General features: G+C 68.5%; 50 protein-coding genes and 1 pseudogene (1 of these 51 running past the window's edge). 19 read left to right on the forward strand and 32 right to left on the reverse strand.

The window, feature by feature from the left end:
• Positions 1 to 290: 290 nt before the first annotated feature.
• Complete coding sequence (locus ACLJO0_RS16025; protein WP_125787613.1) at positions 291 to 866, reverse strand: TetR/AcrR family transcriptional regulator; 576 nt, start codon at positions 864 to 866, stop codon at positions 291 to 293.
• Between the two features lie 223 nt (positions 867 to 1,089).
• Here ACLJO0_RS16025 and ACLJO0_RS16030 point away from each other — a divergent pair, with 223 nt between their 5' ends.
• The 3 genes from ACLJO0_RS16030 to ACLJO0_RS16040 are packed head-to-tail and all read left to right on the forward strand — an operon-like array spanning position 1,090 to position 4,665.
• Positions 1,090 to 1,542 carry a (2Fe-2S)-binding protein gene (locus ACLJO0_RS16030; protein ID WP_125787612.1) on the forward strand — a complete coding sequence of 151 codons (453 nt, stop codon included), beginning with the start codon at positions 1,090 to 1,092 and terminating at the stop codon, positions 1,540 to 1,542.
• Positions 1,529 to 2,488, forward strand: a complete 960-nt coding sequence (locus ACLJO0_RS16035) for an FAD binding domain-containing protein (RefSeq protein ID WP_410579321.1) — start codon at positions 1,529 to 1,531, stop codon at positions 2,486 to 2,488. Before ACLJO0_RS16030 ends, ACLJO0_RS16035 begins: the two co-directional genes overlap by 14 nt.
• A complete protein-coding gene (locus ACLJO0_RS16040) occupies positions 2,488 to 4,665 on the forward strand; it encodes a xanthine dehydrogenase family protein molybdopterin-binding subunit (protein ID WP_410579322.1) in 2,178 nt (725 codons plus the stop codon). The genes ACLJO0_RS16035 and ACLJO0_RS16040 overlap by 1 nt, the downstream gene beginning before the upstream one ends.
• 61 nt (positions 4,666 to 4,726) lie before the next feature.
• Here the strand turns inward: ACLJO0_RS16040 and ACLJO0_RS16045 are convergent, their stop codons facing one another.
• From ACLJO0_RS16045 to ACLJO0_RS16075, 7 genes are all read right to left on the reverse strand, one after another.
• On the reverse strand, positions 4,727 to 5,659 hold the full coding sequence (locus ACLJO0_RS16045; protein WP_410579323.1) for an ornithine cyclodeaminase family protein: 933 nt from the start codon (positions 5,657 to 5,659) through the stop codon (positions 4,727 to 4,729).
• Positions 5,660 to 5,677: 18 nt separating this feature from the next.
• Positions 5,678 to 6,694 carry a proline racemase family protein gene (locus tag ACLJO0_RS16050; protein WP_410579324.1) on the reverse strand — a complete coding sequence of 339 codons (1,017 nt, stop codon included), beginning with the start codon at positions 6,692 to 6,694 and terminating at the stop codon, positions 5,678 to 5,680.
• A 67-nt stretch (positions 6,695 to 6,761) separates the two neighbouring features.
• The gene (locus ACLJO0_RS16055; protein ID WP_410579325.1) at positions 6,762 to 7,109 is read right to left on the reverse strand and encodes a hypothetical protein; all 348 of its coding nucleotides are present in this window, start codon (positions 7,107 to 7,109) and stop codon (positions 6,762 to 6,764) included.
• 591 nt (positions 7,110 to 7,700) lie between these two features.
• Positions 7,701 to 8,144: a GreA/GreB family elongation factor gene (locus ACLJO0_RS16060; protein ID WP_410579326.1), complete on the reverse strand. Its 444-nt coding sequence runs from the start codon at positions 8,142 to 8,144 to the stop codon at positions 7,701 to 7,703.
• A 71-nt stretch (positions 8,145 to 8,215) separates the two neighbouring features.
• Complete coding sequence (locus tag ACLJO0_RS16065; RefSeq protein ID WP_199749100.1) at positions 8,216 to 8,392, reverse strand: hypothetical protein; 177 nt, start codon at positions 8,390 to 8,392, stop codon at positions 8,216 to 8,218.
• 6 nt (positions 8,393 to 8,398) lie between these two features.
• On the reverse strand, positions 8,399 to 9,661 hold the full coding sequence (locus tag ACLJO0_RS16070; protein ID WP_410579327.1) for an NAD(P)/FAD-dependent oxidoreductase: 1,263 nt from the start codon (positions 9,659 to 9,661) through the stop codon (positions 8,399 to 8,401).
• A gap of 109 nt (positions 9,662 to 9,770) precedes the next feature.
• Complete coding sequence (locus ACLJO0_RS16075; protein WP_410579872.1) at positions 9,771 to 11,309, reverse strand: PucR family transcriptional regulator; 1,539 nt, start codon at positions 11,307 to 11,309, stop codon at positions 9,771 to 9,773.
• A 180-nt stretch (positions 11,310 to 11,489) separates the two neighbouring features.
• On the opposite strand from ACLJO0_RS16075, the gene ACLJO0_RS16080 reads away from it, so the two are divergent.
• From ACLJO0_RS16080 to ACLJO0_RS16090, 3 genes are all read left to right on the forward strand, one after another.
• Positions 11,490 to 13,058: a discoidin domain-containing protein gene (locus ACLJO0_RS16080; RefSeq protein ID WP_410579328.1), complete on the forward strand. Its 1,569-nt coding sequence runs from the start codon at positions 11,490 to 11,492 to the stop codon at positions 13,056 to 13,058.
• 87 nt (positions 13,059 to 13,145) lie between these two features.
• Positions 13,146 to 14,705 (forward strand): discoidin domain-containing protein, encoded by a 1,560-nt coding sequence (locus ACLJO0_RS16085; protein ID WP_410579873.1) that lies wholly within the window; start codon positions 13,146 to 13,148, stop codon positions 14,703 to 14,705.
• A 17-nt stretch (positions 14,706 to 14,722) separates the two neighbouring features.
• Positions 14,723 to 15,754, forward strand: coding sequence for a hypothetical protein (locus ACLJO0_RS16090; protein ID WP_410579329.1), 1,032 nt, complete (start codon positions 14,723 to 14,725; stop codon positions 15,752 to 15,754).
• Between the two features lie 7 nt (positions 15,755 to 15,761).
• Here the strand turns inward: ACLJO0_RS16090 and ACLJO0_RS16095 are convergent, their stop codons facing one another.
• On the reverse strand, positions 15,762 to 16,754 hold the full coding sequence (locus ACLJO0_RS16095) for an Lrp/AsnC family transcriptional regulator (RefSeq protein ID WP_410579330.1): 993 nt from the start codon (positions 16,752 to 16,754) through the stop codon (positions 15,762 to 15,764).
• Between the two features lie 160 nt (positions 16,755 to 16,914).
• On the opposite strand from ACLJO0_RS16095, the gene ACLJO0_RS16100 reads away from it, so the two are divergent.
• The 3 genes from ACLJO0_RS16100 (at position 16,915) to ACLJO0_RS16110 (ending at position 20,598) form a co-directional block, all read left to right on the forward strand.
• A complete protein-coding gene (locus ACLJO0_RS16100; RefSeq protein WP_410579874.1) occupies positions 16,915 to 18,423 on the forward strand; it encodes an AbgT family transporter in 1,509 nt (502 codons plus the stop codon).
• A 50-nt stretch (positions 18,424 to 18,473) separates the two neighbouring features.
• A complete protein-coding gene (locus ACLJO0_RS16105) occupies positions 18,474 to 19,568 on the forward strand; it encodes a M20 family metallopeptidase (protein ID WP_410579875.1) in 1,095 nt (364 codons plus the stop codon).
• A gap of 85 nt (positions 19,569 to 19,653) precedes the next feature.
• Positions 19,654 to 20,598, forward strand: coding sequence for a universal stress protein (locus tag ACLJO0_RS16110; protein ID WP_410579331.1), 945 nt, complete (start codon positions 19,654 to 19,656; stop codon positions 20,596 to 20,598).
• A 318-nt stretch (positions 20,599 to 20,916) separates the two neighbouring features.
• On the opposite strand, the gene ACLJO0_RS16115 is transcribed toward ACLJO0_RS16110, so the two are convergent.
• On the reverse strand, positions 20,917 to 21,303 hold the full coding sequence (locus ACLJO0_RS16115; RefSeq protein WP_410579332.1) for a hypothetical protein: 387 nt from the start codon (positions 21,301 to 21,303) through the stop codon (positions 20,917 to 20,919).
• A gap of 190 nt (positions 21,304 to 21,493) precedes the next feature.
• On the opposite strand from ACLJO0_RS16115, the gene ACLJO0_RS16120 reads away from it, so the two are divergent.
• Positions 21,494 to 22,435 carry a glycoside hydrolase family 43 protein gene (locus ACLJO0_RS16120; protein WP_410579333.1) on the forward strand — a complete coding sequence of 314 codons (942 nt, stop codon included), beginning with the start codon at positions 21,494 to 21,496 and terminating at the stop codon, positions 22,433 to 22,435.
• A 47-nt stretch (positions 22,436 to 22,482) separates the two neighbouring features.
• A pseudogene (locus ACLJO0_RS16125) lies at positions 22,483 to 22,602 on the forward strand (DUF6480 family protein); the annotation flags it as partial.
• Between the two features lie 36 nt (positions 22,603 to 22,638).
• Here ACLJO0_RS16125 and ACLJO0_RS16130 read toward each other — a convergent pair.
• The gene (locus tag ACLJO0_RS16130) at positions 22,639 to 23,532 is read right to left on the reverse strand and encodes an alpha/beta fold hydrolase (RefSeq protein ID WP_410579334.1); all 894 of its coding nucleotides are present in this window, start codon (positions 23,530 to 23,532) and stop codon (positions 22,639 to 22,641) included.
• A gap of 110 nt (positions 23,533 to 23,642) precedes the next feature.
• On the opposite strand from ACLJO0_RS16130, the gene ACLJO0_RS16135 reads away from it, so the two are divergent.
• Positions 23,643 to 24,164, forward strand: coding sequence for a CGNR zinc finger domain-containing protein (locus ACLJO0_RS16135; protein ID WP_410579335.1), 522 nt, complete (start codon positions 23,643 to 23,645; stop codon positions 24,162 to 24,164).
• A gap of 75 nt (positions 24,165 to 24,239) precedes the next feature.
• Here ACLJO0_RS16135 and ACLJO0_RS16140 read toward each other — a convergent pair whose 3' ends face one another.
• The 14 genes from ACLJO0_RS16140 to ACLJO0_RS16205 form a co-directional block, all read right to left on the reverse strand.
• Positions 24,240 to 24,668, reverse strand: coding sequence for a DUF2243 domain-containing protein (locus ACLJO0_RS16140; protein ID WP_410579336.1), 429 nt, complete (start codon positions 24,666 to 24,668; stop codon positions 24,240 to 24,242).
• A gap of 29 nt (positions 24,669 to 24,697) precedes the next feature.
• Positions 24,698 to 25,963 (reverse strand): ATP-grasp domain-containing protein, encoded by a 1,266-nt coding sequence (locus tag ACLJO0_RS16145; RefSeq protein WP_410579337.1) that lies wholly within the window; start codon positions 25,961 to 25,963, stop codon positions 24,698 to 24,700.
• A complete protein-coding gene (locus ACLJO0_RS16150) occupies positions 25,953 to 27,251 on the reverse strand; it encodes a cation:proton antiporter (RefSeq protein ID WP_410579338.1) in 1,299 nt (432 codons plus the stop codon). Before ACLJO0_RS16150 ends, ACLJO0_RS16145 begins: the two co-directional genes overlap by 11 nt.
• Complete coding sequence (locus ACLJO0_RS16155) at positions 27,244 to 29,037, reverse strand: ABC transporter substrate-binding protein (protein WP_410579339.1); 1,794 nt, start codon at positions 29,035 to 29,037, stop codon at positions 27,244 to 27,246. Before ACLJO0_RS16155 ends, ACLJO0_RS16150 begins: the two co-directional genes overlap by 8 nt.
• 5 nt (positions 29,038 to 29,042) lie before the next feature.
• A complete protein-coding gene (locus ACLJO0_RS16160; RefSeq protein ID WP_125787272.1) occupies positions 29,043 to 29,387 on the reverse strand; it encodes a hypothetical protein in 345 nt (114 codons plus the stop codon).
• A 433-nt stretch (positions 29,388 to 29,820) separates the two neighbouring features.
• Positions 29,821 to 30,627: a dimethylargininase gene (gene ddaH, locus ACLJO0_RS16165; RefSeq protein WP_410579340.1), complete on the reverse strand. Its 807-nt coding sequence runs from the start codon at positions 30,625 to 30,627 to the stop codon at positions 29,821 to 29,823.
• Positions 30,624 to 31,874: an ATP-grasp domain-containing protein gene (locus tag ACLJO0_RS16170; RefSeq protein WP_410579341.1), complete on the reverse strand. Its 1,251-nt coding sequence runs from the start codon at positions 31,872 to 31,874 to the stop codon at positions 30,624 to 30,626. The genes ddaH and ACLJO0_RS16170 overlap by 4 nt, the downstream gene beginning before the upstream one ends.
• A complete protein-coding gene (locus ACLJO0_RS16175; protein ID WP_410579342.1) occupies positions 31,771 to 33,417 on the reverse strand; it encodes a class I tRNA ligase family protein in 1,647 nt (548 codons plus the stop codon). The genes ACLJO0_RS16170 and ACLJO0_RS16175 overlap by 104 nt, the downstream gene beginning before the upstream one ends.
• Complete coding sequence (locus ACLJO0_RS16180) at positions 33,418 to 33,786, reverse strand: cupin domain-containing protein (protein ID WP_410579343.1); 369 nt, start codon at positions 33,784 to 33,786, stop codon at positions 33,418 to 33,420.
• Positions 33,787 to 33,788: 2 nt separating this feature from the next.
• Positions 33,789 to 35,111: a lysine N(6)-hydroxylase/L-ornithine N(5)-oxygenase family protein gene (locus tag ACLJO0_RS16185; protein WP_410579344.1), complete on the reverse strand. Its 1,323-nt coding sequence runs from the start codon at positions 35,109 to 35,111 to the stop codon at positions 33,789 to 33,791.
• Between the two features lie 16 nt (positions 35,112 to 35,127).
• Complete coding sequence (locus ACLJO0_RS16190) at positions 35,128 to 35,397, reverse strand: acyl carrier protein (protein ID WP_410579345.1); 270 nt, start codon at positions 35,395 to 35,397, stop codon at positions 35,128 to 35,130.
• A complete protein-coding gene (locus ACLJO0_RS16195) occupies positions 35,381 to 37,234 on the reverse strand; it encodes an HAD-IIIC family phosphatase (protein WP_410579346.1) in 1,854 nt (617 codons plus the stop codon). Before ACLJO0_RS16195 ends, ACLJO0_RS16190 begins: the two co-directional genes overlap by 17 nt.
• Before the next feature lie 10 nt (positions 37,235 to 37,244).
• Positions 37,245 to 38,273 carry a 3-oxoacyl-[acyl-carrier-protein] synthase III C-terminal domain-containing protein gene (locus ACLJO0_RS16200; RefSeq protein WP_410579347.1) on the reverse strand — a complete coding sequence of 343 codons (1,029 nt, stop codon included), beginning with the start codon at positions 38,271 to 38,273 and terminating at the stop codon, positions 37,245 to 37,247.
• Positions 38,274 to 38,549: 276 nt separating this feature from the next.
• A complete protein-coding gene (locus ACLJO0_RS16205) occupies positions 38,550 to 39,593 on the reverse strand; it encodes a ParB/RepB/Spo0J family partition protein (RefSeq protein ID WP_410579348.1) in 1,044 nt (347 codons plus the stop codon).
• A gap of 481 nt (positions 39,594 to 40,074) precedes the next feature.
• On the opposite strand from ACLJO0_RS16205, the gene pepN reads away from it, so the two are divergent.
• Both pepN and ACLJO0_RS16215 read left to right on the forward strand, forming a co-directional pair.
• Entirely contained in the window at positions 40,075 to 42,570 is a 2,496-nt protein-coding gene (gene pepN, locus ACLJO0_RS16210) for an aminopeptidase N (RefSeq protein ID WP_410579349.1), read from the forward strand.
• Positions 42,571 to 42,576: 6 nt separating this feature from the next.
• Positions 42,577 to 43,608: an FAD-dependent oxidoreductase gene (locus tag ACLJO0_RS16215; RefSeq protein ID WP_410579350.1), complete on the forward strand. Its 1,032-nt coding sequence runs from the start codon at positions 42,577 to 42,579 to the stop codon at positions 43,606 to 43,608.
• A 216-nt stretch (positions 43,609 to 43,824) separates the two neighbouring features.
• Here the strand turns inward: ACLJO0_RS16215 and ACLJO0_RS16220 are convergent, their stop codons facing one another.
• Positions 43,825 to 44,268 (reverse strand): VOC family protein, encoded by a 444-nt coding sequence (locus ACLJO0_RS16220; RefSeq protein WP_410579351.1) that lies wholly within the window; start codon positions 44,266 to 44,268, stop codon positions 43,825 to 43,827.
• An 84-nt stretch (positions 44,269 to 44,352) separates the two neighbouring features.
• Here ACLJO0_RS16220 and ACLJO0_RS16225 point away from each other — a divergent pair, with 84 nt between their 5' ends.
• Entirely contained in the window at positions 44,353 to 45,711 is a 1,359-nt protein-coding gene (locus ACLJO0_RS16225) for a dipeptidase (protein WP_410579352.1), read from the forward strand.
• Here ACLJO0_RS16225 and ACLJO0_RS16230 read toward each other — a convergent pair.
• A complete protein-coding gene (locus tag ACLJO0_RS16230; protein WP_125795766.1) occupies positions 45,701 to 46,042 on the reverse strand; it encodes an NIPSNAP family protein in 342 nt (113 codons plus the stop codon). The genes ACLJO0_RS16225 and ACLJO0_RS16230 overlap by 11 nt on opposite strands.
• 147 nt (positions 46,043 to 46,189) lie before the next feature.
• Here ACLJO0_RS16230 and ACLJO0_RS16235 point away from each other — a divergent pair, with 147 nt between their 5' ends.
• Entirely contained in the window at positions 46,190 to 48,118 is a 1,929-nt protein-coding gene (locus ACLJO0_RS16235; protein ID WP_410579876.1) for a BTAD domain-containing putative transcriptional regulator, read from the forward strand.
• Positions 48,119 to 48,121: 3 nt separating this feature from the next.
• On the opposite strand, the gene ACLJO0_RS16240 is transcribed toward ACLJO0_RS16235, so the two are convergent.
• From ACLJO0_RS16240 to ACLJO0_RS16255, 4 genes are read right to left on the reverse strand one after another with little or no spacing between them, the layout of a single operon-like run.
• Positions 48,122 to 48,817 carry an NIPSNAP family protein gene (locus tag ACLJO0_RS16240; protein ID WP_410579353.1) on the reverse strand — a complete coding sequence of 232 codons (696 nt, stop codon included), beginning with the start codon at positions 48,815 to 48,817 and terminating at the stop codon, positions 48,122 to 48,124.
• A 27-nt stretch (positions 48,818 to 48,844) separates the two neighbouring features.
• Complete coding sequence (locus tag ACLJO0_RS16245; RefSeq protein WP_410579354.1) at positions 48,845 to 51,049, reverse strand: xanthine dehydrogenase family protein molybdopterin-binding subunit; 2,205 nt, start codon at positions 51,047 to 51,049, stop codon at positions 48,845 to 48,847.
• Positions 51,046 to 52,026, reverse strand: a complete 981-nt coding sequence (locus tag ACLJO0_RS16250; RefSeq protein WP_410579355.1) for an FAD binding domain-containing protein — start codon at positions 52,024 to 52,026, stop codon at positions 51,046 to 51,048. Before ACLJO0_RS16250 ends, ACLJO0_RS16245 begins: the two co-directional genes overlap by 4 nt.
• On the reverse strand, positions 52,026 to 52,616 hold the full coding sequence (locus ACLJO0_RS16255) for a 2Fe-2S iron-sulfur cluster-binding protein (RefSeq protein WP_410579877.1): 591 nt from the start codon (positions 52,614 to 52,616) through the stop codon (positions 52,026 to 52,028). The genes ACLJO0_RS16250 and ACLJO0_RS16255 overlap by 1 nt, the downstream gene beginning before the upstream one ends.
• A 114-nt stretch (positions 52,617 to 52,730) precedes the next feature.
• Between ACLJO0_RS16255 and ACLJO0_RS16260 the strand changes: the two genes are divergently transcribed.
• On the forward strand, positions 52,731 to 52,979 hold the full coding sequence (locus ACLJO0_RS16260) for a DUF1272 domain-containing protein (RefSeq protein WP_410579356.1): 249 nt from the start codon (positions 52,731 to 52,733) through the stop codon (positions 52,977 to 52,979).
• Positions 52,980 to 52,988: 9 nt separating this feature from the next.
• On the opposite strand, the gene ACLJO0_RS16265 is transcribed toward ACLJO0_RS16260, so the two are convergent.
• A complete protein-coding gene (locus ACLJO0_RS16265) occupies positions 52,989 to 55,307 on the reverse strand; it encodes an immune inhibitor A domain-containing protein (RefSeq protein ID WP_410579357.1) in 2,319 nt (772 codons plus the stop codon).
• 307 nt (positions 55,308 to 55,614) lie between these two features.
• On the opposite strand from ACLJO0_RS16265, the gene ACLJO0_RS16270 reads away from it, so the two are divergent.
• Positions 55,615 to 55,851 carry a ferredoxin gene (locus ACLJO0_RS16270; RefSeq protein WP_125795773.1) on the forward strand — a complete coding sequence of 79 codons (237 nt, stop codon included), beginning with the start codon at positions 55,615 to 55,617 and terminating at the stop codon, positions 55,849 to 55,851.
• 54 nt (positions 55,852 to 55,905) lie between these two features.
• Positions 55,906 to 56,708 carry the 5' portion of a cytochrome P450 family protein gene (locus ACLJO0_RS16275; protein ID WP_410579358.1) on the forward strand. 424 nt of this gene lie beyond the right edge of the window, so only the first 803 of its 1,227 coding nucleotides appear in the window; the start codon lies at positions 55,906 to 55,908; its stop codon lies beyond the right edge, outside the window.

The raw sequence follows: 56,708 nt of genomic DNA on the forward strand, positions 1-56,708 counted from the left end.
TCGGGTTCTAGCCCGAAACGCCACTCACGACCCCCTTGCACCTGATCAGGGCCGAAGGCTCCTTCCGCCGGCCCCGCCCACGAACACGACACGTTTGCCCTTCTCCTCAATGACCGTCCTTGCCACTCACGAACCTCATCGAAAATCGCACATCTAGCCAACAATCAGACATTTCATCGCTCGAAAGTGTCCCTTGTGGACGCTCAGGGTCTGAACTCATCCCTCGAGTCACTCACGACCTTGCGCCACCTTTGCTTTATCCCTCAATAGATGACGTCGGCTGAGCGGCGTCAGGATCGGTCGGTGCCCATCCCGCGCCACAGCAGATCGAGGAGGCTCGCGACGTCGCGCCGCCACTCACCGTTCGGGTCGAGGTACAGCAGGCCGCCCAGTCCACGCAGGACGGTCTCGGGCTTCAGATCCGGGCGGACGGTGCCGGCGTCGATATTCGCCTGCAACAGTTTGAAAACCGCGCCGACCATGGCTTCGTAGGCTCCTGCGGGCAGCTCGCCGCGTGAAGCCGTCGCGGCGCGAAGGGCGTCGGCGAGCCCGCGTTTGGTCATCATGTAATGCGCGAGGTGGTCGGTGGTCCACGTCCGGAAAGCCTGCTCTGGCGGGAACTTCTCGAGCAGGCTCGGCACGATGTCGACGAGCTGGCGTACTTCGCGCTGGTAGACCGCCAGGATGAGGGCTTCCGGGGTGGGGAAATGCCGGTACACCGTGCCGACGCCGACCTCGGCCTGTTTCGCGATCGCGTTGAACGAGACCTCACCGGAGCCGGCCAGTGACTTCGCCGCGGTGGCGAGGATGCGCTCGTGGTTGCGCCGGGTGTCCGCGCGCCGGGGGTTGACCGATCCCGTCGTCATCTTCCCTCCCGTCCGCCGATCCCGTTCTCCGGTGAAATGTAGCCGAGGAACCCGGGCGACCTGGAGCGACTCCAGGGGGAGCATCGACATTGCCAAGCGGATTGTAATCCGCTAACTTGAAAATCGAAGCGGATGAATATCCGTTTCGGTTCGCGAACAGTCTCCCACCACCTCAACCTACGCCGTCGGGCCCGTGCCCGGACGATCTGCGGAAAGAGATCCAGTGGACATCTCACTCGAAGTCAACGGCAGGACGGAACACCTCAGTCTCGATCCCGGGGTGACCCTGCTGGACGCGCTGCGGGAGCGGCTCGCCGTCACAGGGCCGAAGAAAGGCTGTGACCGAGGGCAGTGCGGCGCCTGCACGGTGCACGTCGGCGGACGGCCGGTGCTGTCGTGCCTCACCTTGGCCGCCACCGTGAAGCAGCCGGTGACCACGGTCGAAGGACTGTCCACAGAGGATCGGCTGCATCCGGTCCAGCAGGCGTTCGTCGACCGGGACGCCCTCCAGTGCGGATTCTGCACGTCGGGGCAGATCATGTCGGCGGTCGCCGCCGTCGAGCAGGACGTCGAGGACGTCCGCGAGTTCATGTCCGGCAACCTCTGCCGGTGCGCGGCGTACCCGAACATCATCGCGGCCGTCGAGCAGGCAAGGAGGGCCGATGCGTCCCTTTGAGCTGCTCGCACCCGAGACCGTCGAGGCCGCGGTCTCCTCGCCCGGCACCTTCCTGGCGGGCGGGACCACTCTCGTCGACCTGATGAAACTCAATGTCCTGACCCCACAACAGGTCCTGGACATCAACGCGGTGCCGCTGCGGGGTATCGACACCGCCGCCGGGCTCCGGTTCGGCGCGCTGGAGCGAATGGGCGACATCGCCGCGCATCCCGGGGTGTATCCGGCGATCTCCCGGGCGCTGCTGCTCAGCGCCTCCCAGCAGATCCGGAACATGGCGAGTATCGGCGGGAACCTCATGCAGCGCACCCGCTGCTCGTACTTCCGGGACGTCGCCATGCCGTGCAACCGGCGGGTACCCGGCAGCGGCTGCCCGGCGATCTCGGGCGCCAACCGGATGCACGCGGTGCTGGGCACGAGCGATTCGTGCGTGGCGACCCACGCCAGCGACGTGGCTGTCGCACTGGTCGCCCTCGACGCACGGCTCCGGCTGGTCAGCGCGACGGGCACCCGCACCGTCGAACTGGCTTCCTTCTACCGCCTGCCCGGTGACACCCCGGAAGTGGAGACCGATCTCCAGCCCGGCGAACTGATCGCGGAAGTCGTGGTCCCACGGCTGGATTGGGCGTCGAACTCCACGTACGTCAAGGTCCGGGACAGGCAGTCCTACGAGTTCGCACTGTGCTCGGCCGCGGTCGCGCTGCGGGTCGAAGGCTCGCGCATCGTCGACGCCAGGGTCGCGGCCGGCGGCGTGGCGACCGTGCCTTGGCGGTTGCCCGCGGTCGAGGAGGCTTTGCGCGGCGCGCCCGCGACGGTCTCGGCCTTCGAAGCCGCCGCGGCACTGGCGGCCGAGGGCGCGCGCCCGTTGGCCTCGAATGGTTTCAAGACGTCGTTGCTGCGGCGGACCATCGTCCGCGCACTGCTCGAACTGACCGAGGGGAGCCGCTGATGACCAGCCGGGTGGACGGGCCACTGAAGGTCACCGGCCGGGCCGAGTACGGGGCGGATCACACCTTCCCCGGGCTGGTCCACGGGTACGTCGTGCTCAGCACGATCGCTCACGGTGAGATCGACGCGATGGACGTCACGGCGGCGAAAGCTGCTCCGGGCGTGCTCGGTGTGTACACGCCGTTCGATCCGCTGGAACTGCACACCCCGGCCACACAGTTCATGGGTGAGACCTGGGTTCCCTTGCAGGACAAGGAAGTCGCCTACTACGGCCAGCCGATCGGCTTCGTGGTCGCCGAGACCTACGAGCAGGCTCGCGACGCGGCGATGCTGGTCGAGGTCTCCTACCTGCCGAGGCCCGCGCTGACTTCGATGCAGGACGGCCTGGCTTCGGCAGAAGACGCGCCGTCCGGGAGGGACGGTGGACAATCCACGCTCGCCATCCTCGCTCCCGGCGTCGAGTCCATCGAGGACGCGCTCACCGCGAGCCCGGTGGTCGTCGAAGCCACGTACTCCACCGCACCCCAGCACCACGCCGCGTTGGAACCGCATTCCGCGGTCGCGGTGTGGGGGCCCGACGGCCTGACGGTCCACAGCGGCAACCAGGGATCCAACCTCCAAGCGGCGGAGCTGGCGATGGCGCTGGGCACGGAGCCGTCCGAGGTGCACGCGGTGAACCCGTTCGTGGGCGGTGCGTTCGGCGGCAAGGGCCGCACGTCCACCCCGGCGTTCCTGGCCGCGGCGGCGGCCAGGGTCCTCGGCAGGCCGGTGAAAGCCGCGCTCAGCCGGGAACAGGTCTTCACCGCGACCGCGGGCCGTGCCGCGACGGTGCAGAAGATCGCCCTCGGCGCGGAACACGACGGCACGCTCAACGCCCTGCGTCACGACTCGTGGTGCAGCACTCCGCTGGACCGGTCGTTCGTCGAGCCGACGTCACACGGCACCTCGCGCGAGTGGTACGCCACCCGGAACCTGGCCATCAGCCAGAAGATCGTGCCGCTGAACATCCCGCCGACCACCTTCATGCGGGCACCGGGCGAGGCGCCGGGGTCTTTCGCGCTGGAGAGCGCGATCGACGAGCTCGCGGTCGCGCTGCGCATGGACCCGATCGAGCTGCGTCAGCGGAACAACTCGACCGCTCCGCCCGGCAAGGATCTGCAGTGGTCGAGCAAACACCTCGACGAATGCTTCCGCATCGGCGCGACGCGGTTCGGCTGGGCGGATCGCGCACCCCAAGGGCGGGCCGACGGAGAGTGGCTCGTGGGCATGGGAACGGCCACCGCCATGTTCCCCGCCTTGCGGTTCCCGGCGACGGTCGAGATCACCTTGCTGCCCGACGACACGGCCGTCGTCGCGACCAGCGGAGCGGACCCGGGGACGGGCCTGCTGACCGTGCTTTCCCTGGTGGGCGGGGAATCGCTGGACATCCCGCCGGATCGGGTGACGCCGCGGCTCGGTGATTCGAAGCTGCCGCCCGGGGGCATGTCCGGCGGCTCGACGGCCACCGCGAGTGCGGGGACGGCCATCATGATCGCCGCCGCCAAGGCGATCGACGAACTGCTGGCACTGGCGTCGGCCCCCGGCGCACCGTTCGACGGCATGGACGTGTCCTATGCGGACGGCCAGGTGCTGGCCGGAGACCGGACGATGACCTTCGGCGAGCTGTTGCGGGCTCTGAAGCGCACCTCCCTGTCGGTGACCGGTTCCTCGGCGCCCGGCGAAGAGCTGACGAAACATTCGTTCAGCTCCTTCGGTGCCCAGTTCTGCGAAGTCCGCGTGCACAAGTGGACGCGCGAGATCCGGGTGTCCCGCATGCTCGGCGTATTCGACTCCGGCCGGATCATCAACCCGGCGGCGGCGCGCAGCCAGATCATCGGAGGCATGATCTGGGGTGTGTCGGCCGCTCTGCACGAGGGGCTGGAGGTCGAGGACAACGGACGCTTCGCCAACGGTGACCTCGCGAGCTACCTGATCCCGGTGAACGCGGACATCCCGGAGGTCGACGTCCACTTCGTCGAGTACCCGGACACGTTGCACAACTCGGTCGGCGCGAAAGGGCTGGGCGAGATCGGCATCGTCGGAATGGCGGCGGCGGTCGCGAACGCCGTCCACAACGCCACCGGAATCCGGGTCCGGCACATCCCCATCCTGATCGAGGACCTCCTCGACGAGTCCTAGACCGGTGTGGAGATTCGGGACCGCACGTGTCCTGAATCTCCACACCCGGGCCTGATCGGGTTCACGTTGCCCGGCCGAGAAATGCTCGAGCGAGCAGGTCGGCGATCGCCCAGTCCTGCATGGCCACCCCGACGCTCTTGAAGACCGTCCGGCCGGATCGCTTCGGGATTCCGTCGGTCAGCGCGGTGCCGAGCTCGATGAGGTCGTCCTCAGTGATGGCACCCGCCTCGAGTGCGTGGATGATCTCCCCGGATTCTTCGAGGACGGCGTCTCGTTCGTCGATGACGACGGTCGCTTCGGCGAGCAGCTCGTCCGGGAGTTCTCGCATGGTGGGGCGGAAGGCGCCGATGGCGTTGACGTGGGCGTGGTCGGCCAGCGACAAGTGCGAGAACAACGGCGTGGTGGACGTCGTGGCACAGCAGACGATGTCGGCATCGCGAACCGCCTCGTCGACGTCGGTCTCGACATGGACGGTGTCGAGGTGCAGCTCCTCGACGAGGACCTTCGCGAGCGCGCGGGCGCGCTCGGGGCCGCGGGCGACGATCCTGAGCTCGGTCAGCGGCCGGACGGCGTGCACGGCGCGGATCTGATCGGCCGCCTGCCCGCCGGCGCCGATGAGGGCGCACGTCTTCGCTTCCGGCGGAGCCAGCAGGTCGGTCGCGACGCCGACGATGGCGCCGGTGCGGATGCGGGTCACTTCGGTGGCGTCCGCGACGAGATGACGGCCGTGGCCTAGTTCGCTCCAGACGACGGTCCCGACGATGGCGGGCACGCGCCCGTCGAAATCGAGGCTCAGCGTCTTGATCATCGCCGAGGCGGTCGGGCGGTGGTGCGTGGACATCACGAGGAATCCGCCGTCGCGCAACACGGTCCGCGTCGGCATCTCGAATTCGCCACGGCGCAGTGCGAGAAATCCGTTCCGTACCGCGTCGATCGCGGCGGACATGGACACGGCCGAACGGATCTCCTCGGGGCCGAGGGTGACGACGTCCATGAATCCTCCTGATTTCTCTCAACGCAGTACGAAGCCCGGGACCAGGTCGTCGTCGGGGTCCACGACGAACCGGTGGTGGCCGGTGCGGAACGCGCGGCCCGTCACCACGGGCATCACCGCGTTCCGCCCGGCGACTTCGGTCGTGTCCGCGATCCGGGCGGACCAGGTCGAACCGACGATCGACGAATGGACGAGTGCGCGATCCGCCGCCAGCCGCCCGGACGCGTGCAGCGCCGCGACGCGCGAGGCGGTCCCCGACCCACAAGGTGACCTGTCCACCTGCCCGTCGGCGAAGACGGTCACGTTGCGCTGACGGACGTTTCCGTCTTCGTCGTCGCCGAGGTCGTCGAAGAAGATCACGCCGTAGACTCCGCTGAGCCTCGGGTCGAGCGGGTGCTCGGCGTACGCGCTCGTGTTGAGCTCGGTCTTGATTTTCCGTCCCAGGTCGATCAGTTCGGGTAACGAGGCCTTGTCGACGGAGAGACCGAAGTCCGCCGCGGGCACGTGGGCGTACATCGCGCCGCCGAACGCGATCACGCAAGTGGTGGTGCCGCGCAGTGTCTCCACTACGACGTCCTCGTGAAGGACATAGCCGGCGACGCTGACGAAGTCGACCGCGGTGACCTTGGAGCCGGCCGTGGCGACCCGCGCGGTCACCCGTCCGGACGGCACGTCGATGACCACCTCGGTGACGCCGCTGGGGTCGGTGGGCACCAGCCCGGTCTGGACCGCCCAGGTGCCCAGGCACATCGTGCCGTGGCCGCACGCGGTGGAGAAGCCGTCCTTGTGCCAGAAGAGAACGCCGAAATGGGCACCCGGATCGTCCGGTGCCACGACGAAACCGCCGTACATGTCGGCGTGCCCGCGTGGCTCGGAGCAGAGCAGTTGCCGCAATCCGTCGACTTCGGGGTCGGCCGCGGCCGCGACACGCTTTTCGGCGACCGTCGCCCCGGCTGGTTCCGTTGTCTCGGTGACGATCCTGAACGGTTCGCCACCGCAGTGGTAATCCACCGCGTCGATCCCGTCGCTGGTCATGGTGAAGCAACGTAACATGTGACATCGCGGTCGCAACCTGCGCTCGATTTGGTCCACACGCGACAACTCAGCGTCTCTCGGGAACCGGGCGGGCAGCCAGCAGCAGGGCCAGGAAGGTGATCGCGTCCAGCAGGACCGCGCCAAGGAGTTGGCCCGCCACACTCGCCAGCCCGAAGACCAGCACACCGATGCGCCGGACGACGATGGTCGCCACCGCCAGAGTCAGCATGCCGGGACCGCTCCAAGCGCCGTACCCGGCCACGCCGACAGAGCCGACACTGATTCCCTGACCGGCCACGAACAACGCGCCGCAGACGCCGCCCGTCAGATGCCACCACCGCAACTGGCCGGAACGCACCGCCGCGCACAGCAGACCCAGCCCACGTCGCCCGACGGGGAGCAGCGGAACGGCCACGAGCAGGAGAATCAGCCCGACACGTCGACGCCAGTGTCGCCGCGATCCCGTCGCCCATGCGCGAACCGAGTTCCGTTCAACCGGGCCTGAAGTGCCAGTCCCACACCGGCGACCACCGCTCCCGTCGCCGGAACAACACCCCGACCGTGCCCCGCCTATTCCCCACGCCCAGTCACTGGCCGAATGGTGTGCCACGAACGTCACAGACTTACTCGGCGCCGCTGCGATGACCGTGGTGGTCGGCACGACGGACACGGCCTCGTCATCCGCGATGTCGCTCGTGGAGACGCGGCAAGTGCGTCCTGCGGGCGTGAAGGGGGCCTTCACGCGCTCCCGAGTACATGAAGGACCCCTTCCTGTACCTGGGCGCAAGGAAGGGGTCCTTCATGTACTTCACGACCGGCCGCCGAAGCCACAGCCGTCCCACGGTTACCAGGCATCACATCCGACGGTAGCGAAAGCCTCCTTCACTACCGTCAGGGTAGGCAAGGAGGCCCTCACTACCAGGAGAACACGTACGCAGAAGCGGACACCGGCCCCGCGCCACGACACCTTTGACTTTCCCCTCAAGTCCAGACGGCAACCGAACCGTCAGCGAGCGCCCTCCCGATGGCGACTGTAAGGCTTGGCTTCGAGAAGCGTGACGCCCACAGCCCCGCCGCTCGGCACGCGATATTCCCGCCGGTCGCCCGGTTTCGCGCCGTGCAATGCGCGGCCGAGCGGGGAATCGGGGGAGTAGACCTCGAGTGCGCCGTGTCCTGCCTCGTCGCGAGTGCCGAGCAGGAAGGTTTCGGTGTCGCCGTCGTCGTACTCGACAGTGAGCACCATGCCGGGCTCGGCGATCCCGTCGTCCGGAGGGTCCTGTCCGACGACGGCGCCGCGCAGCATGTCCTCGATCTGCCGGATCCGTGCCTGCCGATGGAGGAGGTGCTCGATCTCGTCGTCGGTGCCGGGGCGCCGCAACGTCGCGAGCTCGTGCACCAGGCGCGCGTGCGCCTCCGGGGTGAGCCAAGGGCCTGACGAGACGATGGTCATCGTGATGATCGCCTTTCGATCGTTACGTCTGTGAGGGCAGGGCCACAGACCTTCGGTGAGTCCCGCGTCGGTCAGCGGGTCTCTGGCTTGTCGTGCCGCCGCTGGAAGGCGCCCGCGTCGGTGGCGAACCCGATCGCGGCCTTCAGCAGAAGGTCCTTCTCGGTGCGCAGCAGGGCGTTCTCGGCGCGGAGCCGGTCCACTTCGGACTGTTCGGCCGGTGGGGTTTCGTTGTCTGGAAGCATCGTCATCCGAAATCAGCGAAGGGGATCGAAGGGGCGCAGGGCCTCGGGCTGCTTCCCGGTGGTGATGTGCTCGGCCAGGAGGCGTCCGGTGATCGGGCCGTGGGTCAGTCCCCACATCCCGTGCCCGCCCGCGATGTAGAGACCGGGGGTGCTGGTCGCGCCGATCACGTGCCGCCCGTCGGTGGTGACCGGGCGGGAGCCGACCCATTCGTCGGTGCGCCGGTCCCAGTCCAGGCCGGTGAGGAACGGTCGCGCCGAGGCGATGATCGCGTCGATCCGGGCGGGGTCCAGTGGTGCGTCCGGCTTCCGGAACTCCATCGTCCCGGCCACGCGGAGGCCGCCACGGTACGGCGTGCACGCCACGCGGATGTCCGGCAGGTACAGCGGTCCTGGCACGGGACGGTCGGTCGGCACGGTGAAGGAGTAGCCGCGTCCGGCACGCACGGGGACCTTGACTCCCCATTTCCGGCCGAGGTCTCCCAGCCAGGCCCCGGTCGCCAGCACGACCGCGTTGGCGTTCACCGTCTGGCCCGTCTTGGAGCGCACGCTCAGCGCGTGGCGGTGTGCGCGCAGGGACGCGACTTCGAACCGGTGACGGATCGTGCCGCCCCGGCCGACCACCGCCCGTGCCAGGGACTCGACGAACCGACCGGGGTCGACGTAGCGCTGCCCGTCGATCCGGACACCGGCTCCGAGCCTCGCCGTGGCCTGGGGGAATCGCTCGGCGAGGTCGGCAGCGGTGAGCCGGGTGTAGGAGATGTCCTGTCCGGTTTCGCCGATGTGCCGCAGTTCGGTGATCAGCCCCGCGGCCTGGTCGGCGGTCTCGAACGCCGCCGTGATCGGCGCTTCGATGGTCGGCGCGTCCACCCCGTTCGCGGTGAGGACGTCGAAGGCCTCGAGGCATTCCTCGTTCAGTGGTGAGTTCGCCTCGACAGCGCGAGTCCACGAGCGTCCGGTGCAGTTCGCGGCGAAGCGGGCGAGGAACGACCACAGCCGAGGATCGGGGGACGGCGGAACGTGCAGCGGTGCCTGCCGGTCGAGCAGCGTCCGCAGCCCGTAGCGCAGGACACCGGGTTCGTTGAGGGGGATCGAGAGCCCGGGGGAGAGCCAGCCGGCATTGCCCCACGACGCGCCGGCCGCGATGCCTTCGCGGTCCAGCACCGTGACGCCGACGCCGCGTTCCTGCAGGAACCACGCGGTCGACAGGCCGACCACGCCGGCGCCGATCACGATCGCCGAACGCGGGACGCCGTCGATGCGGTCGAGATCGCCCATGAATTCCTCCGCTGCACGAGTGGTGCTGTCGCGGTCAGGATGGCTCGGAAACGGAACGCGGCGATTGTCCGGATCCGACAAACAGGGCGGGCGGCTTTGGCCGGAACGGTCAAGTGCCAGGTTCGGACACGGCCAGCTCGATGATCATCGCCAGCCGTTTCGCGGGCTGGTCGAGCCGGAGTTCGGTCACCTCGGCCATCTTCCGCAGCCGGTAGCGGATCGTGTTGGGGTGCACGTCGAGCCGCTCGGCGGCTTCGGCGAGGTCTCCCTGTGCCTCGAGCCAGGCGCGCAGCGTCGCGACGTAATTGGTGGCGTTCGCGCTGTCGTGCCGTCGCAACTCGGTGATCGGGCCGCGGGCCGGTGCCCGGCCGGACGCGGCGGCGGCTCGCAGCCGTTGCACCAGGATGTCGTCCCAGGCCTCGTCGTAGGCGATCGCGGACTTCGTGCCGGGCCGGACGTCGTGGAGTGCGAGACATTCGTCGGCTTCTCGCCTGCTCGCAGGCAGCTCCACGGACGTCGCGCCGGCTCCGATCCCGGCCAGCATCGTCACCTGGCTGGGCAGCGCCTCACGGATCGAACCGACCCACGCCCTGGCCGCCTCGACGTCGTCCCCTGGCAGGATGGTGTAGACGGTGTTGCTGAACAACGTGCTGCGCCCAGGCCGTGACCAGCCGAAACCGGTGGTCGCCCGCTCGAACGCGAGCAGGAGCGCGGCGTGGCGTTCGTCGCCGATGTGGGCCTGGAGTGCGATCACGCGGAATCGGCCGGGTGGCAGGCCGAGCCTGCTGAGCACGGCCGCCGCGTCCGGCGTGCCCTCCACCAGCCGGATCACCAGATCGGACTCGACCTGCCGTTCCAGGTCCGCGCTCGCCCGGGAGCGCAGCAGATGCAGGCCGACCGTGCGCGAGCTGTCCCGCAGGACCGCACGCCGGGTGTCGATCAGCGGCCGGTCGCATTCCACCCAGATCGAGCCCAGTGCCTCCCGGCCCGCGCGGACCGCGACGACCATGCGCCCGGTCAGCCCGTGCTCGGGATCGGCTTCGACGAACAGCGGCTCGTCGGACTCGGCGAGATGCCGGAACACACCGCGCCGCTCGAACAGTTCGCGGACCGGCTCCGGGACCTTCCTGCCCAGGATCGTCTCCAGCCGCGCCCGGTCGGCCTGGTGCTGGCGGCTGGAGTAGGCCAGGACCCGGGAGAGCCGGTCTTCGATGGTCACCGCGCTGCCGAGCGCGTCGGCGAGGCTGTCGGCCAGCGCGAACAGGTCGGTCGGCCCGCGGCCGGACTCGGTCTCGCGACCTTCCAGCACCAGCCCGTAGACCACGCCGGCGAGCTGACCCCAGGACACGTCCGGCTCCACCAGCAGCACCGCGACACCGCCGCGCTCCGCCCGCTCGGCCGCCTCCGGGTCCGGCGGCGCTGATCCGCGGACCAGGACGACCGACGCCCGCGCCGCGGCGGCGAGGTCCACGGCCGTCGTGACGGAGTCCGTGCCGACGGCGAGGTACACGTCCCCGCGCAGGTCGCGGGGGTCGGCGGCATCGTGCATCACCACGTCGCGCAAGGCCGCCTCGCGCGATACCGGGCAGCACCACAACCGCGCCCCGTAGCCACCGAGGACGTTCACGAGCCGATCCAGCGTCACCATGGCCGCGACCTTGCCACCAAATGGTGCCGACCACCGGGCGCTCACCCGTTGACTGTGAGTTTAAGAACCTTTTACACTGCGATCGTTAGGAAACTTACTTAACTAATGTCAGGACGACTCCGGCCGACACGACGCCGCCCCCGCCGGTACTCGCCGACTCCGCAACGTCGAGGAGTTCGCATGAAACGGAGAACACCCCTGGCCGGTGTCGCGGTGGCGACCCTGGTCCTGCTGGGGCAGACGCTGATCTCTTCCGGTACCGCCGCGCAGGCGGAATCCCTGTTGTCCGCAGGCAAACCGACCACGACCTCGTCGATCGAGGGCACTGACTTCGCCGGCGGCAACGCCGTCGACGGCAACACCACGACCCGGTGGGCGAGCGAGGAGATGGTGGATCCGCAATGGATCGCCGTCGACCTCGGCGGCACCGCGACCGTCACCAAGGTCAAACTGAACTGGGAAGTCGCGTACGCCAAGACCTACAAGATCCAGGGCTCGGCCGACGGCAAGACCTGGACGGACATCAAGTCGATCGTCGGCGGCGACGGCGCCATCGACGAACACCTCGGCCTCAACGCCTCCGCGCGCCACATCCGCATCCACGGCACGGCTCGTGGCACGGCCTACGGCTATTCGCTGTGGGAGCTGGAAATCTACGGCGACCGCGTCGGCGGCGGCGACACGCAGGCACCGACGGTGCCGACCGGCCTGGCTGCGACCGCCACCACCACTGACAGCGTCGCCCTCGGCTGGACGGCGTCCTCCGACAACGTCGGGGTCACCGAGTACGAGGTGCTCCGCGACGGGAACGTCGTCGGGACCACGGCGACGACCACTTACACCGACAGCGGGCTGGCGTCCGGAGTGGAATTCGGCTACTCCGTGCGGGCACGAGACGCGGCGGGCAACGTCTCCGCGGCGAGCGCGGCGATCCGGGCCGCGACCAAACCCGGCGGCACCGGACCCATCACCATCGCGCTCGCCGGCGACATCGCCAACCCTGAGCTCTTCTCGACGCATCAGGCGACCGCGAACCTGGTCGCCAAGATGAACCCGCAGTACGTGCTGACCGTTGGCGACAACCAGTACCACAAGGGCACCATTTCCGAGTACCGCGCGCACTACGACAAGACGTGGGGCAAGTTCAAGAGCATCACCAAGCCCACGACGGGCAACCACGAGTGGGACGACCAGCTCAGGGGGTACAAGGAGTACTTCGGCGCGATCGCGTACCCGAAGGGCCTGCCCTACTACAGCTACGACATCGGTGACTTCCACTTCGTCGCGATGGACTCGAATCCGATCTACACCGGCGGTGGGTCCGAGCAGGTGACCTGGCTGCGCAACGACCTGGCGAAGAACACGAAGTCCTGCGTCATCGGGTACTGGCACCACCCGCGCTTCAACTCGGGAAACTACGGCGACAAGAAACAGATGGCGCCGCTGTGGAACGAACTGGTCAAAGCGAAGGCGGACGTCGTCTTCGGCGGGCACGACCATCACTACGAGCGGACCAAGCCGCTGGACGTCAACGGGCAGGTCGACGAGGCGAACGGCGTGCGGTCGGTGATCGCCGGCATCGGCGGCGACTACCTCTACACGGATTACAAGACGCACGAACGGGTCGAGAAGATCTTCGCCAAGCACGGCGTGATGAAGCTGGTGCTGAACGGGAAGTCCTATTCCTGGGAGATCTACGACACGAACGGGAACGTGCTCGACAAGGCGGGTCCGTACACCTGCCGCTGACGGCCGTGGTCCGGTGCCGTACGCGGCACCGGACCCGGTCTTTAATCCACGAAGACGTAGGTCCATCCAGGAGTACAGGTGAATCGAATGGTGAAGCCGGGCGTCGCCGCGATCGCGGCGATCGTCCTGCTCGCTCAACCCGTGACCGCTTCCAGTGCCACGGCCGGACCGGTGGAATCCCTGCTGTCGGTCAACAAACGGACCACGACCTCCACCGTCGAAAACGAGAGCTTCAGTGGCGCTCTCGCCGTCGACGGCGATTCGACGACCCGCTGGGCGAGTCTGGAAGGTGATCCACAGTGGATCGCGGTCGACCTCGGTGGCCCCGCGGACATCAGCCGGATCAAGGTCTTCTGGGAATCGGCCCACGCGAAGGATTACCAGGTCCAGGCGTCCGACGACGGCCAGAACTGGCGGGACGTGAAAACCGTCGTGGGCAGCGACGGCGGCCTCGACGAGTTCACCGGCCTGAACACCTCCGCGCGGCACGTCCGGATCTTCGGCACGGCGCGGGCGACCGTTTACGGATACTCGCTGTGGGAGCTGGAGGTCTACGGCGTCCGGACGGGCGACGGTGACATCCAGCCGCCGTCGGTGCCGGCCGGTCTCCGGCAGGCGTCGTCCACCACCGAGAGCATCACGCTCGGCTGGACCGCGTCCACCGACAACGTAGGGGTCACGGAGTACGAAGTCCTGCGCAACGGCAACGTCATCGGCCGGACCGCGACGACGTCCTACACCGACACGTCGCTGGCGTCGGGCTTCGACTTCCGGTACGCGGTGCGGGCACGGGACGCGGCCGGGAACCTGTCCGGGTCGACCGTGTCGGTGAAGGCGGCCACCCGGCCGTCGGCGTCCGACGGCATCGTCATCGCGCTCGCCGGCGACATCGCCAAGCCGGAGCTGCCGTCCGAGCATCAGCGGACGGCGGAGCTGGTGAGCAGGATCAAGCCCCGATACGTGCTGACGGTCGGCGACAACCAATACGTCGACGGCACCATCGAAGAGTTCCGGAATTACTACGACAAGACGTGGGGCAAGTTCAAGAGGATCACCAAACCCACGCCGGGCAACCACGAGTGGAACAACGAGCTGGCGGGGTACAAACAGTACTTCGGGAAGATCGCGACCCCCAAGGGAAAGCCGTACTACAGTTTCGATGTCGGAGCCTTCCATTTCGTCGCGCTCGATTCGGACCCGGTGTACAACGGCGGTGGCGCCGAGCAGGTGGAGTGGCTGCGCAAGGACCTCGCGAAGACCAAGAAGTCCTGCATCGCCGGATATTGGCACCATCCGCGTTTCAATTCGGGGAATTCCGGAGACGCGAAGAGCATCGCGCCACTGTGGAACGAGCTGGCCAGGGCAAAGGCGGATGTCGTGTTCGCCGGGCACGATCACCATTACGAGCGGACCAAGCCGCTGGATGTGAACGGGCACGTCGACGAGGCCAATGGTGTGCGCTCGGTCATCGCCGGTATCGGCGGCGACAGTCTCTACCTCGATTACAAGGCCCGTGAAGGCGTCGAGAAGATCCTGGGCAAGCACGGCGTGATGAAGCTGGTGCTCAAGGGAAAGACCTATTCCTGGGAGATCATCGGCACCAATGGGGAACTGCTCGACAAGGCGGGCCCGTTCCGCTGCCGGTGACGGGGAAAGGAGACCGGGTGAAGCTCCCGATGAAGTTCGTCGTGGCGCTGGCGGGTGTCGCCGCCCTCGCCGCCGCCTCGGTGGTGTACGTCGTGCAGGCCAAGGCGAACAGCCCTGAACGGCGAACGGCCGACGCGACGGTCGCGGTGGATTCCGCACAGCCGGTCGTACTGGGGGAGCCGGGGCGGCTGCTGTTCCGCAACGGTGCGGCGGGGCCCGGCTACGGGAACGTCGCCTCGGTCCCCGTCTCCGATCCCGGGGGTCCGCGCCGGGTCAGTTCGCTGAGTTGCGAGCGGTTCTACACCGCGGCGGACGGCGGCCTGTGCCTGGCGAAGGAACCCACGCCCATGCCCGGCGCGGTCGCCAGGTTCGTCGACACCGCGCTCACCGAGGTCAAGCGGGTCGACGTCCCCGGCATCCCCAACCGCGCGAAGCTCTCGCCCGCCGGCCGGATGGGAAGCTGGACCACCTTCGTCACCGGTGACTCGTACTCGACGCCCGGCACCTTCTCGACGCGCACGGCCATCATGGATCGCGAACGGAACGAGCTTTCGAGCAATATCGAGGGCATCCCGCTGCGGATCGGCGACGCGGTCCACCGCGGCGAGGATGTCAACTACTGGGGCGTCACGTTCGCCGCCGACCAGCGGACGTTCTACGCCACGGTCGCCACCGGCGGGCGGACCTACCTGGTGCAGGGCGACAACGAGGCCTGGAACGCGCGCACGCTGCGGGAGAACGCGGAATGCCCGTCGTTGTCGCCGGACGGTACGAAGCTCGCGTTCAAGAAGCGGGTGGCGGACGGCGACGTCCGGCCATGGCGGGAACACGTGCTGGACCTGGCCACGATGCGGGAGATCCCGCTCGCGGAAACGCGCAGTGTGGACGACCAGGTGGTCTGGCTCGACAACGACACGATCGCCTACGGCCTGCCGCGCGAGAACGGGAAGGAAAGCGACATCTGGTCCGTGCCCGCCGACGGCAGCGGCGCGGCTCGCCTGCTGGTCCCGTTTGCGTCATCACCGTCGGTCACCACGGCCGCTCGCTGAGCCGCGTTCAGGGGCTGTCCGGGGCGAATCGGCCATCCTCCCGGTACAGCCAGTACCGGCGCAGCATGCGCAGCACCACCGAGACCTGCAGTGCGGTGATCCCTGGTAAGGGTGCGAGGTCGCGGGTGAGGAAGTCGGCCATCTCGTCCTCGTTGCGGAACACGCCTTGGTGGATGACCGAAGCGGTGCCGGCGACGATCGACACGTACCGCGCCGACGGATGCCGCGCCAGTTCCCCGGCCACGGCCTCGATGGCACCCGGGGTGATGGTCAGCGCGATGACCGCTTCCAGTTCGTAGCCGAGCTGCGCGGGTTCGACCTCGACCCGTGGCCGGACGATGCCGCGCCGCAGCGTCGACTGGATCAGCCGGTAGGCGGTGGACTGGCTGAGGTCGAGGATCCGGCCCGCTTCGGCCGCGGTGATCCGGCCGTTCCCGGCCAGCAGCCCGATGAGCCGCCGCTCGTCCGGGCCCACTTCGTCGGCGTCGAGTCCGTCCGGGGTGCCCGGTACGACCTGTTCGCGGGCGAGGATCTCCTGCTGTTCTTCGCTCAGCCGGTGCAACCGCCAAGAGTCGGCCCTGGTCAGTGCTCGCAGCACCAACTCCGAATGCGTCCCGGCCACACCGGCGACTCCGGGGATGCGCTCGGCGAGCAGTTCGCGTGCCTGAGCGCGGTCCGGGACGTGCACGGCCAGGTAGACATCCGACCGGCCCGCCGTCTCCGCCGCGAGCTGGACCTCGGGAAACCGTGCGAGCGCCTTCGCCGCCGAACCGGACGCGCCCGGTTCGGTCGTGACCCAGACGTGCCGCGGGTTCCCGCGAGCCCTCGCCCTCCACTCGACTTGGCCGATCACCCGGAGGATCCGCTGTTCCTCGAGGCGGGTCAGCCGTCGCCCCACCGTGCTGGCCGAAACGTCGAGCGCCTCGGCGAGCGCGGCGACCGACGCGCGTGGGGCGACCTGGAGCGCCGCGATCAGGTCGAGGTCGGGTTCGGTCAGCATGGGTTGAATGTATCAGTCACTGAGTGCTTCCAAGTGACTGATCCGACCACTTTCACATTCAGGCTTGCACTATTCGGTCGTGTGAGTTTGTAATGGGCCTCCGATCGCGAAAGGAGCCGCGCCGGTGAGTTCCAGCCAGGCCAGAACCACTTCACGTCCGATGAACTTCCTGCTGCGCGCGCTCGACGGCGTCGAGCGGCTCGGCAACAAGCTGCCGCATCCGTTCTGGCTGTTCGTCCTCCTGAGCGGAGTGCTGGCGCTGGCCAGTTGGGGGCTCAGCGCGGCCGGGGTGTCGGCGGTGAACCCGGCCACGGGCAAGACCGTCGAGGCGAAGAACCTGTTGTCCGCCGATGGCGTGCGGATGATGGTGACCGACGCGGTCAAGAGCTACACGTCGTTCCCGCCGCTGGGCACGATCCTCGTGGTGATGCTCGGCGTGGCGGTCGCCGAGCGGTCCGGTCTGCTCGCGGCCGTGCTCCGGTCCGGCGTTTCGAAGGTGTCGCCGCGGTGGGTGACGTTCGCGCTGGCGTTCACCGGAATGGTGTCCCACGTCGCCTCCGACGCGGCCTACGTGGTGCTGATTCCGTTGGGAGCCTTGGCTTTCCGTGCGGTGGGACGCAGCCCGATCCTGGGCATCGTGGTCGCGTTCGTGTCCATCTCCGCCGGTTACGACGCGAGTCCGCTGATCACGCCGACCGACGCCATCCTCTCCGGACTGACCACGGCGGCGGCGCAGACCATCGATCCGGCCTACTCGGTCACCCCGCTGGCCAACTACTTCTTCTCGCTCGCCTCGTCGGTCGTGCTGGCCGCGGTGATCACGCTCGTGACCGAGAAGGTCCTCGCTCGGCGCGCCGAGGCGATGCCCGTCGACGACGACGCGGAGGAAGACGATCTCGGCTCACTCCGGCTCAGCCGTGAGGAGCGGCGGGGCCTGCTCGCCGCGCTCATCGCGCTGGCCGTCTTCGTGATCGCCTTGGTGCTGGCGGTGCTGCCCGCGTCGTCGCCGTTGCGCGGCAAGGGCGGGAGCATCATCGAGTCACCGCTGCTGACCTCCATTTCGATCTTCCTCGCGCTCGGCTTCCTGGTCGCGGGCTGGGCCTATGGCAAGGTGGCCGGGACGGTGACCAGCAGCCGCGACATCCCGGGGTTCATGGCCCACGGATTCCGCGAGATGGCGCCGATCCTGGTGCTGTTCTTCGCCATCTCCCAGTTCCTTGCCTATTTCAAATGGACCGGCATCGGGGAGATCACCGCGATCAACGGCGCCGGCCTGCTCAAAACCTCCGGCGTCTCCGGACCGGTCATCATGCTGGGCATCCTCGTCGTGGTGACCCTGGTGAACCTGATCGTCACCAGCGGTTCCGCGCAATGGGCGCTGATCGGCCCGGTGTTCGTGCCGATGCTGATGCTGCTGGACATCCCGCCGGAGACCACGCAGGCGCTGTACCGCATCGCGGATTCGTGCACGAACGCGATCACCCCGATGAGCCCGTACTTCGTGATGGCGCTGGGCTTCTTGCAGCGCTATCGCCGTTCGGCCGGTATCGGCACGCTCTTCTCGATGACCGTCCCGCTCGCCTTCTCTCTGCTGGTGGTGTGGACCTTGCTGTTCTTCGTGTTCTGGGTGTTCGGCATCCCGCTCGGCCCCGGTGCCCCCGTTCGCTAGAAAGGATTCTCTTGTCACACACGGATTGGTCCCGGCAGGCACTGCCCGGCATGCTCGACGATCTGCGGACGATCGTCGAACTGGAGACCCACAGCTACGACAAGCCGATGCTGGACAAAGGACTGGACACGATCCGGTCCTGGGTCTTCGACCGCCTCGGGGCACCGGATACCGAGGCCCGGCACACCGACCTGGTCCGCGGCGACGTGCTCGAACTGACCTATGCGGGTACGGCGCCGGGAACGGTGCTGCTCCTGAGCCACTACGACACGGTCTGGCCGACCGGGACGCTCGCCGAGTGGCCGTACACCGACGACGACGGCCGCATCTCCGGGCCAGGCGCTTTCGACATGAAACTCGGGCTGGTGCAGTCGGTCTGGGCCCTGCGAGGCCTCCGCGATCTCGGCCTTCCGCATCCGTCGGTGAAGTTCCTCTTCAACGGCGACGAGGAGATCGGCAGCCCCCACTCGCGGCCGTACATCGAAGCGGCGAGTGAAGGCGCGCTCGCCACGCTCGTCTTCGAGGCGTCGCTGGACGGCAAACTGAAGACCGCGCGCAAGGGCGTCGGCCTGTTCGACGTGACCGTCACCGGCGTCGAGGCTCATGCGGGCCTGGACCCGTACGCGGGAGCGAGCGCGATCCACGCCCTCGCCGAGGTCGTCGGACGGCTCGCCTCCGCGGGCTCGCGCGAACACGGGACCACGGTCAACGTCGGCACCATTTCCGGTGGTACCGGTCGCAACGTCACCGCGGGCAACGCTGTCTGCGGCGTCGACGTCCGCGTCGCCGAACCGTCCGAAATGGACCGGATCGACGAGGTGTTCGCCGGACTGGCCGCCACCGATCCTCGCGTGACCGTCGCGGTGGAAGGGGAGTGGAACCGTCCGCCGATGACGCCGAACGACCCATCGCGGGCCCTGTTCGCGACGGCGCGGAAGGTGGCCGCCGAAGCGGGCTGGGACCTGGAGGAGACCGCCGTCGGCGGTGCGAGCGACGGTAACTTCGTGTCCGCGCTGGGCCGCCCGGTGCTCGACGGGCTCGGCGCCGTCGGAGGCGGCGCTCACGCGCGCTTCGAACACGTCCTCGCGACGCACATCCCGGAACGGACGGCGCTGGCGATCGGGCTGATCACGGCACTGGCCTGACCGGGTTTTCGCACGCCGTGTGTGAGTCGTGGCCGGAGTGGGTACCCGGATGGGTTCGCGAGGAGCGACCACCACGGGAGCAGCGATGTCAACACCGGAATCCACAGTGGACAAGGGAGCCGTCGTCGTCGGCTATGACGGCTCCGAGCAAGCACGGAAGGCCGTGCGCTGGGCCGCGGGAGAGGCCGCCGCCCGCGGCCGCGGGCTGGTCGTCGTCCATGTCGTCGGGTTCCCGCCCATGGCCGAGGCGGTGCCGGGTGGCGGGGCGTGGCCGCGTCCGGGGTTCCTCGACGCCGGTCAGGAGACGGCGCAGCGGCACGCGGAAACGCTGCTCGGCGATATCGCGCAGGAATGCCACCGAACGTGGCCGGATCTGGCCGTCTCGACCCGGTTGCTGTCCGGCCGCGCCCCCGATGCGCTGGCCGATGCCGCGGCGAACGCGGAACTGCTGGTCATCGGGTCGTCCGGGCTCACCGCGCTGCCGAGGCTCCTGGTCGGGTCGACGGCCAACGAACTCCTGCACGACTGTCACCGGCCGATCGTGGTGGTGCGTGACAGCGACGAACCGTCGGCGGGCGAGGAGAGAAAGGTCGTGGTGGGCGTCGATGGATCCGAGACCAGTGTCGAAGCCATCGGTTTCGCCTACGACTTCGCCGCCCGGCACGGCTGCGTGCTGGTGGCCTTGCACGTCTGGTCCGACCTGCCCCTCGAAGCGATGGCGGTCAACCCCACCGAGCACGACAGGGAGATCATCCAGGAACGAGGAAAGCCCCTGCTCGACGAATCGCTGGCGGGCTATCGGGACCGGTATCCGGACGTGCCCGTCCGTCGGGTGATCGCGATCGACCGGCCCGCCCATGCACTTTCAGAGCAGGCCGAGGGGGCCACGCTGCTCGTCGTCGGCAGCCACGGACGCGGCCCGCTGCGGCGTGCTCTCCTGGGATCGGTCAGCCGCGCGGTGGTGCACCACGCACCCTGCCCCGTCGCCGTGGTCCGTCACCACAAGGAGCGGCACCCGGATGGCCGGTGAGTCTTACGCTTTGACGCGGCCGTAGTGCGGGTCCAGTTCGCCCGTGTAGTCCTCGACGAGATATCGGTCGTTCCGTACGGCGGAGACGTAGAGGCAGAGGGTCGCCAAGGAGCCTGGCGCGCTCCTGACCGTCCATAAGGGACGCCAGCCAGGCAACGGTGTCAGGTTGCGGAGGATTCGCTCGTGGCCGTGGGGCACCCAGGTGTCGCGAAAGCCACTTTCGGGACGTCAGGCGTCGCGAAAGTGGCTTTCGCGACGCATCTCGACCATGGGTGGCGCCCTGCACCCGACGTTGCGAAAGCCGCTTTCGCAACCTGCTCAAACGGCGTCCCTCAACCAGCGGTTCGCCCGTTGCCAGATGACTCGCGAATCGACGTCATCGGTGCTCCAGGTGGTCGCTCGGGTGGTACCGAGTTCGCGGTACTTACGCATGATCGCCACGTGGGCGGGCAACCCGACGAAACCGCGCATACCTTCATGGTCGCGCCACACCGACACCGATCCCAGCCGCCGGCGCAGCGGTTCTGCCCACAGCCACTGGCCGACCGCGCCGGGCAGCCTGGGCCACTCACGGCTGAGCAAGTACCCCGCCCGGTAGGCGCCCGGCGTGCTCCGAAAGTCGTCGAGTGTCAACGCGGTGACGCTGACCAGCACTTCTCCGGCGAAGTCCGCGGCCTGACCGGGGATCCACTTGACTCTGATCATGCTCGCTCCTCGCATCACCTCAGCCAAATGGCTGCATCCTGCTTATGGTACGCAGGTGCGTATCATTGTGCGCTACCCATTGGAGCGCGGATGAATCCAGCAGGACCGGGTGAACGATCAAGTGCATGCTTCCCGGTGACAGCCACCCGGTGAGACTGCCGGTCGCGTCGTCGCGTCGACAAAATCGGTTATGAAGTTCAGGCACCGCATCGTGACCCTCGCCGTGGTCACGGCCATGACGCTCACCATCCCGCCTCCGGCCTTCGCCATCGGTACGCCGCAGCTGCTCATCGGCCAGGACTTTCCGGATCCCGACATCGTCAAGACCGACGCCGGCTATTTCGCCTTCTCCACGAGCACCGGCGCGGTGAAAGTGCCCTACGCGCGGGCTCCGGCGCCGGAAGGTCCTTGGCAAGTGGCAGGCGACGCTCTCGCGGCCGTACCGAAGTGGGCCAAACCGGACGGCGGGTTCTGGGCTCCCGACGTGACCCGGCTTTCCGACGGCACGTTTCTGCTCTACTTTTCGGCGGCGGTGGCTCCCGGTGGGGAGATGTGCATCGGCGTCGCGACCGCGTCGAAGGCAGAAGGGCCGTACACGCCTGTCGGCGACGGTCCACTGATCTGCGTTCCCGGCGACGGCGGCGACATCGACCCGCAGACCTTTGTGGACTCCGACGGCTCGCGGTACCTGCTCTACAAAAGCGACGGCGCGGCGGTCGGCCCCCCGGCCGCGATCTGGTCGCAGAAACTGCTCGCCGACGGACGGACCCCGACCGGTCCGCGCGTCGAACTCCTCCGTGCCGATCTCACCTCGGAAAAAGGGGTGGTCGAGGCACCGTCGGTGGTGAAGACACCAAGCCGGTACTTGCTGTTCTACTCCGCCGATACGTTCCAGAGCTCCGGCTATCACACCGTCTACGCCTCGGCGCCATCGCTGAGCGGACCGTTCGTGAAGGCCGGCTCGCAGTTCCTCTCGACCGATCTGCTCGGCGGCAAGGTCGACGCACCGGGCGGGGCCGACGTCGTCGACGGCCATATCCACTTCCACGGCTGGCTCGCCGGCGGCCGCACCGCCCGCGGGATGTACCAGCTGCCGATCGGCTTCCCGAACGACGTTCCCCAGCTCGGCTGATCGGCGAGCCGGGGGTTTCGTCGCCTGTGCCCGGGTAGTCGGGCGGCATGACCGCCTCACCGCCCGACCCGGAACCCGAGAAGACCCCCGACCTCGAACCGGGAGGCGGTGTGTCGCCGGGTGACACACCGCCTCCCGGTTCGGCTCAGACGTCCGGGCTCTCGCATCTGGGGCTGGGCTGGCTCAAGCTGGGCTGATCGAGGTCAGTGCAAAGTGCGACCGAGGAAGTCTCGGATGAGTTCGGTGATTTCCGGGCCGTGCGTCTCCAGGGCGAAGTGTCCGGCGTCGAGAAGGTGCAATTCGGCGTCGGGCAGGTCGCGGAGGAAGGCGCGGGCACCGTCGGCACCGAAGATCTCGTCGTGCTCGCCCCAGGTGATGAGCGTCGGCGGGCGGTGCTCGCGGAAGTACCGCTGGACGGCCGGGTAGACGTCGAGGTTGAACTGGTAGTCCCAGAACAGCTGTAGTTGCACCTCCTTGTTGCCGGGGCGGTCGAGCAGGGCCTGGTCGAGGGTCCAGGTGTCCGGGGTGAGCCGGTCCAGCCGGTCGGCGGGGACGCCGTGGGTGTACTGCCAACGGGTCGCCGCGAGCTCCAGGAGTTCGCGTACGGCTGCTTCGTGGGTTTCGCGGTCCTTGGCGTGCGCGAACAGAACATCCCAAAACGGCGTGAAGCCGTCGACGTAGGCGTTGCCGGATTGCACCAGCAGCGCGCTGACCCGCTCCGGATGCCGGCTCGCGATGCGGAGCCCGATGGGCGCCCCGTAGTCCTGGATGTAAAGGGCGAAACGGTCCAAACCGAGTGCGTCGAGGAGCCCGATCGTGATCGCGGTCAGGTTCTCGAACGAGTAGTCGAACCGGTCGACGGGCGGGGCGTCGGAGTGGCCGAACCCGATGTGGTCGGGGGCGATGACGTGGTAGCGGTCGGCCAGTGCGGGGATCAGCTTGCGGAACATATGCGACGACGTGGGAAAACCGTGCAACAACACCACGGTCGGCGCTGTGGGGTCGCCGGCTTCCCGGTAGAACACGCTGCGGCCGTCGATGGTCGCGGTGCGGTGGAACACCTCTCCGGATCTGGCGGGACGGGTGGCTTCGGACATGGAGATGCTCCTTGAGGTTTGATCTAACCGTCTAATGTCTTTAGAACGGTTAGAGACAAGCATGCGGGAACCTAACCTGTCAAGAGATCGACGAAGGGTAGGATGCCGGTGTGCTGCAACGTCCTCTGTCCGGCGAGCCCATCGCTTTGGACCTGCTGAACACCACGTGGCCTGATCGTGGTGTTCAGCAGGACGTCTTCGACGAACCCGGAGGGATCGGTGCCTGGCTGGCCGAGTGGGGTCTTCCGGATCAGCCAGGCGCGGAGGGACCGCTACGTCACACGCGTTCAGTCCTGCGTGAGCTGCTCGAAAGGCCCGGCGATCCCGCCGAACGCGCGCTGAACGCGGTGCTGGAGCGAGGACGGTTGCGGCCGGAACTGCGGCAGGGCGGCCCCGAAGAGGTGATCGAGGTCGAGGACCCGTCCTGGCGCCCCGCGTGGCTCGCGGCCTACGGCTACTTGACTCTGCTGCGCGCGCGCCCGGAACGGATCAAGCGGTGTTCGGCGTATCCGGTGTGCACGCTGTACTTCGACGACACGACCCGTAACGGCACCAGGCGGTGGTGCTCCATGGAGACCTGCGGCAACCGGGCGAAAGCCGCTCGTCACTATCGCCGCGAACGTTCGACTTAGGTGCTGTCCTGTGAGTATCGCCGGGCGTGCTGATCTACGGAAAGGGAGCGGGGGACCTTTGCTCTCGCCTCCGGGTCAGTCCACCCGTTGTCGTGCCATCAGGGTGCCGATCGCGACGAGCACGGCGCCCAGCACCAGAAAGCCGAGGTCGTAGGCCGTCTGGTGGACACCCGGGCGGACATGGTGGACGCCGAGGATCAGGTGGTCGACCGTGCCTTCCACGAGGTTGAACACACCCCAGCCCGCGAGCGCGCCGGCCCAGAGGACGGGGCCGGGCAACCGATTCCCGCGGTTGAGCAGGACGACGCCGAGGACGACGAAGATCAAGCACAACAAGTGGAACAGGCCGTCGCCGACCATGTTCAGGTGGAGGTCTTCCGGAGTGTCCGGCGGATACCAGCTCGAAAGCATGTGATGCCACCCGAGGATCTGGTGAGCGACGATGCCGTCGACGAACCCGCCGAAGCCCAATCCGAGCAAGAGCGAGGAGGCAGGGAATCTCATGCGGGCACGGTTAGCCTGGCTGCCGTGGGTCAAACACCCGATCCCGAATCGGCATGGCTCGTGGTGATGCGCAATGAGGCCTCGGCGGCGTCGAGCGTCCGGGCGCATTCGCCGATCGAGTCGGCGACCGCGGTGATGTAGGCGACGCGGCCCCAGACGGTGCCTTTGGGCGGCGGGGAAACCACGGCGCCGGGCTCGGCGATGGTGACCGCGTTGTCCACTGTGGACGGAAGCGTCGCCGGGTCGAAGTGGATCGAGGCGATGGTGGTGTCGTCCCGGTCGACGTAGCAGAAGCGGATACCCGCCACCCGCCGCCGGGTGGGACGCACGTCGAGGTCGTGACCGCAGGCCGCCGCGGCGGCGAGGGCGCCGGGGTCGATGCCGGTCGCCAGCTTGCCGAGACAGGGGATCAGGTCGCCGCCGAGCCTGCCGTTGACCTCGATGAGTTTCGGGCCCGTCTCGGTCAGCATGTACTCGGTGTGCGTCCACCCGTCCCGGAAGCCCAGCGCGGTGTGGGTGTCCTGCAGAAGCGCGGTGAACGTGGAGTCGGCGAGCAGCGGATCGTCCGCGTCCACGTAATGGCCGATCTCTTCGGCGTAGGGCGGGAAGCCGACCACCTTGCGGGCCAGGAAGAGCGGTGTCACCTTCCCGTCCTGCACGACCGAGTCGACGCTGATCTCCTCACCTGTCACGCACTGCTCGACCAGGACCGGGTGATCACTGGCGTAGACGACCGGGTCGGGTGCCTTGGTGTCGCGGGTGAAGGCGAACATCTCGCGCAGCCGCTCGGGATCGTCGACCCGGACCACACCGAGACTGGCGCCGAGACCACGGGGTTTGAGGATGGCCGGGTATCCCACCTGTTCCGCCGCGGCCAGTGCCTGGGCAAGGGTGCGGACCTTGACCGAACGGGGCTGTGGCACGCCGGCCTCGGCCAGCGCGGCGCGGGTCTGCGCCTTGTCCCGCAGCCGCCAGATCATCGCCGGGTCGCCGCACCGCAGCCCGAGCGCCTCCGCGACGTGGGCGGTGGCGTGGATACGTCCTTCGTCCCAGCAGAGCACGCCATCGATCGGCTCGGCCTGGTTCACCCGGAGGGCCTCGCGGGCCATCGCGGGACCGTCGATGGTGCTGGGCAGCACGGACCAGCCGGTGAGGTACTCCCGTTCCCATTGTGGTTCGGCGGTGTGGAACAGGTGGACCCGGTAGCGGGTGCTGATCGACCGCAGCAGGTACTCCCGGAACACCTGCCAGCCGGTCGCGATCAGCAGCAGCCTCGGTCGCGTTTCACTGGACATGGAACCTCTCCTCCCGTACGCGTTCCTCGTCCGTGACGGCGATACGCCGCACCGCGTAGCGCAGTGTCGGCGGCGCCATCAGCGAAGTCACGATCGCCACCAGCACGATGATCGTGTAGGTGGCGGTGCTCAGTACGCCGAGCCGCAGCCCGACGATCGCGACGATCACCTGGATCACGCCGCGTGCGTTGAGACCACTGCCGAGCGCCAGCCCCTCCCAGTGACTCAGCCTTCCCACCCTGGCACCGAGATAGGCGCCGGTGAACTTGCCGACGACCGCGATGACCAGCACCAGCACGGCCGAGCCGAGCACCGCGGGATCGCGAAGCGCGGTGAGGTCCATCCGCAGCCCGGCGGTGGCGAAGTAGATCGGGGTGAGTACCGCCAGCACGATCGTGCGCAACGGCGCCAGCCGCGCGAGATCGATGTGCCGGGACGAGCCGATGAGGATTCCGCACAGCAGCGTGCCCAGTACCGGTTCCATGCCCAGCGCGTGGGTGCCCGCGGCGGCCAGCAGGAGCAGGACCACGACCGTGGCGATGCCCGGCCCCGGCTCGGAGGAACGGGCCGCCAGCCGCAACGACGCGTTGACCAGCGGACGTCCGACGACGACCGTGAGTACCAGTACCACCAGCAGACCGCCGACCGACAGCGCCACCTGGCCGGCGACCAGCCCGGTGACGGCCAGCGCGGACACCACCGAGAGCAACAGCCAGCCGATGATGTCGTCCACGGCCGCGGCGCTCACGATCAACTGGCCGATGTCGCGGTGCAGCAGCCGCATCTCCAGCAGGGTCTTCGCGATCACCGGGATCGCGCTCACGCCCATCGCGACACCCATGAACAACGCGAACACCGCGCGGTCGATCCCCACTGGGACAAGTGAATCGGGCAGCGCGAAGCCGAGCCCGATGCCGAGGCCCAACGGCACCAGCAGGCCGCCCGCGCTGGTCCATGCCGCGGGTTTGCCCTTGCGCCGCACCAGCTTCAGGTCCATGTGCAGACCAGTGATCCCGACAAGCAGCAGGACGCCGAGCTGCCCCACGGCGTCGAGCAGGTTGAGCTGCGCGGCCTCGGGCGGCAGCAACCAGGCCGAGAGGCCGGGTGCCAGATGACTCAGCACCGACGGTCCGATGAGGACACCCGCGGTCAGTTCACCGACCACCGCCGGCATCTTGAGCCGGAGCGCGAGCCGTCCGAGGGCGAGCGCGAGTCCGAGCAGCAGCCCCAGCTGGAGCAGGAACAGCAGCATGGAGTGTGCGCCGATGGGGGCGACGGGGCTAGGCATCGACGTAGTACCAGTTCTCCGGGCTGATCATGCCGAACGGGTTGACCGGCTCGAAGCCGCGCAGGTTGCCTGCCACCTCGAACAACCGGATCGGAAAGTTGGGGTTGAAGACGACCGGCACCTGCTCGGCGATGTAGTCCTGGTACTTGTACAGGACTTCGGGGTCGTCGGTGGTGACCGTGCGCTCGATCAGCTCGTCGGCCACCGGGTCGTGGTAGTGGCCGAAGTTGCCGCCCGCGTCCGTCCTGAACAGGACCTCGCCGGTCGGGTGGTGGTAGACCCAGCCACCGTTCCAGCAGCACATCTCCCACTGGCAAGGGGTTTCGTCGGTCGGGTAACAGGGCGCGTCCTCGGCGACCAGTATCGAACCGTAGACCTCCTGCAACCGCAGTTCGATCCCTGCCGCGGCGGCGTCGTGCCGGTATTGGGTCATCAGCCGGGTCAGCGCCGGCCGCCCTTCGACGTAACGCAGCAGGAAGCTCAGCTTGGTGCCGCGTGGGATCCCGTCGCCCGCCCGCTCCGGATCGACGCACACCGCCGGGGTGACGCTGGTGTCCCAGCCGTGTTCGGACAGCAGTTCCCTGGCCCGGTCTGGATCGAACGGCAGCGGCCACGCCCCGCCCCGCTGCGGCGGTGACACCAGATCGGTGACCGGGAGCATGGGCATCGGGCCGTTCTGCCGGTAGGCGTAGCCCTGGTAGATGTCCCGGACGGCGGAATCCTGGTCGAGGGTGCACTGCAATGCCTGCCGGAGGTAGGTCTGGGCGAACATCTTGCCGACCACGGTGGGATTGTTGAAGTTCAGGCTGGTGTACCGGATGCAGTAGGCCACCTGCGGCACCATCGTGTAGTGCCCGGCCAGCGGGTTCACCCCGCCCTTGGTCGGATCGTCGGTGTGACCGGTCGCGAAGCTGAGCGGCAGGTAGCCCACCTGGACCGCGTCCTCGCCGTCCGGCCCGTTCTCCAGCCGGCGGTACTCCTCCTCGTCGGAGGAGAACGGGATCTGCCGGAACTCGTCGAGACGCGGTTTGTTCGGGCCGGAGTAGTGCTCGTTGGGCACGAACGTCACCACTCCGTCCAAGGTGTAGCTCTTCAACCGCCATGCTCCGCTCACGACACTCCATATAGGACTGTCTGCCCAGCGGGTGCGGTGTTCGTTGCTCTCGTCGATGATGTCGCCCTGTTCCGCCATCAGGTAGTCGTAGACCGCCTCGACGTCGGCGAGATCGCCGGAAGCGTTGGCCGGCCCCTCCGCGGTGCGGTCCCATGCCTTCGGCAGCGGAATGATCAGGCTGAGCTGGTTCATCAGCACCCAGCGCCGGGAGTAGACCTTGTCGAAGGTGAAGTAACAGGTGTCCTCGGACAACTTGCCGTAGTCGGTGCAGTTGTCGGGGAAGTAGCCGGGCGTGTACTCGCCGTACCGGTCGCCCTTGACCTTGAGCAGGTTCACCCAGAACAACACGTTGTCGGCGCACAACGTCTCGCCATTGGACCATTTCCACGGTTTGATCTTGACCGTGACGGTCAGCCCGTCCTCGCTCCACACGGGCGGCTCGCCGATACTCGTGGCGTAGTCGACCTCGGGTGTGCCGTCGCTGCCGAAGAAGTACAGGGTGCGGTACATCAGGGCCTGGAACTCCAGGACGTTGCGCATGCCCATGCGTTCCGCCGGGGTGAACGGGAAGATCACCGCCGGCGGGAAGCCCGGCGCGCAGGCCCAGGTGACCGTGCCGCCGCGGCGCGGCTTCTCGCCTCGAGTCACGGGTTTCGCGGTGGTCCGGGTCATCGCCATCACCGGATCTCTTGGAGGCGGGAGACTCCGACGGACTGGTGCGGGCCGTAGCGCTGCCACACCTCGTCGAGCTGGATCCGGCCGTCGTCGAGGATCCGCGGGACACTGGTGCAGTGACCGGAGATCACCTCGCCGCTCTCCAGGACCATGCAGTACGCGAAGTCGAGTTTGCCGTCGGGGCCGCAGGTTCCGGTCAGCGAGCCGCGCCGGGCTCTGCCGCCGGTGAACTCACCCCAGATCAGGTCGCCGTTCTGCCGGTAGACCGCGACCCGGTCACCGCCGGTGTCGTCACCGGTGTCGTCGACGGCGACCGGACGGAACCGCCGTCCTTCGTAGTTGATCATGGTCGCTCCTTTGTGGAGGGAGGGTTGAAGGTGGGGGAGGGCATCGGTACGGGTGGTCGTGAGTGGTTCTGGACTGGCCGATAGGGGCCGACCGTGCCCAGAGTGTCCACAAGGGACGGTTTATGGCATTTGATTGGGTCGTGAGTGGAAGGTGGGGTTCTAACGCTCTTTATCACTCACGACCCCCTCGCTAAACCGTGCGCATTGCCCAAATCGGGCGTAGTATTCGCGAAAGTGTCCTTTATGGATAGTAGGAAAGGTGTCTCTTCGGCGAGCCCGACTTTTCCGCCAACTCCGGCACGCCACTCACTACCCGCGCATGACCGGGGGCCGGAGGCTCCCATCACCGCATCAGACACAGTGAAGGGAGCCTTCACCCCACCCGCGAACACGCCACACTTTCCCTGCCCCTCAAGAGAGCCCGACTTGTCGCTCACGACTCACGGAGCTCCAGCGCGCAGCATTTCGCCGCGCCACCGGCCTTCAGCAGTTCGGACAGATCGACGCTGATCGGCTCGAAACCTGCCGCCCGCAGGCTCTCGGCGAGGTGGACGGCGGCTTGGGGGAGCAGCACGTGCTTGCCGTCGGAGACGGCGTTGAGACCGAAGACCTCGGCGTCGGCCCGGTCCGCCCGGATCGCGGTCGGGTACAGCTCGCGAAGCAGGGCTTGGCTGTCCGGCGAGAACGCGCCGGGGTAGTACATGATCTCTTCGTGGTCGAGTACCGCCAACGCCGTGTCCAGGTGGTAGAAGTACGGATCGACCAGGCGCAAGGTGACCACCGGCACGCCGAAATGGTCGGCGGCCTCGGCGTGCGCGCGCTCGTCGGTGCGAAAGCCCGTGCCTGCCAGGATCCGGGCGCCGGTGGGCAGCATGTCGCCTTCGCCCTCGTTGACGAACCGGGCGCGCCGGACCGGGTAGCCGTGCTCGGCGAACCAGGCCTGATAGGCCGGCGCCTCGCCGAACCGTTGCGGATGCCGGTACCGGGCGGCCAGCACCTGACCGCCGAGCACGGTGGCCGCGTTCGCGGCGAACACCATGTCGGGCAGGCCGGGCCGCGGCGGCACCACGTCGACCTGGTGGCCGAGCGCGATCAGCCGGGCGCGCAGCCGGTCCCACTGCAGGATCGCCAGTGGCGTGTCGGTCGGTTTGTCCGGCTCCATCCACGGGTTGATGGAGTAGCTGACCTCGAAATGGTCGGGCGGGCACATCAGGAACCGCCGGGGGCTGGCCACTCTCATCGGTCACGATCCAAGGTGACGGTGATCTTGTCCGCCAGTTCGGTCATCAGCTCGTAAGCGTCCTCTTTCGACGTCCCGGTGGTGCCGAGGAAGCCGAAGATGGTGTTGCCGTCGGGCGGCCTGAGGATGACGTCGCCGGGGCGGGCGGTGATCTGCAGCAGGAAGACCCGGTCCGATTCGCTGACCTCTGGCGGCACCTCGATGTGCTCGACCACGCCGCCGTCGCAGATCAGGCACATCGCCGTGATGTGCGTCCCGGTCGGCCAGTAGTGGCGGACGGGCGGCTTGACTCCTCGGCCGACGTCGACCACGGCACGGATCGGATCGTGGTCCGCGGTGAGCCGGGCGATGGTGTCCAGCCCGCCGCCGCCGACCCTGGCCGCGATCTCCAGCAGATGCGGTTTGCCGTCGTGATAACGCACTTCGGCGTGCATCGCGCTGCGCCGCAGTCCTTGTGCGCGGGCGGCCGCCTTGACCACGTGGTGCACCCTGGCCAGTTCTTCGGCGGGCAGGGAGGTCGGCGCGTGGTGCACGTCGTCGTCGAAACTCCGGCCCTCCGCGGTGATCCGGTCGACCACCGAACCGAGGTAGAGCTCGTCGTCCCAGGCGAGCGCCTCCATCAGGTACTCCGGTCCATCCAAAAAGGACTCCACGAGCAGCCCGATCGGACCGAGGTCGACGTCGTCGGCCTCGGCGTTGATCCAGAACATGTTCCGAAGTCCTTCGCTGGCCGTGGTGAAGTCACGGGCCAGCTCCTCCGGGCCGTCCACTCGGTACACCAGGTGGCTGCCGGCACCCAGGGTGGGTTTGAGGATGACCGGGTAGCCGAATTCGGTGGCCGCCGCGAGCGCGTCGTCCAGGTCGGTGACGAACCGGAAGGCGGGAATCGGCACCCCCGCCCGTTCGTACGCCTGGCGCATCAGCAGTTTGTTGCGGCTGTTGCGGGCGCCGTCGACGCCGATGCCCGGCAGGCCGAGGGCTTCGGCCACCGAGGCGACCGCGATCACCGCCGCCTCGGAAAAGGTGATCACCCCGTCGAAGTGCTCGGTGGCATGCCATTCTTCGGCGCAGGCGATCATCTCGTCGATCTTCTTCGAGCCGACCAGCCAGTAGTGGTCGGACGGCCAGAAGTCGGCCGTCCCCTCACCGTTCATCACGTACAGGTCGACGCCGAACGCCTGCACCTGCCGATAGCGGGAGTGGTAGTAGGTCAGGTACTGACGGGTCTCGATGGTCAGCAGTTTCATGGCTCGCCTCCTCGGGCAGCCGGGGGAGTCGGAACGCGGGAACGGAAGCGGGTGGTTCGGCGGTGAGGGACAGGTCGACTCCGTCCTTGCCCGCCGCCTCGGCCGCGTCGATCAGGATCGGGGCGGCGCCCGCGAGCAACGTGCGGGTCTCGAGCACCAGATCACCCGGGGTGATCGCGGAGCCGCCGGCGAGGCCGCGCAGCCGGTCAAGCTGGGTGAGCACCGTCTCGGCGGCCCGGTTCATGCTGTAGCCGGGCAAGTCGTAACAGCCGCGGAACCGTGCCAGCATGGCGGCGGCGCGCCGCTGTCCGGCGGGGGACACCGGCAGCGTGCCGGCGAGCCCGTGCAGCGCCGACGACATCGCCTCCGCCAGCGCGTTCCACGGCGCGCTGAGCCGCCGGTACCCGGTGTCGCGCAACCCTTCCCGGCTGAAGTCGGTGCGCGCCTGCTCCGGTGCGGTGTGCGCCAGATGGAACCGGACCAGGTCGCGCGGGACCTCGGCGAGCAGCTCGGCCGTCCGGATCAGATGGCCGCGGCTGGTGGAGAACTTCTCCCCGGCCAGGTTGTAGAACTCGTTGCAGACGTTGGCCGACGGTGTGACGTACCGGTCGCCGTGGGCCAACAGGAACACGAGATCCATCAGGCCCCAGTGGTAGACGTTGTCGTAACCGTGGAAGTAGACGACGTCGGCGTCGTGTTCGGCGCGCCAGTGCTCGTCCACCGGCACCGTGGTGTCGCCCGCCGACCACCAGGTGCTGTACATGACCGCGGGCATCGCCTCGATCCACGGGTACAGCATCTGGCCGGGTGTCTCCGGGAACGGCGCGGGAACGCCCCACCCGGCCGGGATCGTCACGGGGATCTCCGGCAGCGGCCCGGCCAGCAGCTCGCCGATCAGCTGCGCCGCGTGCGGGCGCCACCGTCCCGTCCGCGCGGCGTAGTAGGCGGTGAGCCGCTCCCGGTACTCCTCCATCGGCAGCACCAGGATCTCCGTGTCCCGGTAGGACACCGGGTCGTCCGGGTCCATTGTGGAGCGTGGATCGAGCAGTTCGTCGTAGTTGTTCGGGTGCCCGCAGGCCTCACACACCCCGCCGCTGCTGACGGCAAGGCAGACCGGACAGGTGCCGGTGACCAACCCGTCGAACAGGTACGTGCCGGACCGCGTCGCGACCGGCAGCCGCACCGTACGTTTCCGGAACCGGCCTGCCTCGTACAGGGCGGTGACGAAGTCGAGCACCGTGCGCCGGTACACCTCGTCGATCGGCGGGAGACCGGTCATCGAGATGCCCATCGCGGAAAGCGAACGCCCGATCGCCGCGGTCGAGTCCGCGCACAGCTCCCGCGGAGTGGTGCCCGATCGCCGGGCGGTGGACACCACGTAGCTCTGGCTGTCGTCGGTACAGGTCGTGTAGATCACCGAGGCGCCGGTGGCCCGCAGGTACCGGGCGTACACGTCGCCCGCCAGGTACGGCCCGGCCAGATGTCCGATGTGCAGGTCGCCGTTGGGCGTCGGGGTCGCGGCGACCACGATGGTCGTGGACATCTACACGCCGGCCTCGTCGCGGGTGGCGAATCGCCCGGCCATCTCCCTGTCCCACCAGACCGCGTACATCCGGAACTCCTCGGTGCCGGTGTTCACCACCTGGTGACGCGACCCCGGCGGGAAGTGCACGATGTCGCCCGCGGCGAACGGCTCCCGGCGTCCGTCGCAGACGATCTCCGCGGCCCCGGCCATGGCCACCCAGATCTCGTACTCGTGGTGGCTGTGCGCGCCGGACTCCGCGCCCGGCGCCACGACACACCAGGAGCCTTCGAACGGTGCGTTCAGCTCCGGCCACGGCAGCAGCCGGGTGGCGGCCAGCCCGTTGTCCGGCTTGAGGTTCGCGGGATCGAGCCTTCGGATCTCCATCATGGTCACTGCGCTCCTTGGGTGGCGGCGAGCGGGCGGGCGGCGGCTTCGGTGATGGCGGGCAAGCGCGGCGTCCGGCGCTCGGCGAGCAGGTCGGTGACGATCTCCGCCGCCCGCGCGGCCAGCACGCTGAGCAGGGAGTCGGCGATGCCGTGGGTGGCCTCGTTCACCCCCTGCAGGTGACAGGTCCCGCTGAACGACGGCGGCAGGCTCATCCGGTAGCTGCGGTTGACGGTGATCTCGTCGATCCCGACGGCGGAGGCCATGTCGTTGACGATCCGCGGCATCCGCTTGGTGAAACCGGTACCGAGCAGCACCACGTCACAGCGTTGCGTGGAGCGATGGCCGGATTTGCGGTCGACGAGGGTGAGCACGATCTCGCGGCCGTCCATCTCGGCCTCGGCCACGTCGACCATCGGGATCATCTCGATGCGTTCGGTCCCGGTGAGCCGTTCGATGTACATCTGCCGGTACAGGGTGTCGAGCATGTCCGTGGTGAGACCGGCGTAGTTGGTCCGGTGCATCTCGCGCAGCAGCTGCGCCCTGGCCTCCGGCAACGCCGAGTGGAATTCGTCCACAAAGGACGGGTAGAACAACTCGTTGGTGAACTTGCTGGTCTCGTAGGCGTTGAGGCCGATCGAGCGCATCACCATCGTGCACTGCGTGCCGGGGAACGTCTGGTGTGCCGTCCAGAGCATCTCGGCCGCGCTCTGCGCCCCGCCGACGACCACGATCCGGCGTGTCTGCTCGGGGTCGATCTCGCCGATCCGCGCCGCGAACTCGGTGCTGTGGATCATCAGCTCGCGCGGGATGGCCGCGAAAGTCTCCGGGATGTACGGGTCCCGCCCGGCCGCGACCACCAGGTGACGGCACACCACGGCACTGCCGTCGGCCATCTGGACCAGCCACTCGCCGGTCCCGTCCGCGATACCGAACGGCCGGACCGAAACACAGCGCCGTCCGTAGTCGATCCGCACGTTCGGCAGGGATCTCGCGACCCAGCCAAGATAGCCGGAGATCTCCATCCGGTACGGCGTGAAGCTGCCGAGGTTGATGAACTGGTCCAAGCGGCCGACGGAGTGCAGGTAGTTGACGAAACTGAAGGGGCTCCGCGGGTTGCGCTGGGTCACCAGGTCCTTGAGGAAGGAGACCTGGCTCTGCGTCCACGGGATCAACATGCCGCGCTGCCAGACCACGTCGTCCTGCTGCTCGACGATGAGCGTTTCCTTGGCGAGCTCGGACTTCGCGAGCTCCTCGACGGCGACGGCGAGCGCGAGGCCCGACGGGCCCGCTCCGATCGCCAGCAACTCTACTTCTTGAAATCGCACCGCAAATCCTCCCCGGCTATTCGCGCCGACCGGCGCCCGTGTTGGTCGTCGCGGCGACCGCGACGAGGTCGATCAGGGCCGTCACCGTGTGCGCGGCGTGGTAGCTGCGCAGATCGAGCGTTACCGACAGCCTGCTTTCCAGCTGGGAAAGGACTTCCAGCGACGAGAGGCTGTCCCAGCCGTGGGTGGCGAGCACCGGGCGGGCCCGCAGGTCGCCGTCCGGTTTGTTCAGCACTTCGCTCAGCGTGTTCAGCACGACGGACGCCGTGTCATCCAAGTCGGTCATCACTCGTCTCCGGGTAGGCGATCCAGGTGGGCAGGCAACTCGGCGCGGTGGCGGGCACCACGGTGTACAGGCCGTCCTCGTCGGACGGGGTGAAGCCGGCCTTCTCCCAGAAGCCGTCCGCCACCTTGTTGCGTCCGGTCGGCACGTAACGGCCGGCCAGTGCGGTGGCCCCGGCGTCGCGGGCCCGTCGCACGATCCAGTCCGTGATCGCGAACTCGATGCCCCGGCCGAACACCCGGCAGCTCAGCACCAGGTTCAGTACCCGCCAGACCTGTCCTCGGCACTCGATCCACGCGGCGCCGACGATCCCCTCGTCGCCGAACCGGTCCGAGACAGCGAACGAGGCGACGAGCCGGTCCGGATCGGCGCACATCGCGGTCGTGGCGCCTTCGTCGAACCGGTGCCCGGTCAGGTTGAACTGGTTGGTGCGAGCGGAAAGCTGGGCGACCCGGCCCACCTCGAAGGTGGTGACCGGATGTGCGGTCACCCGCGTCCGCAACGCCTGCAGGTAGTCCTCCGACGAGGCGAATCCGGTGGAGAAGTCGGTGCGCAGGGCGCGCGAGCGGTACAGCGCCGGACGCTTCAGGTCGGTGCCGGTGAGTTCCGGCACGTCGAACCAGCCGGGCCGCAGCAGGGCGCGGACCAGGTGGGCCGGGTCGCCGTCGGCAGCCACCAGCGCGACGTCGGGCAGTTCGGCGGCCACGTGCCCGCGTTCGAACGGGGAGTCGTCCATGAAGACGAACGCGTTCGCGGCCAGGTTGAGCGTCTCGGCGGCTTGCCGCAGGTTCTCCGCCTTCGCCGACCAGTTCACCGCGCGGACCGCGAAGTCCTGAGGGCGCAGCAGCATTTCCGGATGACCGATCAGCACCTCGTCGACCGCGCCGGCGTCGTTCTTGCTGGCCAGTACGAGGACGACCCCCTGTTCGCGCAGCCGTCGCACGGCCCGCTGCAGGTCCTGGTAGCAGTTCCCCGGGTACAACCCGCCGAGTTGCAGCCCGGCCTCGCCCGCTTCGCCGAGTACGCCACCCCACAGCGTGTTGTCCAGATCGACCGCGAGCACCTTGCGGGACAGGCCTGACCTGGCCGCGACCACCCTGGCGACCTGCCGCGCCAGCGCGAGCAGCGCGCCGTCGGTGTACGGCAGGTCCGCGTACCGGTGCAGTCGCTCGTCCCTGGCCGCGACCGCGAGGTCGGCGAGTTCACCGGCCAGGTCCACCACTGTGATCCGACCGTCGTCCTCCGCCAGGCCGAGAAGGTCCGCGTTGAGCCGGTGCCAGGCCCGGCCGATCGCGGCCCGTGCCCGCCAGCTGATCACCGAATCCCGCAGTTCGGCGGGCATCGGCACGGTGTGCAGCACGAACGCGCCCGGTGTGCGCCGCAGGCAGGCGAGGATCAGTCCTCGCAGCTCCGCGAACCGGGCCGCCAGGTGTTCGGTCAGGCCCGCCGTGTCGACGGCGCTCCAGTCACGGGGCACGAAGTACCGCTCGTCCAGCAGACAGGTGACGACGTCGGGGGAGCCGTCGATCTCGCCCGCGGCCAGTGACAGCTCGAACGTGCCGTAGTCACCGAGAAGAAGGGTGGGCCGGGTGCCGGTGGAGACCAGTGCGGCGCGCAGCAGATGCTCGAACGGGCCGATCGTGCCGGTGGCCAGCACGGCCACCCGGACCGGTCGCAGGTCCGGCCCGGCCGGCGGGAGATCGGCGAGGACGCGGCCCGCCCGGCGGACCGTCGCCGGATCCTCGACCTCCCCGAGCCGCTGTCGCACGCCCGGTGAAGGCGTCGAGTGCGTGGCCATCGCGGCGCGCAGGCTGCCGAGCAATTCCGTGAAATCGTTCATCGACCCCTGCCTAGACTCGGAAAATCGTGCAATACCAGCGCATACCGATGGAGATTCCGGCCAGCGCGACGAGATCCCCCGAATTCAGTTCGCCGCGGTCGAGGTACGTCCCTAGCGCGACCAACTGATCCGCCGCTCCCATATGGCCGTGGTCGCTCGCCAGCTCGTGGTTCGTCCTGGCCAGTGGGAAATCGATCAGACCTGCGACATCGGCGATGCCGTCCGGGTCATTGATGTAGATGAACCGGGCGAGATCTTCGCGCCGTACAGCTGCCCGGCGGCAGGCCCGCTCGACCACTTCGACGACTCGCGCGTTGAGCTGTTCACTGAACTTCTGGAGCTGCCGGGGGTCTTTCCGGAAATGGGCCTGCACGCGTTCGGTCCCGCTCGGCGCGGTCGCACTCGACCAGCCGGGTGGTGGTATCGGTGCGACGCTGCCACCGATATCGGTGCGGAACCAGTCGCAGAAGTCGGAATCCGTGAACTGCTCCGTGGCGAGCCAGGTGGCGCGGTCGTGGCCTCGGCGCAGCACCACGGCGACCGCGCCGTCGCTGTGCACGGCGTTGTTGACGTTCATCCGGTTGCGATGGAACTCGCTGACCCGGTTGACGGCGGTGAACAGCACCGTGTCGAGCTCCGGCTGCAACGCCAGCTGCCCGGCGACGGCGCCGAGTCCGGTCACCCCGCAGGCACAGCCCTCGGTCAGCAGCATCGTCTGCCGCTCCCGGATCTTCAGCTCCCTGGCGAGCGCGGCGGACGAATCCCAATACGGGTACTCCGCCAGTTCGGAATTGGCCAGCACCACCAGATCGACATCCGCGGGGTCCATCGCGATCCTGGCCAGCGCGGCACGGGACGCCTCCGCCGCCAGCGCGGTCGAGGTCACCCCGTCCGCGGCACGGTGGAAGGTCCGATAACCCCAGCGGACGACACGTTCCGGGTCCGCGACATAAGTGCCGGCGACGTGTTCGACGTCCTGGTCTTCACCGAAGGCGTAACCGAAGCCGGCGATACCGAATTCGGCGAGCGGTGCTGCCATTTCTTCTCCTCTTGCCGAATCCGGTCGGCGACAGTTCTTCCGCGTGAATCATGAGCCGATGTCGATGGCGATCTAATTCGAATCGATCGGGCGCCGTCCGCTTTCGGCGATGACGGCCACTCGTCGAGGTCCGGTCCGAGGGAATTCGAGAACAGTTCTCGGCCCCCATGGCGTGATGCGTCGGAATACTGCCGCACACTTCGCCCTTCGACAACCGCTCGTCGTTCAACTGAGTTCCGATGCTCGGTTGAACACGTTGTCGTATTCACGGGCGGGCTACGACTTCTGTGAGCCGAGTCGCTGTTCCAGTTGGTGCGCGAACTCGATCCACTCGTTGGCGCACCGGCGAGCCAGCGCGGCGAGGACGTACACGCTGTGCGGGGGGACCGTGTCGACCAGTTCACGCCACTCCTCCTCGGCGATCACCCGGTGGACGAGCCAGCGCAGCGTCCGGGTACCGGTCTGGGCGAAGCGCAGGGACGGATCGCGCTCGAGGTTCCGAAGGACCGCGTTGCGCTCCGTCGTCGAGAGACGTTCGGTGTGGTCGTGAGCGGGCTGGCTGGTCTCGCGGCGTTCGGTGTGGCCGTCCCGGACGGCGCGTGGCCGGCGCGGTGGCACCGGGTCCTCGCCACGCTGGATCCGCTCGCGCACGTCACGAACGGTGGCCGGGGCGATACCCGCCGCGCGTGCGATCGAGCGCAGTGACGCGTCCGGAAAGGCCGCGATCAGCCGGCTCGCGACGCGACGTCCGTCGGTGCTGTCCAGCGGGCGGACCTTCCCGTCGCGGCCGAGTCGTGCCGTTCCTTGCGGAAGCCCGTCGATCCGGCCGCGGACCGTGGCGACGGTGCGGGGTCCGAGTCCGGCGGCCGCGGCGATGGCGCGATCGGACCAGTCGGGGTGGGAGATGACGATGCGGGCGACCGCGGCCTCGCGGTCCGCGTAGGACAACGGCAGGCCGTGCGCGACGTTGGCCTTGACCGCCAGTACGAACGCGTCTTCCTCACTGCCGTCGAAGAAGACCACGTCGATGGTGTTCTGGCCGCGCAGGCGGGCCGCGCCGAGCCGGTGCATCCCGTCGATGATCCGCATGGTCGAGCGGTGGACCAGGATCGGCGGCAGCGCGCGATCCGGCTCGGCCAGCACCCGGATGTGCTCGGCGTCCTCACCGATCAACCGCGGCGAGTCCGCCGGTCTCAACGCGGCCAACGGAACGGCGCTGGTGACCTGGTCCGCCTTCGGATACCCGGTCAACGGTTCGTCCGGTTCTTTCGAATCAGCCGAATACCCCTGGCTGGCGCCGTGGTCAGCTTGCCCGGTCAATGGGCACCCCCGTCGGGTTGTGGATGGCAAACCTGCGACTTACCCTGAATGAGTCCTGGCGCCCGCCCCGATTACCGACTATCCACTCTTCACTGTTTTCGGGCGTCCTCGCCTCAGACCTGAATTACGATTTATGCGGCAGCACGAGGATGCAAAACCGTCGCCGACCGCGTCCCCCATTAAAATGTCCCCATTGAACCAGGCGTCGTTCAACTCATGAACTGCGTCATCACTGTTGCCCTCCCCGTCTCCTGGTCAGAGGGTAGGTCGTCGATCGACCACTAACTAGGTGTTCAAGCGAGTTCCAGTGCGCCAAGGGGCCGCAGACGGAACCATCGGGCGGTCCGCGCTGCCCGTTCAACTGCTTCACAGGACGCGGTTGAGCGTCGAATACGCTATTCGGCGGCTTGGAAGATTGTCCGACCGGCGGCCGCCTGAGCTGTTCGGAGGCGGCGATACAGCTATTTGGAGGGTCGTGGAAATGCCCAGTCTCACGCAGGCCGAAGCGCAGGGGCGCGGCGCATTGCTGCGGGTACGTTCGTATCGGGTCGATCTCGATCTGACACTGGGGGACGAGATATTCCGATCGACGACGAGAATCGTTTTCGACGCGCGGTCCGGAGCTGACGGCACATTCCTCGACGTGCGCCCCCGCGCGCTGCGCTCGGCGACCCTCAACGGGCGTGAACTGGACGTCGGCGCGCTCGAGGACGGACGGCTCACGCTCACCGGCCTCACCGGCCTCACCGGCGAGAACGAGATCGTCGTGGTCGCCGACATGGCCTACTCACGGGAGTGCGAAGGCCTGCATCGGTACACCGATCCCGCGGACGGCCGGGTCTACCTGTACGCCTTCGTGTTCATCGACAACGCGCCCCGGATCTTCGCCTGCTTCGACCAGCCGGATCTCAAGGCGCCGTTCACCTTCACCGTCACCGTTCCCGACGACGACTGGCAGGTGCTCGGCAACGCGCCGGCGACCAGGCTCGGCGCGGGACGCTGGCGACTCGCCGAGACCGCGCCACTGGCGACCTACCTCACCACGCTGGCGGTCGGTCCGTACGAGTCCTTCCACGTCGAGCACGACGGAGTGCCGCTGGGCCTGCACTGCCGGGCCTCGTTGGCCGACGGGCTCAAGGACGACATCGACGAGGTCTTCGAGATCACCGGGCAATGCCTCGACGAGTACGGGCGGATGTTCGGTGTGCCTTATCCGTTCGGCAAGTTCGACCAGGTCTTCGTCCCGGAGTTCAGCGTGCTCTCGCTCGACCACCCCGGTTGCGTGCTGCTGCGCGAGCTGTACCTGTTCGGCTCCGCCGTGCCGGCGAGCGAACGGGAGACCAGGGCCGTGGTCATCGCGCACGGCCTGTCCCTGATGTGGCTCGCCGGACTGGTCACCAACACCTGGTGGGACGACCTCTGGCTCGGTCAGGCCTTCGCCGACTACATGGCCCACCGGGTCACCAGCGACGTGACGAGGTTCTCCGGGCCGTTGACCACGTTCGCCGTGCGGCGCAAGGCCCAGGCCTACGTCGCCGACCAGCGGCCGTCGACCCATCCGGTGAGCCTCGCCGGGCCGGACGTGCGGACGGTGTTGCTCGAACTGGACCGGATCTCCTATTTCAAGGGCTCTTCGGTGCTGCGGCAGCTGGCCGCCCGCGTCGGCACCCCGGCCCTGCGCGAGGGCCTGCGCGTCTACTTCACCCGCCACGCGTACGGCACGGCGACGTTCTCCGACTTCCTCGCCGCGCTGAGCGAGGCCACCGGAACCGATCTGACCGAATGGGCCCGGTTGTGGTTCTCCACCTGCGATGTCAGCACGGTCACCCCGGAGATCACGGTGACCGACGGGGTGATCACGGCGGCCGCCGTGCGCCAGGACGTCCCGGCCGGCCACCCGGTGCCGCGGCCGCACACACTGGATGTGGGCTGCTACGGCGACGAGTCCACGACGGTGCGGGTCGCGATAGACGGCCCACGGACCGAGCTGCCGCAGCTGGTCGGCCGTCCGGCGCCGAAGTTCGTGCTGCTCAACGATGGCGACCTGACCTACGCGAAGATCCGCTTCGACGACCTTTCCCGCGCCGCGCTGCCCGAGTTCCTTCCCCGGTTGTCCCCGGTCAACCGCGCCATGGTGTGGTGCGCGCTGCTCCTGGCGGTGCAGGACGGCGCCTACCCGGCCGCAGACCACCTCGACCTGGTGACCGGGATGCTCGCCGTGGAGCCGGAACCGTCCATCGTCGTCGAGGTGCTCGAACAGGCCCGCGTCGACGTCGCCGACCGCTTTCTTCACCCGGCGCTGCGGCCCGCCGCACTCGCCGCCATCGCCGGCGCGATTCGCGACCGCATGGCCGAGGTCTCGCCATCCGACGAGATCTGGCTGTGTCTGTGCCGGGGGCTCATCGAGTTCAGCGCCGACACCGTCGAGCTTCGCGGCTGGTTGGACGGTACCCGGCTGCCCGCCGGGCTCGTGCTCGACGCGGATCTGGCCTGGCGGACCAGATACCGGCTTGCCGTGCTCGGCGGGCTTTCCGAGGACGAGATCGCCGCGGCGCACCGGGCGGATCCCAGCACCCGGGGCGAGCAGTTCGCGGCGAAATGCCGTGCGGCCAGACCGGATCCGGCGGCCAAGAGCGCGGCATGGGAGGCGATCACCGGCGACACCGAGGTTTCGAGCTACGGCCTTTGGGCCCTGGCCGAGGGATTCTGGCAACCGGAGCAGGCAGAGCTGACCGCGGAGTACGTCCCGCGGTTCTTCGCCGAGATGCCGGCGGCCGCCAGGCTGCATGGTGACCTCGTGCTGGACGTGCTCGTGCGGTTCCTTTACCCGCGTTACGCCGCCTCGCCCGAGACCCTGCGGCTGGCCGATGAGCTGCTGGTCCGTGCCGACGTCGAGCTGCCGCTTCGCAGACGGGTCGCGGACTTCACCGACGACCTGCGCCGTGCGGTGGCCGCCCGGTCCGACGCCTCCGATTGAGTCGCCGTGCGCGTGGGAATCGCCGGTGGCGGCGTCGCGGGCACGATGCTCGCCTGGCGGCTACTGCGGTCGGTGCCGCGGATCGCGGTCGACCTGTACACCACCCGAACGGCCGACGGCGACGCGACCAGTGTGTCCGGCGGCCTGGTCCGCGGTTTCGAGCGGACCGCGCCGGAGTGCCTGCTGGCCGCGCGCAGTCTCGCGGAACTGCGCGAAGACCCCGCGTTGCGGACGGCGTCGGACTACCAGGAGTTCGGAGCGGTGTACCTGCTGCCCGCCGGAGCCGACGTGACCGAGCCGCTCCGGGTGCTCGAAGAGGTGCTGCCCGGCTCGGCGACCTTGCTCACCGGCCCCGAGCTGGCAGGCCGGTATCCGTTCCGCGGCCTGCCCACCGGGGTGACCGCGGTCGTCGAACGGCACGCGGGCTACCTGTCGCCCGCCGGATTGCGGTCCGCCGTGCTGGGCTGGCTCACCGACCGCGGCGCGACCGTCCGGCGGCTCCCGGTGACCACCGTGGGTCCGGGTCCGACCCTGCGGCTGGCCGACGGCACGACCGCGGGATACGACGCGGTCGTGCTCGCCGCCGGCCCGTGGACGCCCGCCTTGCTGGCGGCGAGCGGGCTGCCCACTGGCGGGATGCGCGTCAAACAGATCCAGTACACCGTGTACGAGGGTCGGCCCGCCCGGCTGGGCGCGTTCGTCCGGGAGGACACCGGGATGTGGGGCCGCCCGGCGGGTGACGCGGGGTTCCTGCTCGGCCTGCCGAGCGACCGCTGGGACGTCGACCCCTCCTGTCCGCGGCCGGACACCGCGCTCGCCGAGCGGGTCGCGGACGAGGCCCGCCGCCTGCTGGGCCATCCACCGGCCGCTCACGGTCCACATCGGACCACCGCGTCGTCCGACTGCTACCACGACCCGCCGGGCCTCGAACTACGCGAGGCAGGCCCAGGGGTGTTCACCTTCACCGGCGGGTCGGGCGGCGCCGCCAAGATCGTGGTCGCGGCGAGCCGGGTGGCGGCGGCCGCCTTGGTGCGATGACCGGGCTCCACAGACGTGGCGCGAGGCGAGCCCACGGGCTGGCGGGGGAGGGATGTTGCGAAAGCCACTTTCGCAACGTTCAAGGTTGCGAAAGTGGCTTTCGCAACGGCGGTGGAGGCGGTCATGGGCGGCGATTCGAGTTTCCTGAGGGGTTGTGGCGGACAGTGGTGTTCGTGAGGGCCTCCTTCCCTACTTTCAGGGTAGGGAAGGAGGCCCTCACGGACTTTCGGCGGGAAGGTGCCGAGCCCGCGAGTACTGGACCAGCTCCAGCAGCAGTCCGGCGGGCCTCGCCAGGTACGTGAAGGCGACCAGCATCCCCGGCCGGGCACCGGCGCAGGGCTCGCGGTCGACCATCGTGAACCCGGCTTCGCGCAGCCGGTTCAGCTCCGGCTCGAGGTCGTCCACCTCGATGGCGATGTGATGCAGTCCGGGCCCGAAGCGGGTGAGGTGGCCGTCGAGCGCCGAGCCGGGGCCTGCCGGGGAGACCAGTTCGATCAGAGGTTGCCCCTCTCGCCCCGTCGGCTGCCAGAACTCGCACGCCACGCGATATCCGGCGGCGATTCCACTGTCCAGTTTGGACATTCCGAGCGCGGTCATGGCGGGGCCGAGTGCCGAGGGTTCTTCGGTCACGAGTCCGATGTGGTCGATTCCGAGCAGCATGGGCCGAGCGTAACGCCGCGGCGTTCGATTTCACGCGCGGTTGACCGGCTCCTTTTCCGTCGGTCGCGCCGTACGATCCGATTCATGACGACCAAGGACCCAAAGGAAGCCGAATTGAGGACGGCCGTCGAACGGGAAATGCCCCGTGCGCGTGCCGATCTGGAAAATCTGGTCCGCATTCCCGGTATCGCCTTTCCCGAATTCGATCACGCACAGGTGGACCGTTCCGCGGAGGCGGTGGCGGCCTTGGTGCGCGGCTGCGGGCTGGACACCGAGATCGTCCGTGCCGGTGGCCGTCCGGCCGTCATCGGCCGCAGGCCCGCGCCGCCCGGCGCGCCGACCGTGCTGCTGTACGCGCACCACGACGTCCAGCCACCGGGGGACGAAGCGTTGTGGGACAGCGACCCGTTCGAGCCGGTGGAGCGCGACGGCCGGCTTTACGGACGCGGCGCGGCGGACGACAAGGCCGGGCTGATGGCGCATGTCGTGGCGTTGCGGGCACTCGGTGACGCTCTGCCGGTCGGGGTGGTGGTGTTCGTCGAGGGCGAGGAGGAGTACGGCTCGGCTTCGCTCTCCGACCTGCTCCGGCTGCACCACGACAAGCTGCGCTCCGACCTGATCGTGATCACCGATTCGGCCAACTGGGACATCGGCGTTCCCGCGCTGACCACCTCGTTACGCGGAATCGTCAACTGTGTGGCCGAGGTGCGCACCCTGCACGCCGCCGTCCACAGTGGAATGTTCGGGGGAGCGGTCCCGGACGCGTTGACCGCGCTCGTCCGGCTGCTGGCAACGCTGCACGACGAAGCGGGCGACGTCGCCGTGGAAGGGCTTGAGACCGGCCGCGAGTCCACACTGGAGCTTTCGGCCGATCGGGTGCGCGCCGAGGCGGGGATGGTCGACGGCGTCCGGTTCACCGGCACCGGTTCGATGGCGGACCGGTTGTGGACCAAGCCGTCGCTGTCGGTTCTCGGTATCGACGCGCCGTCGGTTCTCGAGTCGGGCAATGCGCTGGCTCCGGTGGCGCGGGCGAAGATCAGCGCCCGGCTGGCCCCGGGTGACGACCCGGTCAAGGCCTTCGCCGCACTCCGTGACCACCTCGAGGCCTACTGTCCTTGGGGTGCCGCGATCTCGGTCGACCTGGACGGTGGTGGCGCACCGTGCGTCATCGACACCACCGGGCCGCACTACGAAACAGCCCGGTCCGCTATCCGCGCCGCATGGGACGGGATCGCGCCGGTGGAGATCGGAGTCGGCGGCTCGATCCCGGCCGTTTCGACGTTCCAGGCGGAGTTCCCGGACGCCGAGATCGTAGTGACCGGCGTCGAGGATCCGCATACCCGGGCACACGGCCCGAACGAGAGCCTGCACCTCGGCGAGTTCACCCGGGTCTGCCTCGCCGAGGCGCTCCTGCTGAACGGGGCGGCCCGCCCTATCGGATGAGGCGGCCGAGTTCGGCCGGATCCGCCGCGAAGACCGAGGTGTCATAGTCCTCGATCATCGCGGTGACCGGGCCGTCGTACTCCGCCAGCCATTCGTCCGTGGCGTAGACCGACTGGGATCGCTCGACCCGTTCCTGCTCGGAAGAAAAGGCGCGCAGCAGGAAATAGCCGTTTTCGTTGTTCAGTGACGGGCCGTGCGCCAGGACCGTGATACCCAGCCGCCGCATCAACGGAATGGTGCCCTCGCGGCTTATGCGATCGAATTCCTCTCGGCTGCCCGGCTTTACCTTGAACAGTCGAATCTCCAGCAACCATGGTTTAGCGTTATCCATCCTGCACCTCACCTTCGGTATTCGCCGAAGGGTGAGTAGAGCACCGGAGAATGGTGGACGTCAATTAACGGCGAATCGAACGCGTCACCGGTCAGGTTCCGGTTCCTCGGCCCGCTCGAATTCTTCGACGGCGGGCAGTGGGTCTCGATCGGTGCCCCGAAGCAACGGGCCCTGCTGGCCGTCCTGCTGATCAACGCCAACCGCGCGGTGTCGGCGGATCAGCTCATGGCGGAGCTGTGGGGCGAGCGGCCGCCGCCGAGTGCCGCCGGCCTGCTGGCCGGGTACGTCTGGCGGTTGCGCAACGGCCTCGGCGATCCGGGAGGGCGGATGCTGAGCACCAGGGCACCCGGTTATCGGCTCGTGCTTCCGGCAGGCGCGACCGATGTCGACGAATACGAGGGGCTGGTCGTGGCGGGCCGGAAGAGCCTTGCCGAGGGCGACCTGTCCTCGGCGGTCGCGGCGCTGACCGAAGGGCTCGGGATGTGGCGCGGGACGCCGATGGCGGACGTGGCGATGGTCCCCTCCGTCCTCGCCGAGTCCGCGCGGCTCGAGGAGGCGCGCGTGGCGGTGGTCGAGGCGCGGATCGAGGCCGAGATCGGGCTCGGCGGGCACGAGGCGCTGCTGCCCGAACTGAAGCTGATGGTCTCGCAGTTCCCGCTGCGCGAGCGGCTGCACGCACATCTGATGGTCGCGCTCTACCGGTCCGGGCAGCAGGCGGAAGCCCTTGGCGCGTACCGGGATCTGCGCAGGCTGCTGGTCGACGAACTCGGTGTCGAGCCGAGCAAACCGTTGCGGGAACTGCAGGGCCGGATTCTGCGGGACGACCCGCTGCTGCTGGAGGCGCCGCGTCGCACCACGCCGGCGACCGCGGTCCCGCGGCTCGCCGTGCCGCGCACTCTGCCTCCCGACGTGCCCGCCTTCATCGGCCGGGAACGCGAGCTGTCGTGGATCACCGCCCGGCTGACCGGCGGAGAGCAGCACTGCGCCGTGCACGGCATGGCGGGCGTCGGCAAGACCGCCTTGGCGGTACACGCCGCCCATCGGGTGGCCAGGTCCTTTCCGGACGGTCAGGTGCATCTAAATCTCGGGGCGTCCGCGACACACGGCCCGACGCCGCCGGTCGACGCGATCGGACGGCTGCTCGCGGCGCTGGGCGTACCGGTCGCGGACATCCCACCGGACGAGGAGGGAGCCGCCGCACTGCTGCGCTCTGCCTTGGCCGACCGTCGGGTGATCATCGTGCTCGACGATGTCGCCGACTCCGAACAGATCCGGCGATTGCTGCCCGCCGCGCCGGGCTGCGCGGTGATCCTGACGAGCCGTCCGGCCTCCACCGCGGTGGACGGATCGGGCCTGCTACGACTCGGCAGGCTCCCGACGACGGCCGCGACGGCACTGATCCGCCGCTACGCCGGGGCTCCCCGGGTGGACACCGACCTCGCCGCCACCGTCCGGCTCGCCGAACTCTGCGACCATTTGCCGCTCGCTCTGCGCATCGCCGCCACCAGGCTCGCGCGGCGTCCGGAATGGACGGTCGGCGAGTTCGCCGCGCGGCTGGCCGATCCGGTGCGCCGGCTGGACGCGCTGACCTGCGACGGGCTCAGCGTCCGTGACGGCTTGCGGGCAGGTGTCCGGTTGCTGAGCCGCGTCGCCGATCCGTTCGCGACGTGCGCCCTCGGCCAGCTCGGAGTGCTGGACCTGCCGGTCGTCTCGACGGCTGCCCTCGCGGCCGCGCTCGACCTCCCCGTCGCCTTGGCCGAATCGGCGGCGGAACGGCTGGTCGACGCCGGGCTCATCGAGACGGTGCGGATGGACCGGTACCGGGTTCCGGGGCTGGTGCGGCTGTTCGCCACCGACGAGTACGTCACAGCCGACGAGGAGCGCACGTCGACGCACCGCATCGTCGGGTACTACGAGGGCGCGGTGCGTGACCAGCTTTCCCGGCTCGCGGCGAACCGCGGCGCCGGGCTCGCGTGGTATCGCGAGGAATGCCTGACGTTGCGCGCGCTCGCCGCCCGTGCGCCGGGCACCGAGCTGCCAAGGCTGGTCAATCGGCTGTCCTCCGCGTTGCGGTGACGATCAGCGCAGCATCGACCGGTCGGTGGGGGTCAGCATCAGCCGTTCGACGGAGTCCGGCAGGCGGGGTTGCACGTCGTCACGCCACTCGGGGAGTCCGGCCAGCCGCTCGGTGTGCTCGGCGTAGGCGTCCTGCCCGGAGAACGAGGCGAGTACGACGAGGACGTGCTCGCCCGCGCGGACCGGCAGCCCCTTGAAGTCGTTCTCCGCGTATTCCGTCCGCAGCAAGGCAAGCGGAGTCGCTCCGGCCTTCGCCAGCAGCGGAAGGACGGTTTCGTCGAAGAACCGGACGTCCTGCTCCTCCGGTGGCGACGGCAGGTGGTAGATCGTGGCCGTGACCAACGACGAGGCGGGCGCGTCCCGCATCGCGGGGTCGAGGCCTGCCAGCGCTCCCTGCCGGACCGGCCGCAGCAGCAGGACGTCGTCCGAGTCGATCATGGTGGCGTTGGCCGCCGCCGCGTTCGCCTTCCACGCCGGACCGGTGTAGAAGCTCGTCAGGGCCTGAAGCCTGGCCGGCATTCCGGGGAAGCTTCGCAGCCACACGAAATGATCCGGGCGGTCGAGATCCCGGAACTGCCCCAGGACGCGCATCCCGGTGGCTTCCTGGGTCTCGACGAACTCCCGGTCGAACAGCTCGATCAGCACCTCGCGCTGTCCCGGGTGAAGCGTGTACTGCCGTAGCTCGACAACGTCCGTCACGCGAAGAACCCTAAGGCATCCGACAGGTCAAGTCTCCATCAGTTTGTCGAGGGTGATGGGGAGGTCGCGGACGCGGCGCCCGGTGGCGTGGTGGACGGCGTTGCCGATGGCGGCGGCGATACCGACGGTGCCCAGCTCGCCGATCCCGCGAACGCCGAGTGGGTTGAAGACGGTGTCGGGGTGGCTGAGGAAGCGAACGTCGATCGGTGGGACGTCGGTGCTCACCGGAAGGGCGTAGTCGGCGAGGTTCGCGTTGGCGATGCGGCCGGTGTCCGGTTCGACGTGCGTGTTCTCCAGGAGGGCCTGGCCGATGCCGAAGATCACGCCGCCGGTGATCTGGCCGCGCGCGGTCTTCTCGTTGACGATGGCACCGGCGTCGATGACCGTCGTCACGCGGCGCAGACGGGGTTCTCCGGTCCACCGGTTGACCGCGATTTCGCAGAAGTGCGCGCCGAACGAGGTGAAGGCGAACCGCTCGCGCTCTGGCCCCAGCGCCGTGGTCTCCGTCGCGTCGATCCCGGCGAGATTGACGACGCCGAGCAGGGTGCCGAACGCGATTCGCCGCCTGGGCCCCACGACGTCACCGCGTTCGTAGCGGACCTGGTCCCGGCTCAGACCGTGGAAGGGGGAGCGTTCGTGTGTCACGGCGAGTTCGAGAAGCGCGCGCGTCGCGGCCAGGGCCGCCGCGTGGACGGCCGGCGCGGAGCTCGCCGTACCCGCGGAGGCGAACGCGCCGGGGTTGTCGGCCAGCGCGGAATCGCCGAGAGCGGAACGGACGCGGCCCACCGGGATGCCGAGCGCGTCGGCACCGACCATCGCCAGCACCGTCCACATCCCGGTGCCCAGATCTGACGTCGCGGTGGACACCGCCGCGGTGCCGTCGGCCTGGAGCCGGACCTTTCCCGTGGTGCGGTACCGCGAGGCCGGATAGGCCGCGGTCGCCATCCCGGTGCCGACCAGCCATTCGCCGTCGACGACCGACCTGGGCACCGCGGCACGCCGGGACCAGCCGAACGCCTCGGCGCCGACGCGGTAGCACTCGTCGAGATGCTTGCCGGACCAAGGCACGCCACGTCCCGGGTAGGTGGTGGCGTAGTTGCGCATGCGTAACTCGACCGGGTCGAGGCCGAGCCGTACCGCCAGTTCGTCCATGGCGGTTTCCAGCGCGAACGAGCCGGCTTCCGGCCCGGGTGCCCGCATCGGTGTCTGGGGCGGGACATCCAGCGTCACCAGGCGTTGTCCGACATGGATGTTGGGGGAGGCGTAGAAGTACCGCGACGTGGTGTGCGGCGCCGCCTCGTAGAGGAAACCGTCGCCGCCGCTCGACAGACTGGCGTAGGCGTCGTGCTTGACGGCGGCGAGGCGCCCGCCGCGGTCGGCGCCGAGGGAGACCGTCTGGGACATCGCCGAGCGGTGGCCGGTGACGCCGAAGGTCTGCTCCCTGGTGAGCACGATCCGCACCGGGCGGCCGAGTGCCTTGGCCGCGGCCGCGGCGAGCACGGGGTGCCCCCAGGTGAGGATCTTGTTGCCGAATCCGCCGCCGACGTGCGGACTGAGCAGGTGTACCCGGGAAGGATCCACGCCGATCGTGGCCGCGATCGTCCCGGCGAACAGCTGCGGAGCCTGTGCTCCGCTGTAAAGGGTGAGGTAGCCGTCGCGCCACACCGCGATGGCGGCGTGCGGCTCCATCGCGCTGTGGTACTCGATCGGCTGGGTGTAGGTGGCGGTGACGACCACCGGGCTCGCGCCGAGGGCTTCGTCGATGGACGCGACGCCGTCGGCGAGGAGGTCGAGCTGCGCCGGTTCGCCGTTGACGTCGTCCGGCTGGGTGGCGCCGGGCATCCCGTCTCGCAACGACGTCCGTGCCGGGACGGCGGCGTAGTCGACGCGGACCAGGGCGGCGGCGTCGCGGGCTTGCTCGAAGGTTTCGGCGACGACCAGCCCGATGATCTGCCCGTGGTGGCGAACCTGGTCGTCCCGCAACGGAAGCCAGTTGTAGCCGATGCCGGATTCGGCACCGCCGAACAGGGGCAGCGGGTTCGCGTGACTGTAGACGGCGAGCACACCAGGGGAGCGAAGCGCGGCGGTCGCGTCGAAGGCACGGATCGTGCCGCGTCCCACCGTGCTGAGCAGCAGGTAGCCGTTGACGAGGCCATCGACCGGGTAATCGGCGGAGTACCGGGCGGCCCCGGTGACCTTGAGCCGTCCTTCGACACGGGAGAGTGAGGTCATGTCCGGTCCGCCAGCTTCATCAGGGCACGGATGATGGTGCGTCGCAGCAGCGGCACCTTGAACCCGTTGTGGGCCAACGGCCGGGCTCCTTCGGTGGCCAGCGCGGCGGCCTTCTCGACGACGTCGAGCCGCAGTGGCTTGCCGCGCAAGGCGTCCTCCACCGCGGCCAAGCGCCATGGCCGGGTGCCGACCCCGCCCGCCGCGAGCCGCACGTCACGTACGACACCGCCGCGGACCAGCACCGCCGCCGCTGCCGAGGCGAGCGCGAACTCGTAGGAGGACCTGTCCCGCACTTTCACGTAGGTCGACCGGTTCGCCCAGCCGAGCAGGGGCACCGTCACCTCGGTCACCAGTTCACCTGGTCGTAGGTCGTTCTCGAGGTGCGGGGTGGTGCCCGGCAGCCGGTAGAACTCGGCGAGCCGGACGTCTCGGGAACCGTCCCGGCCGGTCAGCCGCACCGAGGCGTCCAGCGCCACGAGGGCCACCGCGAGATCGCTCGGATGGGTGGAAACACAGGAGTCACTGGTCCCCAGGACGGCGTGCGCTCGGTTGGCGCCCTTGATCGCCGGGCAACCGGTGCCGGGCGTCCGCTTGTTGCACGGCGTCGAGGTGTCGCGGAAGTAGCCGCATCTGCTGCGTTGCAACATATTCCCGCCGATGCTGGCCATATTCCGCAGCTGCGGCGACGCTCCGGCGAGCAGCGCCTCGGAGAGCATCGGATACCGCGAAGTCACCACCGGATGCGTGGCCACGTCGCTCATCCGCTCCAAGGCCGCGATGTGCAGGCGATGCCGATCCGTCCACACACCGGTCAGCGGCAAGCGGTTGATGTCCACCACCCGGCTCGGCGTCAGCACTTCGAGCTTCATCAGGTCCACCAGCGTCGTGCCGCCCGCCAGGTAGGCCGAGTCCGTCGCGGCGGCGCGGTCGAGCGCCTCGGCCACGCTGTGCGTGATCGCGAAGTCGTACGGCCGCATCAGTCCGCCGCTCCCGCGGCCCGGACCGCGTCGACGATGCCGTCGTACGCGCCGCAGCGACAGATGTTGCCGGACATGAGCTCCCGAACCTGCTCGGCCGAGCGAGGACGCCCTTCCCGGAGCACGGCGACCGCCGACATGATCTGGCCGGAAGTGCAGAAGCCGCACTGGAAACCGTCGTGATCGAGGAACGCCTGCTGCACGGGATGCAGTTCGCCGCCCCGCGCCAGCCCCTCGATGGTGGTGACCCGCTTTCCGGTCACGGAGCCCGCCAAGGTCAGACAGGACAGCACCCGCCGTCCATCGACGTGCACTGTGCACGCTCCGCACTGACCGCGGTCGCAACCCTTCTTCGTGCCGGTCAGCCGCAATTCGTCACGCACCGCGTCGAGCAACGTCACCCGTGGATCCAGCCGCAGCCGCTCCACGCGCTCGTTGACCCGCAACTCCACGTCGACGAGGCCGCTTCCCCCGGCGTCCGCCGCCTCAGGATCGGCGAGCTGCCCGCCGACCGCCAGCACCGCCGACGCCGTCGCGGTCCGCCCCAGAAAGCCGCGACGGGAGATTCTGCCCTCGTTCGAGTCGTCCATGCTCTGATCGGTCTGCACTGAACCTCCAGTAACCTCTCGGCGGCCGAGTCTCACGGATCTCGTCCGGTTCCGATATCGCTCAGCTGAACAGCGGCCTCAGGTAGAGTTCGCGCCATGCTCGAGCTCAGACCCAATTGCGAGTGTTGCGATCGAGATTTGCCGCCCGCAGCGGACGCGCGCATCTGCACCTTCGAGTGCACCTTCTGTCCTGCGTGCACCGAAGGGCGCTTCGGCGGCGTCTGCCCCAACTGCGGTGGTGAGCTCGTGCGCCGGCCCGTCCGGCCCGAGTCCCTGCTCGAACGCCACCCGCCCTCGCCGCTGCGAGTGGTCAACCCGCACGCGGCCTGTGCAGCGGCGGGGTAGTTTCACGCCCTACTTGTGCCCGACGCGGACCCGCATCGACGTACCGCTCTGCGACAGCACCCGGATAGTGGTTCCGGTCGCCGGGAGGATCACTCCGGCGTTCGGCTGGTCGGGGAACAGGAACGTCCCGGTGTCGTCGAACAGCGGCACGGCGTTCCGCCCGCGGACGTAGCTGGGCTTTCCGTTGACATGCAGGGTGAACGAATCCGCCTTGCGGAGCGAGAACGGCATGTCGTAACCGGCGATCCTGGACCGCCAAGGCACGCCTTCGATGTTGTAGATCGGCGCGGGATGCGCGTCGATCGGGAGGATCAGCCCGGAGCCGAGGTGCTCACTGGTGTTGTTGTCCATTTCGGACGTGTCCCAATAGGACACCACCAATCCGTTCTGATACGGGAAATGCTCGACGAAAGCGGGTCTGTCCGGGAATCCGAAGTTGTAGGGGCCCGTGCGCAGATATCGGCCGTAGGACTCATAGGTGCGGTTCGACGCGAGGTAGAAGTTGTCGAACAGGCGGGTCTCGGTGGCGGCCGCCGTCCGGAAACCGTCGAGCGCCCAGCCGTTCGCGCCGTTCTCCGCTCCGTCGGTCAGCAACGGCGCACCGTCCGCGGTGATCGTGATGTCGTCGGCGAAGAACCCGCTCCGTGCCAAAGCGCCGTCGGTCCGATACTGGAACCGGAGCAGGGCCTTCTTGCCCGCGATCGAGTCGAGCGGCACGTTGACGTCGATCCAGTTCCCTCCCGTGGTGCTCGACAGTGCCGGCAGCCCACTGAAGTCCCGCTGGAACGGCACGCCGGCGGCGAGGCCGTCCACCGCGGTCCACGTGACGCCGCCGTCGGTCGACACCTGCGTGTAGAGGAAGTCGAAGTCCGGCTGGATGTCGTAGCGGGCCTTGAGTGTCAGTGACGCCGAGGTCTTGCCGGTCAGGTCGAGCGGACGGGTCATCGTGGTGGACAGGTTGTTGCCCCTGGTACTCCACCACTGGTTCGGACCGGCGAACGGCTGTCCATGGTGGAACGTCTTCGGCTTGTCCGGCAGCACGACCACGACGGCCTGGGCCTTCGCCGAGTTGTACTCGTGCGGGCCGAGGTCGAGGGTGCGGGTCTGGCCTGCCACCACGACCTCGTAGTCCAGCCAGCCGAGCTGCAGCTTGGACCACGCGTCCAGGTCGTTGATGCGGGTGCCGATGACCTCGCCGGGCCCGGACACGCGCTGCTGCGCCATCGGCGACCACCAGCTCACGTTGTTCGCGCCACCGTTGGTGTCGTACAGGTCGGGCAGGCCGAGGTCGTGCGCGAACTCGCGGCAGAACACGCTGATACCGCCGTTCTCCGGCTGGACGGTGTAGTTGCCGACCCAGATACCGCTGTCACCTATCTGGGTGCCGCCTCGCTGGTTTCCGTCCGGGCCGGCGGTGGTGTTGGCGAACGCGTAGGCGCTGTGGCTGTAGATCGCGTCCTCGCCGCGGAGGGGATCCGCGTCGGCCTGGTCGGCGCCGGAGTGCACGATCTGGAAGTGGTCGAGGTAGCCGTCCGGTTCGTTGAAGTCGCCGTCGCGGTCGAAGTCGTCGCGATCCCAGACGTCGAACGTCGCGAGCTGCGCACGGATCTGCGCCGGTGTCCGGCCGGCGGCGAGTTCCCCGCCGTACCAGGCGTTGACGGCGTCGGTCACCAGGTCGAAGGAGTTGGCGCAGACGACGCCGGCGCACGGGAAACCGTTCGACCGTCCGTAGCGGGCCTCGTTGAACGGCACCGTGGTCCAGTCGGTGACCATACCCTCGACCGAGTATCTGCCTGAGGACTGCTTCCGGTAATAGGCGGCGAGCGAGTCGGCACCGGGAGCGGTGGAGAAATACAGCTCCTGGTAATGGCGGCGGTCGTAGTCCGGCTGCCAGATGGTGGTGTTGTTCGTTCGCCGGTCGGGCTCGGGGATCTGGTTGTGCCGCGGGCCGTCGAAGCGGACCGGGCCCGGGATGGCCGGATCGGTGTCGACGTCGGGGTAGGACGGATGCCGCTGGTCGCCGAACTCGGCGAGTACGACGAAGATCCGGTCGGTCGATTCCCTGGCCAGCTCGACGTACTCGTCGACGGGGCCGCCCGTCCTGACCACGGTGCTCGCGCCGCGTCGCTCGGCGACTTCCTTGCCCTTCAGCACATCCGCGATCCCCTGCTGCCGCAGCTTCCTGCGTTTCACGTCGTCGGGGCCGGGCAGATCATCACCGCCGCGGGCTTCGACGGCGGCCGCGGGTGCCGCGATCGCGGCCGGAGCGCCCGCCGTCGAACCGGCGACCAGGGTGGAGACGCACAGGGCGGCACAAAGTCTTCGCAACAAAGGAGATCCCCTCTCGAACTGACTCGTGAGTACGGTTCTGCCTCGGACCTGACCGGAGCTGAAGGCTCCTTTCACCGCATCAGACGCAGTGAAGGGAGCCTTCAGCCCACCACCGGCCCCGCCCACGAACACGACAAGTTTGACCTCTTCTCGTTCTAACCCTGACTACCACTCACAACCCGCTCAAGCGAGAGAACACCTTGCGCCACAAGACGTTCCCGTGAACGATCGGCTCCCTCGTTCAACTGGTTCCGGAGTGGCAGTTGAGCGCTCGAAGGCGCCGTTCGATTCCAAGGAGACTGACATGACCGAGAGCGGTCGCCGCTGGCGGATCCTCGTGGACCAGGACCGCTGCATAGGTTCCGGGGTGTGCGTGGGAGACCTTCCGCACCGGTTCCGGATCGTCGACGACAGGTCACAGCCGGTCGACGTCGAGATCGGTGCCGACGAGGAGGTGCTCGCCGCGGCCGACTCCTGTCCACGGGAGGCGATCCGCGTCGTGGACGTGGCGACCGGTGAGGTACTGGCGCCCCTCGAATGACCGTGGCTCGACCAAGACACCGTGTCCGGCCCGCCGGACGCGTGGAGGATGTTGATGCAAAGCCGTCGAACGACGAAGGTCGAAAGGCTCTCGGCCGACTTCGTCCAGGATTCCTACACGTTGTACGCGCGGTTGCGGGAAGCGGGCCCGCCCCGGGAAGTGCTGATGCCACACGGCATCAAGGTGTGGATGGTGACCCGCTACCGCGACGCCCGCGCCCTGCTTGCCGATCCGCGGATCAGCAAGGACGGACGGCGGGTCAACGAGCTGTTCGCCCGGCACGCCGAGTCGCCGGACAATACCCCCGCGGCGGTCGACGACGAGCTGGCCGCGCACATGCTCAACAGCGATCCGCCGAACCATGTCAGATTGCGAAGACTGGTCGGCAAGGCCTTCACCGAACGCCGGGTGAAGCTCCTGCGGCCGCGGATCGAGGAGATCACCGAGGAACTGCTCGACCGGATGGCCGGCGCGCGGGAGGCGGAACTGATCGAGGATCTGGCCGCCCCGCTGACCATCACGGTCCTCGCCGAACTGCTCGGCGTGCCGCCCGAGAATCGCGAGGTCTTCCGTGCCTGGACGAACACGCTCGTCGGGGCGAACCACACGCCGGACGAGGTAGCCACGGCGTCGGCGGCGGTGGCCAGTTTCACCGAGGACCTGATCGACGCGAAACTCGCCGATCCCGGCGACGACATGTTCAGCGCGCTGGTACTGGCCACCGAGGAGGGGGACAGACTCAGCAAGGACGAGCTGGTGGCGATGGTCTTCCTGCTCGTGGTGGCCGGGCACGACACCACGTTGAGCATGCTCGGCAACGGGGTGTACGCCTTGCTCCGCCATCCGGACCAGCTCGC

Source organism: Amycolatopsis sp. lyj-108, from assembly GCF_046549005.1.
GTDB lineage: Bacteria > Actinomycetota > Actinomycetes > Mycobacteriales > Pseudonocardiaceae > Amycolatopsis.

Coding starts and splice junctions, on each gene's coding strand:
- ACLJO0_RS16050 (WP_410579324.1), bottom strand. CDS start 6,694: ATGACCAGCGACGGGATCGACGCGGTGGATTACCACTGCGGTGGCGAA.
- ACLJO0_RS16060 (WP_410579326.1), bottom strand. CDS start 8,144: ATGACCATCGTCTCGTCAGGCCCTTGGCTCACCCCGGAGGCGCACGCG.
- ACLJO0_RS16250 (WP_410579355.1), bottom strand. CDS start 52,026: ATGCGGCCGTACGACTTCGCGATCACGCACAGCGTGGCCGAGGCGCTC.
- ACLJO0_RS16075 (WP_410579872.1), bottom strand. CDS start 11,309: ATGGTGACGCTGGATCGGCTCGTGAACGTCCTCGGTGGCTACGGGGCG.
- ACLJO0_RS16175 (WP_410579342.1), bottom strand. CDS start 33,417: ATGTCCACGACCATCGTGGTCGCCGCGACCCCGACGCCCAACGGCGAC.
- ACLJO0_RS16155 (WP_410579339.1), bottom strand. CDS start 29,037: ATGACCCGGACCACCGCGAAACCCGTGACTCGAGGCGAGAAGCCGCGC.
- ACLJO0_RS16065 (WP_199749100.1), bottom strand. CDS start 8,392: ATGACGATGCTTCCAGACAACGAAACCCCACCGGCCGAACAGTCCGAA.
- ACLJO0_RS16110 (WP_410579331.1), top strand. CDS start 19,654: ATGTCAACACCGGAATCCACAGTGGACAAGGGAGCCGTCGTCGTCGGC.
- ACLJO0_RS16070 (WP_410579327.1), bottom strand. CDS start 9,661: ATGGGCGATCTCGACCGCATCGACGGCGTCCCGCGTTCGGCGATCGTG.
- pepN (WP_410579349.1), top strand. CDS start 40,075: ATGCCCAGTCTCACGCAGGCCGAAGCGCAGGGGCGCGGCGCATTGCTG.
- ddaH (WP_410579340.1), bottom strand. CDS start 30,627: ATGAGAGTGGCCAGCCCCCGGCGGTTCCTGATGTGCCCGCCCGACCAT.
- ACLJO0_RS16080 (WP_410579328.1), top strand. CDS start 11,490: ATGAAACGGAGAACACCCCTGGCCGGTGTCGCGGTGGCGACCCTGGTC.
- ACLJO0_RS16195 (WP_410579346.1), bottom strand. CDS start 37,234: ATGAACGATTTCACGGAATTGCTCGGCAGCCTGCGCGCCGCGATGGCC.
- ACLJO0_RS16225 (WP_410579352.1), top strand. CDS start 44,353: ATGACGACCAAGGACCCAAAGGAAGCCGAATTGAGGACGGCCGTCGAA.
- ACLJO0_RS16045 (WP_410579323.1), bottom strand. CDS start 5,659: ATGGACGTCGTCACCCTCGGCCCCGAGGAGATCCGTTCGGCCGTGTCC.
- ACLJO0_RS16025 (WP_125787613.1), bottom strand. CDS start 866: ATGACGACGGGATCGGTCAACCCCCGGCGCGCGGACACCCGGCGCAAC.
- ACLJO0_RS16085 (WP_410579873.1), top strand. CDS start 13,146: ATGGTGAAGCCGGGCGTCGCCGCGATCGCGGCGATCGTCCTGCTCGCT.
- ACLJO0_RS16170 (WP_410579341.1), bottom strand. CDS start 31,874: ATGAAACTGCTGACCATCGAGACCCGTCAGTACCTGACCTACTACCAC.
- ACLJO0_RS16115 (WP_410579332.1), bottom strand. CDS start 21,303: ATGATCAGAGTCAAGTGGATCCCCGGTCAGGCCGCGGACTTCGCCGGA.
- ACLJO0_RS16145 (WP_410579337.1), bottom strand. CDS start 25,963: ATGTCCAGTGAAACGCGACCGAGGCTGCTGCTGATCGCGACCGGCTGG.
- ACLJO0_RS16270 (WP_125795773.1), top strand. CDS start 55,615: ATGACCGAGAGCGGTCGCCGCTGGCGGATCCTCGTGGACCAGGACCGC.
- ACLJO0_RS16260 (WP_410579356.1), top strand. CDS start 52,731: ATGCTCGAGCTCAGACCCAATTGCGAGTGTTGCGATCGAGATTTGCCG.
- ACLJO0_RS16230 (WP_125795766.1), bottom strand. CDS start 46,042: ATGGATAACGCTAAACCATGGTTGCTGGAGATTCGACTGTTCAAGGTA.
- ACLJO0_RS16130 (WP_410579334.1), bottom strand. CDS start 23,532: ATGTCCGAAGCCACCCGTCCCGCCAGATCCGGAGAGGTGTTCCACCGC.
- ACLJO0_RS16100 (WP_410579874.1), top strand. CDS start 16,915: ATGAACTTCCTGCTGCGCGCGCTCGACGGCGTCGAGCGGCTCGGCAAC.
- ACLJO0_RS16180 (WP_410579343.1), bottom strand. CDS start 33,786: ATGATGGAGATCCGAAGGCTCGATCCCGCGAACCTCAAGCCGGACAAC.
- ACLJO0_RS16190 (WP_410579345.1), bottom strand. CDS start 35,397: ATGACCGACTTGGATGACACGGCGTCCGTCGTGCTGAACACGCTGAGC.
- ACLJO0_RS16035 (WP_410579321.1), top strand. CDS start 1,529: ATGCGTCCCTTTGAGCTGCTCGCACCCGAGACCGTCGAGGCCGCGGTC.
- ACLJO0_RS16150 (WP_410579338.1), bottom strand. CDS start 27,251: ATGCCTAGCCCCGTCGCCCCCATCGGCGCACACTCCATGCTGCTGTTC.
- ACLJO0_RS16140 (WP_410579336.1), bottom strand. CDS start 24,668: ATGAGATTCCCTGCCTCCTCGCTCTTGCTCGGATTGGGCTTCGGCGGG.
- ACLJO0_RS16095 (WP_410579330.1), bottom strand. CDS start 16,754: ATGCTGACCGAACCCGACCTCGACCTGATCGCGGCGCTCCAGGTCGCC.
- ACLJO0_RS16200 (WP_410579347.1), bottom strand. CDS start 38,273: ATGGCAGCACCGCTCGCCGAATTCGGTATCGCCGGCTTCGGTTACGCC.
- ACLJO0_RS16220 (WP_410579351.1), bottom strand. CDS start 44,268: ATGCTGCTCGGAATCGACCACATCGGACTCGTGACCGAAGAACCCTCG.
- ACLJO0_RS16105 (WP_410579875.1), top strand. CDS start 18,474: ATGCTCGACGATCTGCGGACGATCGTCGAACTGGAGACCCACAGCTAC.
- ACLJO0_RS16040 (WP_410579322.1), top strand. CDS start 2,488: ATGACCAGCCGGGTGGACGGGCCACTGAAGGTCACCGGCCGGGCCGAG.
- ACLJO0_RS16160 (WP_125787272.1), bottom strand. CDS start 29,387: ATGATCAACTACGAAGGACGGCGGTTCCGTCCGGTCGCCGTCGACGAC.
- ACLJO0_RS16255 (WP_410579877.1), bottom strand. CDS start 52,616: ATGGACGACTCGAACGAGGGCAGAATCTCCCGTCGCGGCTTTCTGGGG.
- ACLJO0_RS16120 (WP_410579333.1), top strand. CDS start 21,494: ATGAAGTTCAGGCACCGCATCGTGACCCTCGCCGTGGTCACGGCCATG.
- ACLJO0_RS16245 (WP_410579354.1), bottom strand. CDS start 51,049: ATGACCTCACTCTCCCGTGTCGAAGGACGGCTCAAGGTCACCGGGGCC.